The following is a 57,287-nucleotide window of genomic DNA, read 5'->3' as shown; positions in this document are numbered from 1 at the left end:
TCGGGAGATACGTGCTGCTCACAGAGCGGCGAGCGCTTCGCGGTAACCGGCGAAATCACGCGCCTCACCGGGCCCGTTCACCTGCGTCCACCGCACGGCACCGGACCGGTCGACCAGGAACGTGCCGCGGATCGCCATACCGGCGGCGTCGTTGAAGACGCCGTAGTCGCGCGCCACCGTACCGTGCGGCCAGAAGTCGGACAGCAGCTCGAAGTCGTAGTGCTGTGCGTCGGCCCACGCGCGCAGCGTGAACATCGGGTCGCACGAGATGGCGAGCACGTCGGCCGCGCCGTCACCGGTGAAGCCGACGAGGTCGTCGCGGATGCCGCACAGCTCGCCGGTGCACACACCGGACCAGGCGAACGGGTAGAAGACCAGCAGCGCCGGCTTGTCGGCGGTGCGCTCGGCGAGCGAGACGTCCTGTCCGTGCTGGTTCTTGAGGGTGAAGTCGGGCGCCGATGCGCCGACGGTGATGGGTGAGTCGCTCATCGCTGTTTCGCCACGCCGCCCTGCACGAGCTTGGTCGCGATCCAGTCGGCGCCGGCCCTGGTGGACGTGCCGGCCTTGAGGCCGGCGGTCTGGGCCGCCTCGGCGATGTCACTGGCGTCGACGTGGTCCGGGTGCCCGGCCCCGGGCACCAGCAGCACGACGAACCCCTTGTCCGCGAGGTTGGTCAGCGCGTCGACGCAGTCGTCGATCAGGTCGCCGTCGCCTTCACGCCACCAGAGCACGACGGCATCCACGACACCGTCGTAGTCCTCGTCCTCCAGGCTGGATCCGGTGACGTCCTCGATCTGCTCGCGGACGGCGTCGTCGACGTCTTCGTCCCAACCGAGCTCTTGCACCACCTGATCTTTTTCGAAGCCGAGCTTTTCGGCCAGTGCGGTTTTCTGGGCCCCAATTGCCATGGGCGTAGTTCACTAGGAAGTGCGGCCGTTTGCAACCGGAGTGCGTGATTTCGGGACAACCACCCAGCGGTTCCGGTGCACGAACGCCGGCCCGGCACACCCTGATCGCGTGCGATTCGGGGTATGCCGGGCCGGCGCCGACGGGTCCGCGACCTACCAGGCCTGGCCGGGGTCGTAGGCCGAGGTCTTGTCGACGTCCTCGGTGCGCTTGACGGTCGCCTCGATCAGGCCGTAGGGCCGGTCGGCGGCGTAGTGCACCTCGCAGTTGTTCTCGACCCCGAACGGGCTCAGGTCGACCACGAAGTGGTGCTTGTTCGGGCAGCTGAAGCGCACCTCGGCGACGCTGGGTGCGGCGTCGAGCACGGCGCTGCCCATGTCGAACAGGGTGTGCTGCAGCGCGTAGCTGTAGGCCGCCGCGAAGCTGCCGGTGATGGCGTCCAGCACCTGGTCGAACGACTTGCCCCACTCGACGTCGGTGCCCTCGTGCGCCCACTGCGCCGTGACCGCGGTCGCCATGATGCGGTCGTCGGTCGGCTGCAGCGTCGTGTACTTGTCCTGGTAGAAGCCGTGGAACTCCGAGTCGGTCGTCTTCAGGACGGTGAGCTCCTTCAGGCCGCTGACGACGCTGGTGCCGGCGTCGCTCCCGGTGACGGTGACGGTGCGTACGTAGTCGCCGTTCTTGACGAACGCGTGCGGGTTGTCGTGCGAGCGGGCCCAGGGGAACGCCTCGATGTTGATGCGCACCCCGGAGACCTGCGGCACCTCCAGGAAGTGCTCGGCGAGCGCGAGGCCGAACGACTCCGGCTCGCGGACCGCCTCACCGGCCTCCTTGGCGTAGGAGTTCACGGTGTTCTTGCAGGCGTCGGTGGTCAGCACGTTGGCCTGGTCACCGGTCTTGTGGGCATCGGTGAAGTCACCGCTGAGCGACACCGAGACGTTGTAGTCGACCAGGTCGTGCGGTGCATCCGGGTTGTCCCGGAAGACGCGAACGACGTGGACCTCGGCCTTGCCGTATTGGTTGTGCCCGAGCACATAGGACATCAGGATCAGCTCCCTCTATAGGTGGAGAACGCGAACGGACTCAGTAGCAATGGCACGTGGTAGTGCCGGTCTTCGTCGACGACGAAGGTGATCGCCACCTCGGGATAGAAGGCCCGGACCCCGGCACGCTCGAAGAAGCTGCCGGTGGCGAAGACGATGCGGTAGGTCCCGGGCTGGAGCCCGTCGGGCACCAGTCCGGGGACGCGGCCGTCATCGTCGGTGGTCCCGGCGCCGATGGGCTGGCCATCGGTTCCGGCACCGGTCTGGGAGAACACCGTGACGGCGACACCGGTGGCCGGTGTTCCGTTGACGGCGTCCAAAACATGGGTGGACAGGGACGAACTCATGCGGAAAAGGTCGCTTCCAGTCGCAGGCGGGTGATCTGGCGCAGCTGCTCGCGCACCTCGGCCACCTCGGTGGCCGGGTCGTTGCCGAGCCGGCGCTGCAGTTCGGCGAGGATCTCCTCGGGGGCGCGCCCCGCGGCGCGGATCAGGAAGACCCGGTCGAAGCGCTGCTCGTAGGCGGCGTTGCCGGCCAGGATCTGGTCGGCGACCTGCTGGTCGGCCGACTGCATCGCCGACTGCTCGGAGCGCGAGAGCCGGGCTGCCTCGTCGTCGCCGCCGACCCGGTCCCCGATCCTCGGGTGTCCGGCCAGCGCCGCGTCCAGGTCCGCGACCTCCAGCTCACCGAACACCCGGTCCGACGCCTCGAGGAGCGCGCCCAGGTCTGCATACGGCCGACCGGCTGCGACGGCTCGCGCCCAGCGATCGGCGCTGCACAGCGGCAGCAGCGTGCGGAACGCGTCGTCGTCCGACGCTGTGTTGAAGCCCTCCAGCGTATTCCGCTGTGTGGAAGTTGTATTCCGCATGTAGAAATAATGCTCCCGTCTCGGCGGACTGTCAAGGGGTTGGCGACAAACCATCGCGATCAGACGGCCAGCTGTGTCGCGAGCTCACCGGCGACCTCCCGCAGCACCGGCACCGCACGTTCCTGCAGCGCCTCGGTCATCCGCGAGGCGGGCCCCGAGATCGACAACGCGAGGTTCGCCGTGCCGCCCACGACCGGAAGCGCCAGGCAGACGACGCCTTCCTCCATCTCGCCGTACTCGTGCGCGACGCCCTCCCGCCGCACCCGGTCCAGTTGCGCGATGAACTCGTCCGGGTCGGTGATGGTCGCAGCTGTCATCGGCGGCATGCCGATCCGGTCCAGGATGCTGCGCACCTCGTCGTCCCCCAGCTGGGCGAGCAACGCCTTGCCCGCCGCCCGGCAGTGCGGGTGCACGTGCTGACCCAACTCGGTGAACATGCGCATCGCCCGGGGCGACGGGGCCTGCCCGACATACACCAGCATGTCGCCGTCGAGGGCCGACAGGTTGGCGCTCTCCCCCAGCCGGCGCACGACGTCGGCGAGCGCCGAACTGCTGCGCGAACCGAACGCGTCGAGCGCGGAGTTGCCCAGCGGGATCAGCCGCGACCCCAGCGCGTAGCGGCGGTCCGGCAACTGCCGCAGATAGTTGCGGTCCACCAGGGTGCGCACCAGCCGGTGGATGGTCGGCATCGGCAGTCCGGAGGCCGCGCTGACCTCCACGAGCGCCATCTCACCGCCCGCCTGGTCGATCAGCTCGAGTATGTCGAGCGCGCGGCCCACGGACTGCACACCCCCGGGGCGGCTCTGTTGTGCCATCGCGACTCCTCTAGGTCCAGATATATTCGCCAACACGGAATTTATACTCCATAATACGGAATACCGGGCCGAGAGGAGCCACAGTGTCCGATTTCCGTACCACGCTCACCGAGCGTCTCGACGCCTCGCTCGCCGCTGCCGACGCGGCGCTCGTGCGTCATTATCCGGGGCCGCCGGCAGGCCGCCACCCGATCCACACCGTCTACCTGCCGGCCGACCGCTGCGGCGCGGACGACGTCCGCACGTTCGCGGCGGCCGCCCGCGAGTTGCTGGCGACGTACGCCCCCGGTCCGGACGAACTCGCGCAGGCCACCGGCGAGCCCGTCGAGGACGTCGCCGCGGTCTACGAGCGCGTCGTCGCGAAGCTGCAGGACGAGCCGATCGAGGACCTGCGCGCAGACTTCGAGGACGGTTACGGCGTGCGATCGGACGATGCGGAGGACACCCACCTGACGGCGGTGCTCGCCGCTTTCGCCGACCTGGCCAAAACCGACGAACTTCCCGCCTGGCACGGCATCCGCTTCAAGTCGTTCGAGGCGCCGACCCGGGCGCGCGGTGTGCGGACCCTGGTGGACTACCAGCGGGGTATGACGGACGCGGGCCTGCTGCCCGGCAACGTCCTCACCCTGCCGAAGGTCACCAGCGTCGACCAGGCGGCAGCGATGGACACGGCGTGCGCGGCCCTCGAGCAGGAGCTCGGATTGCCTTCGGGGAGCGTGACTTTCGAGATCCAGGTCGAGACACCGCAGGCGATCCTCGCCGCCGACGGGACAACGGCGGTCGCGCGGATGGTGCACGCGGCGCTCGGCCGGGTCAGCTCACTGGTCTACGGCACCTTCGACTACAGCGCGGGCCTCGGCATCGCCGCGGCATACCAGGCGCTGGATCACCCGGCCGCCGACCACGCCAAGGCCGTCATGCAGGTCGCCGCCGCCCAGACCGGCACCCGCATCTGCGACGGGTCCACCAACGTCGTCGCCTTCGGCGACCGCGAGTCGGCGCACGCGACGTGGCGGCTGCACACCGGCCTGGTCACCCGCTCCCTGGTCCGCGGCATCTACCAGGGCTGGGACATGCACCCCGGCCACCTCGTGTCGCGCTACCTGGCGAACTTCCTGTTCTTCCGGCGCGCGCTGCCCAGCGCGGCCGCCCGCCTCGCGGCATACGTGCACCAGACCTCCGGCGGCGACGTGATGGACGAGCCGGCGACGGCTCGCATGCTCGCGCAGGCCCTGTTACGCGGTGTCCACTGTGGCGCGATCGGCGCCGACGAGGTCGAATCCGCCTGTCAACTCACCGTTCCCGAGCTCACCGAGCTCACTCACCGAAGGTCAGGAGCCCCCACATGACGAACACCTACTACACGCCGCGCGGCGGTCTCCCGGCGCAGACCGAGCTCACCACCGATCGCTCGATCTTCACCGAGGCGTACGCCGTGCTCCCCCGCCGCACGATGAGCGACATCACCACCAGCCGGCTCCCGTTCTGGGACGACACGCGGCTGTGGGTGCTCGCCCGGCCGCTCACCGGTTTCAGCGAGACGTTCTCGCAGTACATCGTCGAGGTCGGCCCCGGCGGCGGCAGTGACCGCCCCGACACCAACCCCGACGCCGAGAGCGTGCTGTTCGTCGTCGACGGCGAGCTGCGTCTCGAGCTGGCCGGGACCGAACACCGGCTGCCGGCCGGCGGCTACGCCTTCCTCAAGCCGGGCGAGTCCTGGACGCTGCACAACGACACCGGGTCCACCGCCACGTTCCACTGGATCCGTAAGCGCTACACCGTCGTTGACGGCATCGACCTGCCCGAGTCGTTCGTCACCCACGAGTCCGACGTCGCGATGGGCGCGATGCCCGACACCGACGGCCGGTGGTGCACCCAGCGGTTCGCCGACCCCGACGACGTGCGCCACGACATGCACGTCAACATCGTCACCTTCGAGCCCGGCGGCGCCATCCCGTTCCCGGAGACGCACGTCATGGAGCACGGCCTCTACGTGCTCGAGGGCAAGGCGGTCTACCTGCTCAACAAGGACTGGGTCGAAGTGCAGGAGGGCGACTTCATGTGGTTGCGCGCCTTCTGCCCGCAGGCCTGCTACGCCGGCGGCCCCGGACGCTTCCGCTACCTGCTCTACAAGGACGTCCACCGGCACGCTCCGCTCAACCTGCCGTAGAGCCCCCGCAGCACAGCACGAACCGCATCACCCCAGCCGTCGAGACTACTGACCAGTAGCCGAGACCACCGTCGAACACCCACCGACGCGGGTAGAAGATGGATTCACCCGGAAACCCCGAGAAACACGACATCGCGGTCGCGAAACGCGACACGTGCATGAGAGGAGCCACTCATGGCGCGCGAGGACGCAGGACCGATCCTCAACGGCATACCCAGCCAGCTGCCGGACATCGACCCGGAAGAGACCCAGGAGTGGATCGACTCCCTCGACGGACTCATCGACGAGGTCGGCCAGACGCGGGCCAGGTACGTCATGCTCAAGCTGCTCGAGCGATCGCGCGAGCGCCGGATCGGCGTTCCGTCCCTGACAGCGACCGACTACATCAACACGATCAGCCCGGAGGCCGAGCCGTGGTTCCCCGGTGACGAGGAGGTCGAGCGCCACTACCGGGCATGGATGCGGTGGAACGCCGCGATGATGGTGCACCGCGCCCAGCGGCCCGGCGTCGGCGTCGGTGGCCACATCTCGACCTACGCGTCCGCGGCAACCCTCTACGAGGTCGGCTTCAACCACTTCTTCCGTGGCAAGAGCCACCCGGGCGGCGGCGACCAGGTCTTCTTCCAGGGCCACGCCTCACCGGGCATGTACGCCCGGGCGTTCCTCGAGGGCCGCCTGTCCGAGGACCAGCTGGACGGCTTCCGCCAGGAGCACTCGCACATCGTGCAGGGCAAGCGTCTGGGCCTGCCGTCATACCCCCACCCGCGCAACATGCCGGACTTCTGGGAGTTCCCGACGGTGTCCATGGGCATCGGCCCGATGAACGCGATCTACCAGGCACAGTTCAACAAGTACCTGCACGGACGCGGCCTGAAGGACACCAGCCAGCAGCACGTCTGGGCGTTCCTCGGCGACGGCGAGATGGACGAGCCGGAGTCGCGCGGGCTGCTGCAGCTGGCGGCCAACGAGGAGCTGGACAACCTCACCTTCGTGATCAACTGCAACCTGCAGCGGCTGGACGGCCCGGTGCGCGGCAACGGCAAGATCATCCAGGAGCTGGAGAGCTTCTTCCGCGGCGCCGGCTGGAACGTCATCAAGTGCATCTGGGGCCGTGGCTGGGACCCGCTGCTGGCGGCCGACCGCGACGGTGCGCTGGTCAACGTCATGAACACCACCCGCGACGGCGACTACCAGACCTTCCGGGCCAACGACGGCGCCTACGTCCGCGAGCACTTCTTCGGCCGCGACCCGCGGACCCGGGACATGGTCAAGGACTGGACCGACGACGACATCTGGTGGAAGCTCAAGCGCGGCGGACACGACTACCGCAAGGTCTACGCCGCCTACCAGGCCGCCACGGAGCACACCGGGCAGCCGACCGTCGTCCTGGTCAAGACGATCAAGGGTTACAGCCTCGGCACCCACTTCGCCGGCCGCAACGCGACCCACCAGATGAAGAAGATGACGCTGGAGGACCTCAAGGGCTTCCGCGACTCACTGCGCATCCCGATCAGCGACGCGGTGCTGGAGGAGAACCCCTACCTGCCGCCGTACTACCACCCCGGCGAGGACGACCCGGCCATCCAGTACATGCGCGAGCGCCGCGCCAAGCTGGGCGGCGGCCTGCCCGACCGGCGGCACACCGCGAGCGCGCTCAAACTGCCGGACGAAAAGGCTTACGCCGCAGCGAAGAAGGGCTCCGGCAAGCAGGAGATCGCCACCACGATGGCCTTCGTGCGCATCCTGAAGGACATGATGCGCGACAAGGAGTTCGGCAAGCACGTCGTGCCGGTCATCCCGGACGAGGCGCGCACCTTCGGGATGGACTCGTTCTTCCCGACCGCGAAGATCTACAACCCGCACGGCCAGCAGTACACCTCGGTCGACGCGGAGCTGATGCTCGCCTACAAGGAGGCCACGAACGGCCAGATCCTGCACCTGGGCATCAACGAGTCCGGATCGGTCGCCGCGTTCACCGCGGCCGGCACGTCGTACGCCACGCACGGTGTGCCGATGGTGCCGATCTACATCTTCTACTCGATGTTCGGTTTCCAGCGCACCGCCGACTTCATCTGGGCCGCCTCGGACCAGATGACCCGCGGTTTCCTGATCGGCGCGACCGCCGGACGGACCACACTCACCGGTGAGGGTCTGCAGCACGCCGATGGTCACTCGTTGCTGCTCGCGGCAACCAATCCTGCTGTCGTTGCGTACGATCCGGCCTACGGCTACGAGATCGCACACATCGTGCAGGACGGCCTGCGGCGAATGTTCGGCGACAACGCGGAGAACGTCATCTACTACCTGACGGTCTACAACGAGCCGATGCAGCAGCCCGCCGAGCCGGAGAACGCCGACGTCGAGGGCATCCTGCGCGGCATCCACCTGCTCGCCGAGGGCGACACCGGCGACCGGCCCGACGCACCGCGCGCCCAGCTGCTCGCCTCCGGTGTCGGTGTGCCGTGGGCGCTGGAGGCGCAGCAGCTGCTGCGCGACGACTGGGGTGTGGTGGCCGACGTCTGGTCGGTGACGTCCTGGAACGAGTTGCGCCGCGACGGCGAGGCGTCGGACGAGCTGCGCTTCCTGCACCCGGACGCCGAGCAGCAGGTGCCGTTCATCACCCAGAAGCTGCAGGGTCGTCCCGGCCCGGTCGTGGCGGTGTCCGACTGGCAGCGCTCGGTGCAGGAGCAGATCCGCCCGTGGGTGCCCGGTGACTACGTCACGCTCGGCGCCGACGGCTTCGGCTTCAGCGACACCCGGGCGGCGGCCCGGCGCGTCTTCCACATCGACGGCCCGTCGATGGTGGTGCGCACCCTGCAGGAGCTGGCCTCCCGCGGCGAGGTCGACCCCGGCCTGGCCCGGCAGGCTGCCGACAAGTACGACCTGCTCAACCCGCAGGCCGGCACCAGCGGCAACGCGGGCGGCGACGCCTGATCCGACCGATCCACACAGAAGGGCTCCGCTCCGGCGGGGCCCTTCTGCCGTGTCTACGCTTGGCACATGTCCACAACCACCGGGCAGCGACTGCAGCGCAGCGCCGACCTGCTGTCCACCGCTGCGATCGCCCGCCTGGACGAGAGCTACGAGTGGTACCGCCGGTTGCCGGCCGACGAGCGGTCGTGGGTCGGTCTCGTCGCGCAGGCCGGCATCGCGGCCTTCATCAGCTGGTACCGCGAACCGCGCACGTCTCCCCCGATGCCGATCGACGTGTTCGCGACGGCTCCGCGCGAGCTGACCCGGACCATCGCGCTGCAACAGACGCTGCAGATGGTGCGCACCGCCATCGACGTGGTCGAGGAGCACGTCCCGCAGCTCGCGGCCCCCGGCGAGGAGCATCAGCTGCGGGAGGCGGTCCTGTCCTACTCCCGGGAGATCGCGTTCGCCGCCGCCCATGTCTACGCGCAGGCGGCGGAGTCCCGCGGCGCCTGGGACGCGCGCCTGGAGGCGCTCGTGGTCGATGCCGTCCTGCGGGCGGAGGCCGACGACGAGCTCAGTTCGCGAGTCGCAGCGCTCGGCTGGAACGACGTGCGGGGCGTCATCGTGATCGCCGGAGCGGCGCCCCACGGACCGGGCACCGAGGCGTTGGATGCATTGCGACGCAACGCATCCCACGAGGGTCTTGTCGCGCTCGCGTCGGTGCAGCGCAACCTGCTGATCGCCATCCTGGGCGGCGTCGACGACGGCCTGACCGTCGCCGGCCGGTTCCAGCAGCTGTGGGGTGAGGGTGCCGTCGTGGTCGGCCCCCGTGTCCCCCACCTGTATGCCGCCGGGCGCAGCGCCCGCGCGGCGCTGTCCGGCTTCTCCGCCGCAGCCGCCTGGCCGGATGCGCCACGCCCCTGCCCGGCGAGCGAACTGCTGCCCGAGCGCGCACTGGCCGGGGACACCCGGGCCCGCCGGGCGCTGGTGGACAAGGTCACCCGGCCGCTGCGTGACCGGCCGGCACTGCGCGAGACCGTCCCGGCATACCTGCACAACGGCGGCCTGGAGGCGACGTCGCGGGCGTTGTTCGTGCACCCGAACACGGTGCGCTACCGGCTCGGCCGGATCGCGGAACTGACCGGCTACGACCTGACCGACACCCGCGACGCGTTCACCGTCCGGCTCGCGCTCGCGCTGTCACGACTCTGACACCGAGCGGTCCGCACGATCCGCCCTTTGGAGGATTCCTCCAAAGAAGCCTCCGAAGGTTCGTCGGATTCGCCGACGGCATCGCGGCCCCGCGTCCGCCACAGTGGAGGGGTGTTAGCGATCGTCTGCCCTGGACAGGGCTCGCAAACCCCCGGTTTTCTCTCCCCCTGGATGGAGGTGCCCGGTTTCGCCGACCACCTGCAACGGCTGTCGCAGGTCGCCGACACCGACCTGGTCGCCCACGGCACCACCTCGGATGCCGAGACCATCAAGGACACCGCGGTCGCCCAGCCGCTCATCGTCGGCGCCGGGCTCGGCACGCTGGCCGCCCTGCTCGACGGCGCGGCGGTGCCTGCCGGCGCGGCCCTGGCCGGTCACTCGGTCGGGGAGATCACCGCGGCCGCAGCGGCCGGGGTGCTCAGCGAGGACGACGCCATGGGCTTCGTCACCGAACGCGGACGAGGTATGGCGCGCGCCGCCGCCGTCACACCCACCGGGATGGCCGCGATCCTCGGCGGCGCCGAGGACGAGGTCCTCGCGACCCTGGAGTCGCACGGGCTGACCCCGGCCAACCGCAACGGCGCCGGCCAGATCGTGGCGGCCGGCACGCTGGAGGAACTGGCGGCGCTGCAGGAGGCGCCACCGGCCAAGGCCCGCGTCATACCGCTGCAGGTCGCCGGTGCCTTCCACACCGAGCACATGGCACCGGCGGTCGAGGCGCTGCGGACCCACGCCGCGGCGCTCACCACCCACGACCCGCAGGTGACGCTGCTGTCCAACAAGGACGGCGCGGCCGTCGCGCGCGGCGGCGAGTTCCTCGACCGACTGGTCGCGCAGGTCGCCGGCCCGGTCCGCTGGGATGCGGCGATGCAGACCATGCTCGACCTCGGCGTGACCGGCCTGATCGAACTGTGCCCGGCGGGCACGCTCGTCGGGCTGGCCAAGCGCGGCATGCGCGGCGTTGCGAGCGTCGCCGTCAAGACGCCGGACGACCTCGACAAGGCACGCGACCTCATCCGCGAGCACGCAGGCGACACCACCGGCACGTCCCAAGGGAGCTGATCCATGACCGTCCAGCCGAAGCACACCGGCACCCTGTCCGCGCCGTCCGGCGCGCGCTACGCCCGCATCATCGGCGTCGGTGGTTACCGTCCCGAGCGGGTCATCACCAACGAGGAGGTCTGCACCTGGATCGACTCCTCCGACCAGTGGATCCAGGAGCGCTCGGGCATCGTGTCCCGCCGCTGGGCGCGACCCGACGAGACGGTCGTCGACATGTCCGAAGCGGCCGCGCGGGAGGCGCTGCAAGCCGCCGGCATGGGCGCCGACCGGATCAGTGCGGTCGTCGTCGCCACCGTCACGCACCCCTACCAGACCCCCGCGGCGGCGCCGGCGCTGGCGACCCGGCTGGGCGCCAACGGCGTGCCCGCGTTCGACATCTCGGCCGCCTGCGCCGGCTACTGCCACGGCATCTCGATCGCCGCGGACATGGTCCGCGGCGGCAGCGCCGAGAACGTCCTCGTGGTCGGTGTGGAGAAGTTGTCGGCGTTCACCGACATCCACGACCGCGGCACGGCGTTCATCTTCGGCGACGGTGCCGGCGCCGCCATCGTCGGTCCGTCCGACCACCCCGCGATCGGCCCGACCGTGTGGGGTTCGGACGGCGAGAAGTGGGAGACGATCCAGCAACGCGAGCCGTGGACCGACCTGCGCGAGCAGTGGTTCGACGAGGCCGAGGCCGGCAAGTCCGCCTCGCTCGACCCGGGCGAGACCTACGCGGGCACCTCGCTGTCGATGGCCGGGCAGTCGGTGTTCCGCTGGGCGGTGTGGTCGATGGCACCGGTGGCGCAGCAGGCCATCGACGCCGCCGGCATCACCGCCGACGACCTGGACGTCTTCATCCCGCACCAGGCGAACATGCGCATCATCGACGCGATGATCAAGCAGTTGAAGCTGCCCGCGGACATCCCGGTCGCCCGCGACATCGCCGAGACCGGCAACACCTCCGCGGCGTCCATCCCGCTCGCGACCGAGCGCATGCTGCGCGAGGGCGAGGCCCCGCACGGGGGCCTGGCGCTGCAGATCGGCTTCGGCGCGGGGCTGGCCTACGCGGCGCAGGTCATCGAGTTGCCGTAGTTCGATACTTCGCGGGGACCCCGGCTAGAGTCGTCCCCGAACCTCCCGCGACCCGGCGGGTAATCCGGGTCAACCGAAGGTGAGCATCCACCACGACCAGCGACGCAATAAGGAGCACTGACATGGCGCAGAGCGAGCAGGAGATCCTGCAGGGCCTTGCCGACATCGTGAACGAAGAGACCGGCGTCGACGCTGCCGACGTGCAGCTCGACAAGTCGTTCACCGAGGACCTCGACATCGACTCGCTGTCCATGATGACGATCGTCGTCAACGCCGAGGAGAAGTTCGGCGTGCGCATCCCCGACGACGACGTCAAGAACCTCACCACCGTCGGCGACGCCGTCAAGTACATCCAGAACGCCCAGGGCTGACCCAGGTCCGTGGCCCGGGCCACGGGCGTCGTTCCTCGGAGCGACCCCGGCGTGAACTCCGCGCGAGGTGGCGTCGCCCTGCGGCGCCACCTCGCGCGATGGTTTCCGTCATACCTCTCCCACCCCGTCTGAGGAGCCTGAAGTTTCATGAGTGAGCGCAAGCGCGTCGTCATCACCGGCCTCGGCGCCACCACGCCGATCGGTGGCACGGCCCCGGAGACCTGGGAAGCACTGCTTGCCGGCGAGTCCGGTGCCAAGCCGCTGCCCCCGGAGTGGCTCGAGCGTTACGAGTTGCCCGTCACCTTCGCCGCGAGCCTCAAGCAGGATCCCAGCGAGGTGCTGCCCAAGGTCGAGATCCGCCGCGCGGATCCGTTCGCGCAGTACGCCATGATCGCCGCGCGCGAGGCATGGGCGGACGCAGGGTCGCCCGAGGTGGAACCGGAGCGGCTGCTCGCGGCCGTCGGCACCGGCATCGGCGGCGTCCACACGCTGCTCGCGCAGTACGACGTGCTGAAGGAGAAGGGCCCGCGGCGGGTCTACCCGCTGACCGTGCCGATGCTGATGCCCAACGCAGCCTCCGGCAACATCTCCCTGGAGTTCAAGGCCCGGGCGGGTGCGCACACCGCCGTCTCGGCGTGCGCCTCCGGCGCCGAGTCGATGGGTATGGCGGCCAACATGATCCGCGAGGGTCGCGCCGACGTCGCGATCGCCGGCGGCACCGAGGCCGCCATCCACCCGCTGCCGATCGCCGGCTTCGCGGCCTCGCAGGCGCTGTCCAAGCGCAACGACGACCCGCAGGGTGCCTCCCGGCCGTGGGCCGTGGACCGCGACGGTTTCCTCCTCGGCGAGGGCGCGGGCGTTGTCGTGCTGGAGTCCTACGAGCACGCGATCGCCCGCGGCGCGAAGATCTACGCCGAGTTCGGCGGCCTGGGTATGTCGGCCGACGCCTACCACATCACCGCCGGTGACCCCGAGGGCGTCGGTCAGGCGCGCGCCATGAACGAGGCGATCGACAACACCGGGCTGCAGCCGTCGGACCTCGTCCACGTCAACGCACACGCCACGTCCACCCCGGTCGGCGACGCAGCCGAGATCACCTCGATCAAGCGGGCCTTCGGCAGCGCCGTCGACGGCGTCTGCCTCACCGGCACCAAGTCGATGACCGGTCACCTGCTGGGTGCCGCGGGAGCGATCGAGGCGGTCATCCTCGCCCAGACGCTGCACAACCGGGTCGTGCCGCAGACGATCAACACCACCGAGGTGGACCCGGAGATCGACCTCGACCTGGTCATCGACGGTCACCGGAAGCTGCCGGACGGCGACCTGGCCGCGATGAGCAACGCCTTCGGCTTCGGCGGGCACAACATCGCGATCGTGCTGAAGTCCGTCTGACTCGACCCACGCAACCTTTTGCCGCCTCCGTGCGTGGAAGGGGTATGACGACAGGGGTGGGCCACTGATGCGGCGGCGGGATGACACCGCCTTCGTGCGATTCGTCGACGACAGGTCGACGCAGCTGCTGCGGATGGCCTACCTGCTGAGCGGGGACCAGCACCTGGCCGAGGAACTCGTCCAGGAGACGCTGGAGCGGGTCTACGTCCGCTGGGGCCGACTGCGCCAGGGCCAGGAGATGGCCTATGCGCGCCGGGTGCTGACCAACCTGCGCACCGACCGGTGGCGCCGGGTCCGGCGCGAGGTCGTCACCGACGAACTCCCGGAGAGCGCCGCAGCCAGTCGCGACAGCACCGCCGACCGCGACCTGCTGCTGCGCGCGCTCGGGACACTCGCCGACCGCGAGCGCGAAATCGTCGTACTGCGCTACTACTGCGACCAGTCGGAGAACTCGGTCGCCGAGTGCCTGGGCATCAGCACCGGCACGGTCAAGAGCACCGCGTCCCGCGCGCTCGCCAAGTTGCGCACCCAGCTCGATCGTCCGGAGGTGACGCGATGAGCAACGGATCCAACACCCACGACGTGCGAGCGCTGTTGGCGAACACCCAGTTCCCCGCGATGCAGGTCGACAGTGCCGGCGTGCTGGACGGCGGCCGCCGCCGGGTGCGCCGCCGCCGGGCACAGGTGATCGGCGTGGCCGTCGCCGCACTGCTCGTGCTGGCGCCGAGCGGCTGGCTGGCGACGCGCGCCGTCGACCGGTCCGGGCCGATTCCGGCTGGGCACACCAGCACGACGAAGCCGCTCACGACCGGGCTCTTCGCGCGGGACGGCGCCGTCGGCAACCTGGGCGACGGACGGGTGAGCCTCTACCCGCCGACGGCCCACGGCACCGGTGACAGCGGCAACCCGGCGACCTATCAGGTGAGCAGCTCCGCATCCGGGTTACGGGTGGCGCGGGTCGATCAGGGCACCACCGTCGACCTGCACCGGACGGGAGGCGGGGCTTCGGGCCTGTTCCAGTCCTCAGACAAGACCCGCGGGATCGTGGCGGTGCGGATTCCGTCGAACACCGTGGTGGTCACCCTGGTGACCGACGACGACGGTTACGGGTCCGCCGACTCGGTGGCCTCAACACTCGCGGACGGCACGTCCGTCGCGTTGGTGGAGACCTCGCGACGCCTCACGAGCCCGGTGCAGGCGGTGATCTGGCGGGAGGTGAACGGCACCATCGGGGCGAGCACCGGTGAACGACCGGCCGTGCTCCGACAGGACGGAGCCACGTTCTACTACTTCAGCGGACTCGGTGCGCTGGGGATCGTCGGCCGGCACAGTGAGGGCATGGTGCGCGCCCGCGGCTACTCGGTCGGCGAGGGCGTCGCCGGTAACGACAAGGTTGCCGACTTCATCGTCGCCGGTCTCTATCCGCGTGGCGTGGCGGACGCACGGTTGTCACCGGCCGTGCCGGGTGCGGTCGTGCGAGTGGCGCACCTTCCCGGCACCCGATGGGACCTGGTGACCGCTCGGTACCGGGCGGCGACCAAGGCGGCCACGCCCACGATCGTCTCCAACTACGGCACGTGGGACCCGGGCAAGAGCGATCCGCCGAGCACCGCGCCGACGCGCTGAACGCTCTCAGGAGACGCGGTGCAGCCAGCGCACCGGCGCGCCCTCCCCGGCATACCGGAACGGCTCGAGCTCCTGGTCCCAGGCGGTGCCGAGCAGCTCGGCCATCTCGGCGCGGAACAACTCCGGGTCACCCTTGCTCGCCGCGAGCGCGGAACGCAGCCGGTCCTCACCCACGACCACGTCCCCCGACGCGGCGGTCCATGCGTGATGTATGCCGAGTGCCGGCGTGTGCGACCAGCGTGAGCCGTCACAGCCGGGGCTGGGCTCCTCGGTGACCTCGTAGCGGACGTCGACCCAGCCGCGCAGTGTGCTGGCCAGCTTGGCCCCGGTGCCGGGCTCGCCCATCCAGGACAGTTCGGTGCGCACCGTGCCCGGCGCCACCGGCTGCTTGATCCACTCGATGGGTGCGGCCGCGCCGAGCACGCTCTCCAGCGCCCACCCGATATGGGGGCAGAGCGCGGCCGGGGTGGAGTGTACGAACACCACCCCGCGGGTCACGGCACGCGCATTAGCGGCAGACATCCGGGCCTCCTGACAACGTTGCGAGGGACGTCTTCCCCAACGACCTCGCGGCTGGCGGTCCGGCATCAATGCGGTGCGACACGTGCTTGTGCGGTTGTGCGGCCTATTCTGCCCCATCCGTCACAACAGCACCAGTCCGGCCGGGCGCCGGGCCGGTCACGGCGCCGAGTCAGGGGTCGCGGCGGCGAGCTGGTACGCCTGGGTCGGTGTCATCGCCAGACCGTTGACCGTGACCGTTCGCTCCGTGCTCACCTGGGCGCAGCCGGTCGCCGACGACACCGTTGTCGCGTCGTCGTCGCCGGCAACCGTCCCGACGCCGGTCCGCGTGCCGGCACGAGTGCTCGCCCGCGGCGTGGGCGCCGCGGCACTCGAGGCGTGCGTGCTCCGTTCCGATGCACCGACGGTCGCCCGGGTGAGGCTGGTGTCGGAGGCGATCCTGGCGAACAGCGCCGGCGCATTCGAGGCGGGTATGACGACATTCGGGTTCGACGGGTCCGGGGTCGTCGGCGCCGTGACGAAGGTCGTGCGGGAGCCCGGCACCTGGCTGAGCTGGTAGGCCAGCGAGGTCAGCGCCTTCACGCTGCCGAGCCCCGGGTCGACCGTCACCGCGGACGTTGCGGCGTTGGCGAGCTTGAGCACTTTGACCGGGTTGGCGAGTGTCGACGCACTTTCCATGTCGCGCAACATCGAGGACAGGAAGATGTGTTGCGCCACCGTGCGGCCGATGTCGCTGCCGTCACCGAAGCCGTGCCGGGTCCGCAGGAACTCCAGGGCCGCCCTCCCCTTCAGGGTGTGCGTCCCCTTGGCCAGCTTCAGATGCGAATAGGGGTCGTAGACATCGCGATTCACGCACACCGACACCCCGCCGACGGCATCCGACATCTTCACCACGCCCTCGAAGTCGATGACCATGAAGTGATCGATCGCGATGCCGGTCAGCCGGTGCACCGCGGAAGCCGCGCAGTCGGCACCGTATTGGAACGTGCTGTTGATCCGCGCGGTGTGCGCGGTCTCCTGCGCCCCGGTGGCGCTGTCGGTACACGCCGGCACGGCCATCACGGTGTCCCGCGGGATGCTCAGCACCGTCGCGTTCGTGCGATCCGCGGAGATGTGCACGACCATCAGCACGTCGGCGTTCGCCGCGAGCGACGTCGCCTTCGACGAGGTCGCCCCCGTGACCGAGCAGTCCCCGCCGATCTCGCAGTCCGCGCTGCTGGCACGCGTGTCCGATCCGATGACCAGCAGGTTGATCGGTGTGTCGCCCGCAGCGTCCGCGGTCTCGTGTCCGTGCGACGCGAAGGCGGCGGTGCGCAGGTTTCCGTTGAGGTGCAGATAGAGCCCGACGCCGCCGCCGACGATCACCACCAGCAGGGCGACCACCCCGACGCCGATCCGACGACGCCACAGGGAACTCATGCGCCGACGGTAGGTCGGCAACCCGCACATTCGTCGTGCGTCGCCTGTGCGTACGCCGAATGCGGAAGTAACGGCCCGGTCACGATGTCGGTTCCGGCGGCAAGATCCTGCCGAAAGTGGTGCGAATCACCCGAAAAGCGGATATGTTGCCGTTCGCAACATATTCAGCGAACAGCGGCTCGAGCCCGTGGACCGGCCCCTCGAGTTGATCGGAAAGGTGGAACCATGCGCAAAGGTGCGCTCAGCACGGCGTGTGCAGTGGCGGGCATCATCGCTCTGGCCGGCTGTGGAAGCAGCAGCAGTGGCGGCGGCTCCGGCAGCAGCGGCGGCTCCAGCGGTGGCGGGTCGAGTGCCGCAGCCGGCGGGTCGACAGGCGGGTCGACGGCGACCGGTGGCGGGTCGACCGCCGCGTCCGGTGGCTCGATCGACGGGAAGGGCGCCAAGGTCGGCTTCATCCTGCCGGACCGGCAGTCCTCCAACCGGTGGATCTCGTCCGACCCGCAGGCCCTGAAGGCACGCTGCAAGGCCGACAACCTGAACTGCGACATCCAGAACGCCAACAACTCGGCGCAGCAGATGACCACCATCGCGACGACGATGATGAACAACGGCGTCAAAGTGCTCGGGCTGGTCAACCTCGACTCGGCCTCGGCAGCCCAGATCGAGAAGACCGCCAAGTCCAAGGGCATCTACACCATCGACTACGACCGCCTGACCCTCGGCGGCTCCGCCAGTCTGTACGTGTCCTTCGACAACACCAAGGTCGGCGAGTTGCAGGGCAAGACGCTGACGCAGTGCTCGCAGGTCAAGGGCAAGTCCGCGGTCAAGTACGTCGACCTCAACGGTGCGCCGACCGACAACAACGCGACCCTCTTCAAGCAGGGTTATGACTCGGTGCTGAAGAAGCAGAAGGGCTGGACGAAGCTCGCCGACCAGTCGGTCCCCGACTGGGACAACCAGAAGGCCGGCATCATCTTCACCTCGATGCTGCAGAAGAACCCGGACATGAACGCCGTGATGGTCGCCAACGACGGTATGGCGGGCTCGGTCGTCACCGCCCTGAAGAAGCAGGGACTGGCCGGCAAGGTGGCGGTCTCCGGACAGGACGCCACCGTCGAGGGTCTGCAGCGGATCATGGACGGCACCCAGTGCTTCACGATCTACAAGCCGTCGAAGCTGGAGGCCTTCCCGGCGGTCGACGCTGCCGCCCAGCTGGCCACCGGCCAGGTGCCGAAGACCACCCAGAAGATCAAGGACACCCAGACCGGCCGTATGGTCCCCTCGATCCTGGCGACCCCGATCGCCATCACGAAGGCCAACGTCGCGCGGCCGATCAACGACGGCTACACGCCGAAGTCGACGACCTGCACGGGTGCCTACGCCGCGAAGTGCACCGCGGCGGGTGTCAAGTAACACCGACTGCTGAAGCTGAAGGAAGGGGCCGGGCGGACCGACCGGCCGGCCCCTTCCGCTGCGTCTAGGGAGATTCATGTCTGATCAACCGATCCTGGAACTGCACGGGATCAACAAGAGTTTCGGTGCGGTGCACGTACTGCGGGACGTCGACTTCGCGGCGTACCCCGGCAAGGTCACAGCCCTCGTCGGCGACAACGGCGCCGGCAAGTCCACCCTCGTCAAGTGCATCGGTGGCACCTACACCATCGACTCCGGTACCTACGAGTTCGAGGGACAGCCGCGGCACGTCAGCGACCCACGCGACGCGTCGGCGCTCGGTGTCGAGATCGTCTACCAGGACCTCGCGCTCTGCGAGAACCTCGACGTCGTCCAGAACATGTTCCTCGGTCGCGAGCGGATGCGCGGCATCGTGCTCGACGAGGAGTCGATGGAGATCGCGGCGTCCGACACGCTGAAGTCGCTGTCGGTGCGGACCCTGAACTCGGTCCGGCAGCGGGTGTCGAGCCTGTCCGGTGGGCAGCGGCAGACCGTCGCGATCGCCAAGGCCGCGCTGTGGAAGTCCAAGGTCGTCATCCTCGACGAGCCGACCGCCGCCCTCGGTGTCGCGCAGACCGCACAGGTGCTCGACCTGGTGCGTCGCCTCGCCGACCAGGGCACCGCCGTCATCCTCATCTCGCACAACATGCTCGACGTCCTCCAGGTGGCCGACAAGATCTCGGTCCTCTACCTCGGCCAGCTCGCCGCCACCGTCGACCGCGCCGACGTCAACCAGACCCAGGTCGTCGAGCTGATCACCACGGGCCGCAGCGGTGACCTCGGCCTCCAGCCCGCCATGACCTCCGGAGCCCCCGCATGACGCCACACCTGAGCAAGACCGCCACTGCCGCCGACGTCGATGCGGCCGTGGACGAGACCGCCGCAGCCGCGACGACCTTCCCCGCCGGCAACGACGTCGGCGCCTACCTGCACAACTACTGGCAGCGCATCCGCGGTGGCGACATGGGCTCGCTGCCCGCGGTCGCAGCCCTGATCGTGCTCTTCCTGATCTTCTCCGTCGTCGAGGACGGCTTCTTCTCCAAGAGCAACTTCGCCAGCCTGATCACCCAGGCGGCACCGGGCATCCTGCTGGCAATGGGTCTGGTCTTCGTCCTGCTGCTGGCCGAGATCGACCTGTCGGCCGGCACCGCCTCCGGCGTGAGTGGGGCGGTCGCCGCAGTCCTGCTGATGAAGGACTGGCCGTGGCCGTTCGCCGTTCTCGTCGCCCTGATCGTGAGCGCGGTGATCGGGCTCCTCATCGGGTGGATGCGCACCTTCTTGCGGGTGCCGTCGTTCGTGTCGACCCTGGCACTCTTCCTCGGCCTGCAGGGTGTCGTCCAGATCGTGGTGAACAGCGCCAACACGCAGGGCAACCTGTCGTTGCAGAGCGACGCACTCGTCGCGCTGGAGAACGGCAACATGCCGCAATGGGCCGGCTGGGTGATGGCGATCCTGATGATCGCCGGCTTCGCGGTCCAGAAGCTGCTCGCCGTCAGTGCGCGGCGCCGCAAGAACCTGCCGACCGAGCCCGCCGTCCTCACGGCGGTCAAGATCGGTGGCATCGCCCTGCTCGCGGTCGTCTTCACCGTGGTTCTCAACCTCAACCGGTCGCCCAATGCGGCGGGCGGAACCAAGATCGTGGAGAAGAACGGTCAGCTGGTCGCCGAGAAGGTCGCCGGTGCCTACCTCGGTGGCGTGCCGTGGGTCGTACCGGTGATCCTCGTGCTCGTGGTCGTCCTCGGCTTCATGCTCAACCGGACCCGTTACGGACGGCACATCTACGCGGTCGGCGGCAGTGACGAGGCGGCGCGTCGGGCCGGCATCCGGGTCGACTCCGTACGCATCTCGGTCTTCGTCATCTGCTCGGTGCTCGCCGGAGTGTCGGGCATCGTGCTCGCGTCGCAGACCGCGGTCAACGCGTCGCAGGGCGGCGGCAACACGCTGTTGCTCGCGGTCGGCGCGGCGGTCGTCGGTGGAACCAGCCTCTTCGGCGGCAAGGGCAAGATCACCGACGCCGTCGTCGGTGGTTGCGTCGTCGCCGTCATCATCAACGGTATGGCGGACCTGCTGCGTGGCGCGAACAACTCCGCCTGGCAGTGGATCGTCACCGGTCTGGTGCTCCTGCTCGCCGCGACCGTCGACGCCGTCTCCCGGCGCCGTGCCGGCGCGTCCGGGCTCGGCTGATGCCCCCGGGCGCCCGGTCCGCGGCGCGCCCCGAGCAGATCCGCCGGCACAACCTCTCGGTCGTCCTGCGCCACCTGCATCTGCACGGTGCGCTGTCACGGCCGGAGCTGGCTCGGCTGACCGGGCTCAACCGCAGCACCATCGGCGCCATCGTCGGCGACCTCGTCGAGCTCGGCATCGTCACCCAACGCACGCCGTCGCACAGCCGGGACAAGGCCGGGCGGCCGCCATACCTGGTGGCTCTGCGGCCGGGTGCGGTCCACGTGGTCGCGGTCGACGTCGATGTCACCCAGGTGCAGGTCGCGACCGTCGGCCTGTCCGGGACGGTGCTCGACCGGGTCGTCTGGAAGCACCGGGTCGGCGCGGACCGGTCGGCGGACAGGACCGCCGACCGGGTCGCGGCGGCGGCGCGTGACCTCACCGCCGCCGCCGGCGACAGCATCCGGGTCGGTGTGGGGGTCAGCGTGCCGGCGATGATCGACAACCCCCAGGGCATCGCCGTCTACGCGCCCAACCTGCAGTGGAGCAACGCCCCGTTCGGGGCGCTGCTGCGCGCTCGGCTGGCCGACCACGTGGTGGTGGGCAACGACGCCGATCTCGCCCTCCTCGCCGAGCACCGTCGGGGTGTGGCCGCGGGTTTCTCCAACGTGGTCCTGGTGCTCGGCCGGGTCGGTGTCGGCGGTGGCGTGATCATCGGCGGCGACCTGCTGCGCGGCAGCCGGGGGTATGCCGGGGAGATCGGCCACATCACCGTGCAGGCCGACGGGCCGGTCTGCCACTGCGGCAACCGCGGCTGTCTGGAGGAGTATGTCGGCGAGGACGCCATACTGCGGGCGGCGGAGGCCGCCGGGATCGACTCCCCCGAGCTCGAGTCGCTGTTCCGGCGAGCCGCCGACGGCGACGAGACCTGCCTCGACGTCGTCTGTTCCGTCGGGCAGTGGCTCGGACGGGGGCTGTCCAACGTCGCCCATGTCCTCAACCCGGAGGCGATCGTCGCGGACGGCCACCTGGCGGAGGTGTTGCGCCTCGCGGAGCCGTCGGTCCGCATCGGGCTGCAGCGCGGCATGGTCACCATCGGGCGAGCGCCGATCACGTTGCTACAAGGGACTGTTCGCGATGCGTCGCTGATCGGCGCGGCCGAGCTCGCCTACGAGCAACTGCTCACCGCACCGGACCTGCTGGGCACCCTCGTCCACAAGGGGTCGGTGGATCCGGCCGCCGGAAGTTAACCTGGAACCACGAACCGGTTCTCGCGGGAGGGGACGACGCGTGGATTTCATCCTGCAGCTCTTCGCGGTGGGCGCGATCATCACGATGCTCACCGGGGCGTTCAAGCGCGGGACCGACGCCATCCTGCGCACGATCGGCAGCGCACTGGTGATGGCCGGTCTGGCGTTCACCGACGCGGGCTGGGTCGTCCACGCCGGCATGGCAATCCTGATGTTCTCCAGCGTGGAGTTCCTCTACCGCCCCTACTACAAGGTCCGCCACGAGGTGCAGTCCTCGTTCAGCTGTCTGGCCGCGGTCACCGTCGCGGGGCTGGCCGCCGGCGCCTTCCCCTGGGTCGTCTTCCCGGTGGGCGCCATGATCGGCCTCTGGTACATCTCCGGCGGTCCGGCACGCAACCGCCGCAAGCACGCGCGGTCGGTCCAGCGCACGGCGATGAAGGAAGCGGCCGCCCAGGCGTCGGTGGCACAGGCCTCCGCCGTCGACCTCAACCGGCTCTTCAACGACCGGCGCATCCCGGACCCGTGCCGGCAGAACCTGCACAACCTGCTGCGCCGGGCCGATGCGCTGCACGCCGAGTTGCGCTCCCACCAGGCCAGCGACCGGCTGGTGTTCGAGGTGGAGCAGGTCCACGAGGACTACGCGCCGACCGCGGTGCGCGCCTACCTGGCGCTGCCGCCGTCCGTGGCGAACACGGAGCCGATCCAGGACGGCAAGACCGGGGCCGTGCTGCTCGACGAACAGCTCACGATCCTGCACGGCGCACTCGACGACATCGCGTCCGAGGCACGCACGCACGGCGCGGAGGGCATGCTGGCCAGCTACCGCTTCCTGCAGGACAAGTTCGGCACGAAGGACGACGGCCTCACCATCTGAGGTGGGTCAGGTCAGGGTCGGCCCGCCACCGGGCATGTTGTCGAGCAGTTCACGCGCCTGCATCGCGAACTTGTGCTCCACCAGCACTTCGTACTTCGTGGCCACGACCTGGGTGACCGACTGGAAGTCACGCTGTCCCCCGGTGAGGCTGTAACCGATGGCTGCCCACACGGCCCCGAAGACGGCACCGAAGACGACGGTGGACAACACCACGCTGAGCACGTTGACCGAGTCGAACATCGACAGGATCAGACCGATGAACGCTCCGAACCAGGCGCCGGAGAGCGCACCGCCGGCCAGCACCCGGCCCCACGTCAAGCGCCCGACGACCCGCTCGATCTGCTTCAACTCGGTCCCGACGATCATGCAGTTCTCGACCGGGAACTCCTTGTCCGAGAGATAGTCGACCGCCCGCTGCGCGTCACGGTAATCGGTATAGACGCCCAGCGACATCGGGTAGTCAAGGGTCAGCCCCTGCTGCAACCTGGCGTTCGGCTGGCGACCGAAGCCGCCACTCATCGGACTCGACATACTCCTCAGCCTAACGACGCCGGGGGTTCGGACCCAGCCGGCAGGTGGTGGTCCACTACCTTGACCGGATGGAGCGACTGCGCAGGACACTTCGTGCGGCATTCGACTCGGTCACCTCGACGACGTGGGGACGGGTCGCGATCACCGGTTTCGGGGTCGTCGGCGCGACGCATCTGGTGTGTCAGTTCGTGGACCCGGACGGCGTGCTCAGTTCGGCGACCCAGATCCTGCTGATGCCCACCCTCGCCGGCGCGCTGGCCGCTGCGTGTCCGGATCGGACCCGGTTGGTGCGCCTGGGTCTGCTCGCTCTCGGCGCGTCCTGGCTCGGCGACACCGTGCCGCGCTTCGTGTCCGGGGACCCCGGTTTCCTGTCGATGGTCGGGTGCTTCCTGGTCGCGCAGGTGACGTACATCGCGGGCTTCCTCCCCTACCGCTCGGAGTCGTCACCAGTGCGCACATGGGCGGCACGAATTCCTTATCTGGCAGCGTTTCTCGGTCTCGTCGCGTGGTGCCTGCCGGGCGCCGGTCCCCTCGCGCCCCCGGTCATCATGTATGGCGCCGCCCTGACCGCGATGGCGCTCCTCGCGCCCGGGGTCTCCCCCGTCACCGGCGTCGGTGGCGCGATCTTCATGGCCTCCGACGGGCTGATCGCGCTGCACGCCTTCGCCGGTGTCACCCTGCCCGTCCACGACTTCTGGGTGATGCTCACCTACCTGGTCGGTCAGGCGCTCATCGTGGCCGGTGTCATCGACCGCACTGCGGCATCGACCGGCCGAACCGGACTCGCGGTGCCGACGGCGAGCGGCATGCGACCCGCGGGTCCGGCCGGCGACAGCTGAGCGCGGAGCGCACAGCAGGCATGATGGTGGTCACCATGACCTCGAATCAGCCTGTCGTCAGTGTCGACGCGGTCGCGTTGCGTCATACCGACGACCGGGTCGGTGTCGTTCTCGTCGAGCGGCAGTACGCGCCGTTCCGGCACCGGCGCGCGCTGCCGGGCGTGATGATGCTGTCCGGCGAGAGCGCCCGGGATGCCGCGCTGCGCGGGTTGCGCGAGAAGTGTGGTCTCACTGCGGAGTCGGTGCGCTGGCAGACCGCCGGGCGCTACAACGACGAGCGCAATCGCGACCCTCGTGGCGCCACCATCTCGCTGACCCAGATCGTGGTGCTGCATCCGGCCGCGAACGGCCGGGACAGCACCTGGACGATCCCGCTCGACGAGTTGCCGAAGCTGCCGTTCGCGCACAACCAGATCATCGCGGACGCGGTCGCCGACGTGCGTGCCCGCTTCTGGGAGGACACCCGGATCATCCCGGCCTTCCTCGGCGACACGTTCAGTACGCTCGACGTAGCCGGTCTGGCGGAACAGCTGGAACTGGAGGCCAATCCGGCCAACCTGGCCCGCCGGCTGGGGTCCATGTATGCCGACACCGGCCGCACCCAACCCGCCGGCCGCGGCCGCCCCGCCCGCGTGTGGGCCGGGACTCCTGCGATCCCTGAGTATCCCGGTGCTGGCGACGAGTGAAGACCCCTGCGATCCCTGAGTAGCCCGGAGCTTGCGACGGGCGAAGACCCCTGCGATCCCTGAGTAGCCCGGAGCTTGCGACGGGCGTATCGAAGGGTCGCACCCGCGCGCGGGTCGAGTAGGCGGAGCGCTAGCGGAGTCGTATCGAGACCCCGCGAGGACAGGCGGTAGAGGTCGGAACCGGCTGTGCTTGCGACGGGTGAAGACCCCTGCGATCCCTGAGTAGCCCGGAGCTTGCGACGGGCGAAGACCCTGCGATCCCTGAGTAGCCCGGAGCTTGCGACGGGCGAAGACCCCTGCGATCCCTGAGTAGCCCGGAGCCTGCGACGGGCGTATCGAAGGGTCGCACCCGCGCGCGGGTCGAGTAAGCGGAGCGCCAGCGCAGCCGTATCGAGACCCCGCGAGGACACGCGGTAGAGGTCGGAACCGGCTGTGCTTGCGACGGGCGAAGACCCCTGCGATCCCTGAGTAGCCCGGAGCTTGCGACGGGCGTATCGAAGGGTCGCACCCGCGCGCGGGTCGAGTAAGCGGAGCGCCAGCGCAGCCGTATCGAGACCCCGCGAGGACACGCGGTAGAGGTCGGAACCGGCTGTGCTTGCGACGGGCGAAGACCCCTGCTATCCCTGAGTAGCCCGGAGCCTGCGACGGGCGAGACCCCTGCGATCCCTGAGTAGCCCGGAGCCTGCGACAGGCGTATCGAAGGGTCGCATCCGCGCGCGGGTCGAGTAGGCGGAGCGCCAGCGGAGCCGTATCGAGACCCCGCGAGGACACGCGGTAGAGGTCGGAACCGGCTGTGCTTGCGACGGGCGAAGACCCCTGCGATCCCTGAGTAGCCCGGAGCCTGCGACGGGCGTATGCCCTGCGATCCCTGAGTAGCCCGGAGCCTGCGACGGGCGAAGACCCCTGCGATCCCTGAGTAGCCCGGAGCTTGCGACGGGCGAAGACCCCTGCGATCCCTGAGTAGCCCGGAGCTTGCGACGGGCGTATCGAAGGGTCGCACCCGCGCGGGTCGAGTAGGCGGAGCGCCAGCGCAGCCGTATCGAGACCCCGCGAGGACACGCGGTAGAGGTCGGAACCGGCTGTGCTTGTGATGGTTTCGCCGCGAAGAGGTTGTCGGTGCTCACCCCTAGACTCGGTCCCAGAACAGCAGCTCAGACAAGGCGGGAAGGGGTAACCGGCCATGACGAGCGACCCGCGGTGGGTGGACGTGTCCGGGCTACCCGGACCTCTCGCGGACGCGGTCACCGCCCTGACCGAGCACACCGATCGCGCCCAGCCAGCCCGCGTCACCACACCACCGACACCCACACCGATACCGGTGAGGTGTCTCGGGAGCACCTGGGTGACCTGATCCAGGCCGCCGAACGCGTCAAGGCGTTCGCCGACGCCGCCCTGGTGGACGCGACCGCGGCCCTAGTCGCCGACATCACCGCCCACCGCAAAGCCGCCTGCCAAGCAGTCGTCCACGAGGTGCAGTTGTTGACCGGGTCCACGATCACCGCCGCCCGAGACCGGGTCCGGTTCGCCACCGCCCTGGACGCCCGCGTCCACGGGGCACAGGAACTGTTACGCACCGGCGGGTGCACCTGGGACCGGGCCCGCATCGCCTACACGGAGACCAAGCACTTGGACCCGGTACTGGCCGGGCACGTCATCGACCGGCTCCTGGCACCCCCGCAACGCACCACCAGCCCGCGGGCTACTCAGGGAACCCCGGCGGGCGCCATCGCAGGTGAACTTCTCGGTCGTCGGCACCGACGGGATCGAAGCCCAAGCGGTCGTACAGTCGTCGCGCGCCAGGGTTGTCGTGTTCGACACCCAGGTCGAGCACACCATCCGTCACGCTGACCTCATGTTGCAGCGTCTTCACGATGGCAGTGCCGATGCCCCGGCGCTGAACCGTCGGATCCAACTGCAGACCGCACAACGTGATCCGCCGAACGGTCCGCCCGTCGACCATCGCCTCGTCCCGTTCGATCCGAATACGGCCAATCACACGTCCCTGGGACTCGACGACTTGAAGTGCGTCCGACCCGTCGACCGTCTCTTGGGACCACTCCACGAATCCGGCCACCCATTCCGCTTCTTCGGCTGGGGTCATCGCCGGCCATCTGCCTTGATCCTTCGTCGAAGCTCGAACGATCGTGGCCAGTGCCGGAGCATCCATCGGACCGGCCGGGCGCACCGACCACTGAACCGATCCCTCCTGCATCACATTCCGCATCGTGGCAAGCCTCGGAGACACGCACAACGCAATATCACCGTGAGAGCTCCGCGCGAGAACTTCCCCCTCGCTCAGCCAAGTTGGCCCACGACCGTCTCGGACAGCTCCGAAGCCTCCTCGACCTCTGCAGTCGGCGCCATCTTCAGCCGTGGGATGCACAGCGTCAACACGACCGCCACGCCGCCGTCCGAAGACAGTTTCGCGACCTGCGCGTTCCATGGTGCGGCGACTGGTTGCCCAATTTTCTGGCGCCGCTCCTCATTGTGAGGAGCGGCCGAGGACTCGCCCACGCAGCCTCCGAACGTTCAGGGCCCTCGCCGGGCGCGGCAACGCTCAGTCTCAGGCGCGTCTGCCACATCCGGGTCGACAGTGCGGGTGATTGCAACGGCTGGGCCAGGCATGACCGTCGCGACATACGTGCTGCCATCATCTCCGTCGTACTCGAACCGCCAGTTGTGGCTATCTGTCTCCACGCTGTCCGATCTGAGCGTGAAGGCTGCGGTGACCGCCGAATATGCGGCCGTGAGTTCCGCGCGTGCCAGGCTCTCCGCATCTTCGCGGCTGGGGGCGATGGCTCCACCCACCCCGGCGGCCGTCCGAAGGTTGTGCCAGACCGCCTTTGCGCCGTCCCAGGCGGCGCCGCCGACAATGCCGGTGACGGCGGCTCCACTGACATACAGCATGGCCTGAACGGTCTGCCCCGACGCGCCCCAGCTGAAACGCGACTTATGAATATCGAGTGCGTACGGCGCCTCGGCGCCGCCCGCCCGATCGGGTCTAATCACCGGAGCCAGCGCTGCCATAAGCGCGTCATCCGTCCAGACCGCCACGTCTAACCCGCTCGGACTGGACGAACTCACGTATGTGTAGACCTCCGTCGGCGGCTGATCCGGCATCGGGCCAGCGTAGATCCGAATATCGAAGCGGTCGACGTAGTCGAAGGGTGCCCGTTCGCTCATGTGCTGACGCTATACGCGCCGCGCTTCGCGAACGTTTCGACCGGTTTCGCATCGCCAGGTGTCTTTGCCACCACGCGCAGATGGCGGCGACGCCGTTGCTTCCCCATGGGGGCGGGACGGAGGGATCGAGTGGCGAGGCACTCGGTACCGGGAGTTCGAGCGGCCCGCTGCACGGGCTGACCCCGCACGGGCTGCGGCATGCGGCAGCGTCGCTCGCGGTCGCATCGGGTGCCACGGTCAGCACGTTCAGGCGATGCTCGGGCACAAGTCGGCGACGATGACGCTAGACGTCTACGCCGGTCTGTTCGCCGACGGACTGGACGATCTCGCGGCCCGTCTGGGCGCATCCGCGCGAGCAAATGAGGACCAATTGAGGACTGAGGCAGCCGAACGCGCTTCGCGTGAGCAGCCGGTCAGCGAGCTACGTGCCGTCTGACCTGCTGTGGTGGGGCGACTGGGGCTTGAACCCAGGACCGACGGATTATGAGTCCGCTGCTCTAACCGGCTGAGCTATCGCCCCTCGTGCACGGCACATTGTGGCATCACCGGTGAGCGATCCCATGAGCAGGTCGGACGCCTGCCCCGGTAGCAGGCCTCCGTTCACAACAGCCCGGCAACGAAATCGCCGCCTAGCGCAAAATGCTTAAAAAACCCTGAGTCCGCCTTGTAGGGTGCATACCCATGACGGAGCACGAACTCCCCGCCGGTCAGACCAACGTCGCCTCGGGCGAGCCTTTGGTGCGTATGACGGAGGTCAACAAGCATTTCGGCGACCTCCACGTGCTTCAGGACATCAACCTGGACGTAGCCAAGGGCGAAGTCGTCGTGGTGCTGGGTCCCTCCGGCTCCGGCAAGTCGACGCTGTGCCGCACCATCAACCGCTTGGAGACGTTCGAGTCCGGCACCATCACCATCGACGGCGAGCCGCTGCCGGAAGAGGGCGCACAACTGGCCAAGCTGCGCGCCGACGTCGGGATGGTCTTCCAGTCCTTCAACCTGTTCGCGCACAAGACGATCCTGCAGAACGTCACGCTCGGGCCGACCAAGGTGCGCAAGATGGGCAAGGCCGACGCCGAACAACTGGCCATGGAGCTCCTGGAGCGCGTGGGCGTCGAGAAGCAGGCCCAGAAATACCCTGCACAGCTCTCCGGTGGACAGCAGCAGCGCGTCGCCATCGCACGGTCGCTGGCGATGCGCCCCAAGGTGATGCTCTTCGACGAACCGACCTCGGCCCTCGACCCCGAAATGATCAACGAGGTCCTGGACGTCATGACCGGTCTGGCGAAAGAGGGTATGACGATGATCGTGGTGACCCACGAGATGGGCTTCGCCCGCCGGGCGGCCGACCGCGTCGTCTTCATGGCCGACGGTCAGATCCTGGAACAGCAGCGGCCCGAGGATTTTTTCGCGAACCCGACATCCGCACGAGCGAAGGATTTCCTGTCCAAAATCCTCACCCACTGACCACTGATCACCACGACAGTACGGCGATCACCCGTCACCTCGGTCGCCACAACCACCACGGGCAACCCGTGAATCTGGAGGGAAAAATCATGAAGTTACGAGCTACCTACGCCGCCACCGCAGCAGCGGCACTCACTCTCGGACTCGGCCTCACCGCGTGTGGTGGAAGTTCCGGCGGGTCCAGCGCGAGCGACGCCGTCTGCACGTTGCCCGATTCGGGCCCGACGGTGAAGATCGGCATCAAGTTCGACCAGCCCGGTCTCGGCCTGAAGGACGGCGACAAGTACACGGGCTTCGACGTCGACATCGCACGCTGCGTCGCAGCCGAACTCGGCTACAGCAAGGTCAACTTCGTCGAGTCACCGTCCCCGCAACGCGAGAAGATGCTGCAGGCAGGCACCGTGAAGATGATCGTCGCCACTTACTCCATCACCGACGAACGCCGCAAGGAGGTCAGCTTCGCCGGCCCGTACTTCGTTGCAGGACAGTCACTTCTGGTCGGCAAGGACTCCGGCATCAACGGGGTGGACGACCTGACCGGGAAGAAGGTCTGCTCGGTGACGGGCTCGACGTCGGTCGACAACCTGAAGGAGAAAGCACCGAAGCTGGTGCCGCAGAAGTACGACACCTACTCCGCGTGCGCCGAGGCACTGGCCTCCGGCTCCATCGACGCGATGACGACCGACGACGCGATCCTGGCGGGCTACGCCAACCAGGAGCAGTACAAGGACAAGTTCAAGCTGGTCGGTGGCACCTTCAGCGAGGAGAACTACGGCATCGGCCTGAAGAACGACGCGGCAGATTGCAAGAAGGTCGCGGACGCCATCAAGACGACCCTGGACAACGGCAACTGGCAGAAGGCCGTCGACAACAACCTGGGCTCCGACTACGAGTACAACAAGAAGCTCAACCCGCCGAAGTCGCCGACCTGCCAGGCCTGAGTTTCTTTTCCTAGCAACGAAGTTCGAGCCGTTCCCGGCGGTGACCAACCGTCACGTGGCCACCGCCGGGACCGGTCTTCACCACTCCGCAACAGATTGGAAGGGGGCAACCGGTGTCTTCGCTCTTCTCCGACTATCAGATCTGGACGGCACTCTGGGCCACGATCCGGCTCACCTTCTTCAGCGCCATCGGCAGCCTGATCGTCGGCACCATCGTCGCGACGCTGCGGCTGTCCCCCGTGGGCATTCTGCGCTTCGTCGGCACGTCATACGTCAACATCTTCCGCAACACGCCGTTGACACTGATCATCCTGTCGTGCAGCTTCGTGCTCTACATCCAGCTCGGCATCTCGCTGGCCGACTCGTCGGACCGAGCCTTCGCCGACATCAACGGTTTTCGGCTCGCCGTGGTCGGTCTGACGGTCTACCACGCGACGTACGTCTGCGAGGCACTGCGCTCCGGCTTCAACACGATCCCACTGGGTCAGGCGGAGGCCGCACGGTCGATCGGGCTCACCTTCAGCCAGACCATGCGCGAGGTCATCCTGCCGCAGGCGTTCCGCGGCGCGGTCGTGCCGCTCGGCAACACCCTGATCGCGCTCACCAAGAACACCACGGTCGCGGTCACCATCAGCGTCACCGAACTGTCCGCGGTGCTCAAGACGGTCACCGAGCGCGACCCGGGCCTGCTGAACATGGCGTTCCTGGTGGTCGGCGCGTTCTTCGTGATCCTCACGCTGCCGATGGGTGTAGCGACCGGCTGGCTCGGTAAGCGCGTGGCGGTGAAAAGATGAGTGCATCGGTCCTTTTCGACGCACCCGGGCCGAAGGCCCGGCGTCGCTCCGCCCTCCTCGGCATCGCGGGCGGCGTGATCTTCGCGGTGATCATGGCGCTGGTGATCTGGAAGCTGGCCGACAAGAACCAGTTCGCCAGCTACAAGTGGAAGCCGTTCGCCGAGTGGAGCACCTGGAAGAACTACATCCTGCCGGGCCTGTGGGGCACGGTGAAGGCCGCGATCCTGGCCATCCTGATCAGCGTCGTCTTCGGTGCCGTGCTGGCCATGCTGCGGCTCATCGATGTCCCGAAGAGCAACTCCTCCACCGCGATCGCGCTGCGCGCGGTCACCTGGATCGTCACGGCATGGGTGGAACTCACCCGCGCGCTGCCGGTGCTGCTGATGATGCTGTTCATCTTCGGCTGGCTCACCGCGCACGGACAGGGCAGCGGCAGCGGGCCGCTCATCGCGACCGTTGCCGGGCTGGTCTTCTACAACTCGTCGGTGATGTGCGAGGTCATCCGGTCCGGCGTCGACCAGTTGCCGAAGGGGCAGTCGGAGGCCGGTCGCTCGATCGGCCTGACGGAGGGGCAGACGGTGCGGCAGATCCTGCTGCCCCAGGCGATCACCGCGATGCTGCCGTCGCTGATCAGCCAGGTCATCGTGATCCTCAAGGACACCGCCCTCGGCTACAACGTGCTGTATGGCGAGCTGCTCTACCGCAGCAAGCCGGCGACCTCCCTGAACGGCAACATCTTCGCGATGCTCGTCGTGATCGCGGCCATCTACATCCTGCTCAACTACGCGATCAGCAAGCTGGCCACCTGGGTCGAGCGTCGGCTGCAGGCACGCGGGCGCACCGCTGGTCCGGCAGCTCCCGCCGGGGACCCGGCAGGGCCGACCAACGCACCGGGCGTCGCGACCGGGGAGGCCGCCTGATCACCGCCTGACGCGATCTTGCGGCGCCGGTGGTGCCGCGCAATTCTCACGTCCTGAGGACCCCCGCCGACATATTCTTCGCGCGTGGAAACCCAAGCGCAGGACTGGTCGCCGGTCCCTTGGTTGATGAGGTCGTGGCGGCGCGCGGCTCCGGATCCTGCGTTGCGGGTGCAGCCCCGGATGATCGAGGCGATGAAGGCATACCCGGGGGTGCGCAAGACCTTGGTGCCGGGCACGTTGACCCGCTACGAGAAGGGCGAGTTGACGCCACCGTTGCCGGTGATCGCCGCCTTGGAGGACATCGTCGGGCTTCCGCAGGGTGAGATCAGCTCCTACCTACCCGCCGGCAAGCTGAACCTGCGGGACCGTTCCGCGCAATGGAGCCTGCTCACCAGGGCCGATGCCGCGGACACCACCCCACTGTCCGGCCAGGACTGGCTGGATCTGGCAACGCTGGTCACCACCGGCACGCCACAGTCACCGGAACGGGTCGCCTTCTGGTCACACCTGCTGGTCAACGAGATGTCCCGCTCGACCTGTGCCGGGTACCGCCTCCGCATTCGCGCCCTGGAGCTGCTCGCGGCTGACGCGGTCATCAGTGGCCCCGTGGAGGATGCCGTCCGCGACCACCTCACCGCGTGCGGCCACACCGTGATCGGTGACGCACTGGCGGCCCTGACGGAAGTGCACCACCCGCGCGGGACCGCTCTTGCACTGCAGACGTATCGATCGCTTCGCAGCGAACCGGCCGAGTCGGTCGCGCACGTGCTCGCGATCGACCTGAGGCAGGGGCGCACCCGGCCCCACCTCTGGGGCGCCATCCGCGACACGCTCCGGGAGGATCTGTCCAGCGGTCACACCGAGTTGGAGTCCGTGGCGACGATCGTGGCGTCCAGCTTGACCCCGGTGTTACTGAGGGACGTGTTGTATCCCTTCAGCCGGGAGCAGTCCCGGCGGGTGCAGTTGAGCATCGTGCGGTCCCGCCCGGAGACCCTGCCGACCGCGGATGCCCGCGAGTTCCGCATCGCCTGCGCGAGCCTCGCCAGGGAGCTCGCCGGGCAGGTGACCCGCCGCCACGAGGACGGGCTCGCGACCTGGCTGTGGCGCGCCCTGGTCGACGGGACGGACCCGTTCATCGCCGGTCTCGTCGTGTCGTCGAGCCCGTACGGACACGCGCTGTCGCACGAACTCGAACGCCGCTACTGGTCCGGCAGCACCACGCGGCAGGGCCCCCTCGGACGCGCACGGGAGTTTCCGTTCACGTCGGTCGCGCTGGGCACCTGCCGGCGACGCGATCCGGAGACCCTCGCGGCCGCGTACCGTGCCGGCTCACCGTCGGAGAAGCGGCGGCTGCTCACGCCGCTGGCGCACCACCGCGCGTTCCCGGGTGAGATCGACCTGACCACGGCGATGCGCGAGACCGGTGCGACGTCGCGTGTCATCTACGCCGCCGGTATGTCGGCCCACCCCGGCCTGACCGGCCTGGACGACCCCGCCATACCCGGCAGCCAGCGGCGTGCCGCACGCTGGTGGGCGAACGGTCCCGACCCGAGCAGGCTGGCCAGCTGAGTACTTGTACGCGGGCCGGATGAGTACTTTCACCGATGGCACCCGATGCGTGTGGGAGGAAGCTCGTGTCATGGCCTCACGTCCCGTCGTACGAATCCTGCAACAGAGTGCGGGGACGATCGGCGCGGGCCTCGCAGCGGCACTGACCTGGTGGGCGTGGATGGGCCGGCTGGGTGACACCGAATATCCCGTGTGGACCGGCGTCGGTTGCGTCGTCACCCTGATCGTGATCGGTGTGGTGGCCGCCTGGTGGGTCCGGTGGTACCTGGTGGCGGTCGCCATGACCGTGTGTTTCACGATCGCGTATGCCGCGACCGTGGTGCCCGGGGACGACACCGGCCTCTCCGGAGTCGGCGTGCTCATGGTGCTGGTCGGTATGGCGGCCGGGTCGATGTTCGTCTGCGGTATGACGCGGCTGGCGCGCGGCAACCGGGCCGCCTGAAGCCTCCCCGGGGATACCCGCATTACAGCTGACACATCGCTGAATTGACGAAGAGGTATTGGACGGAGCCGGGTTCGCCCGACCACGATGGGTGTGCAGCCGTCACGAGGTAGTGGCGTACCGGTACTGCTTCTCGATCCAGCTGAGGATGTCGCCTTGACCATGCCACTCGACCCGAGGGCCGACACCATCACCGGCGCGGAGAGCCTGCTCACGACCCTGGTGTCCTCCGACGTCGATGTCTGCTTCGCCAACCCCGGCACGTCGGAGATGCACTTCGTCGACGCACTCGACCGGGTCGACGGCATGCGGTGCATCCTCGGGATGTTCGAAGGAGCCGTGGCCGGCGCGGCCGACGGGTACGCGCGGATGCTGGACCGCCCCGCCTGCACCCTGCTCCACCTCGGGCCGGGCCTCGGGTAGGGCTCGGATCCGGGAGAGGACCTCGGCCAGCGGGTAGTCGCCGGGCGGTAACCGGAGGGTGAGGTGACGGGCGTGACGGACGAGTCTGGCTGGGACACAGCCAGTAATTCGTGGCGTAACCGGTGCATGCGTGCGGTTCCGGCGTCGTCGGACAGGCCGGTCAGCGCTTGCAGCATCACGCTGATCGCCCCGGCCAGTAGTGCACTCCACATCCAGACCGTGTTCACCGCGGCCTGGCCGGAGGGGAGATGATTGAGCCCGGCACCGAGTTTGGCTTCCCGGAACCGTTCCTCGATCGCGGTCCGGCCCCGGAACCAGTGCTCGACCGCCACCACGTCCGCCGGTGTGGTGGTGAGCAGGTTGGTGACGATGAAGCTGACCGCCCACGCATGATCGGTTTCGCCACCCAGCACCAGCGCGAGCTGGTTCTTGTCGATGGTGCGCCGCCGCCGGGACCGGCCATCAGCGGAGATGTCGCACGATCGTGTACGCGTCCGGTGGCCACCCGGCCGGGGCGTAATCCAGAACGGCGACCTGCGCGCCGTGCATATCCCGGGCCGGACACCACGCCCCGGCGGGAACGGCGGCCAGTTCCCGCCAGAACGCGCTGTTGCGTTTGGCCGCGTCTGCGTAATCAGCGCCCAGGCCGGTGGCGGCCCACGCCAGTTCAGCAGTGAAGTACCCCGCATCAGCACGGACCTTGGGGCGGGCACACACCGCGGCCGGTAAACATGCGACGGCCCGGGCCAGCAGGCCCGCGCAGCGTGGCCGCACGTCCTGGTCACCTGCCAACAAGTCTGCCGCCAAAGGCAACCCGGCCTCAGCCCAACTGGCCAGGTGTGGTCGGCCAGCGCGTTGCCCCACATAGTTGTACGCCACCCCGCTCTTGGCACGGCCGAACACTTCGACCTCGGTGGAATCCAAGTCAATCGTCGGCGACCGCAGCACCAACGGGGACCGCACCCGAGCCGGCAGCAGGCGCAACCACCGCGAGGTCACTACGGCGATCGCGTCCTCGATCCCGGCCACGTGCGCCGCAGTGAACCGGCGGGCCAACGCGCCGGTCGTGGTCGAGGCCGGTGCCGCCACCGGCCACAGTTCCTGCCCCGCGACGTCGGCGCGAACCCGATCCAACCCGACCAGCGCGTCATGACCCGCCAACTGTGCACACGTCACCGCCAGCACCAGTTCACCGGCCGACAGCCCACGGGCACGTGTCTTGATCGCCGGAACGTGCCCGTCCAACGCATCGACCAGGCCCAGTTTGTCGACCAGCTCGGTCACCGCGCTCATGCCCGAAGCCCCGGTCAACGACGCATCCGGCGCGCCGATGCGCACCTGCTTCCGGGAACTGATGCGACCACGTAATCTCGTCACCGACAGGGTGCCTTCCTGCTTTGGAACCTCGAACTCTTAGACAAGCTCGATTCTCCTTGCAGGACAGGCACCCTCGTCACATCACACGCCGACGGGCCCCAACAAACCCGCCGCTACTCGCGGATCTGGGACTGAGCGTCTTGGTTCCTCGTCACTACGTCTTTCCGTTAATGGCGACGGGGACTCCCCCTCCGTTCAATTTCTCGCGTAGACTTGCCGCCCCAAGGCGGGCGCAGTGAGCGACCCGTTCGGCCGGTGAGCAGTTCGAGCCAGGCATCGTTAGGGCTTTGGTCGGAGAAGTAGTGCACGACGGAGTCAGCGTACTGGCGGTTGCTGTCGGTGAGCAGCGCGAAGTCTCGCGTTGCGAGGTCCCGGAGCCGATACCGCTGGATGGATGGTCGGCGTGCGATTTCGCGGATTCCTCGTCCGTGCGCGAAGCCATTCGGGAAGTACTCCGCGAGTGTGGTGAGCGCGTAGTAGCAGACGAGGCTTTGGCGGTACACCTTGGTCGCTCGATGGGCGGCTATTAGGATGCGTTCTGCGGCGGCGTCCTTCCCTTCGATGCGAGAGATCACCTCCATCAGTACGGCGAGGCGTCTACTGCTCGGGCTCTTCAGACAGATTTCACGGTCGACGTACAGCTGTCGCCATATCCGGGCCTGTCCGGATGGCAGGGACTGCAGGCTCCTTTCGATCGTCTCCGCCGATCTGGGGACATCGATCACCGGCATCAGCGCGCCGATCGGGACGTCACCCGCGCCCCGGATCAACCGGCGCAAATCCGTCATGTGCGGCGCGTCAGGGTCTTGCAGCACGTGTGATCCGTGCTGCGAAGCAAGGTCGGTCACGAACTGGCCCCAGACCTCCGGCAGCCGGACGCCGGTGCTCAGTACCGCGATGGCATCGAGGTCCTCCGCTGACGGATTCCGGTTGCCGAGCACCGACTGGAGCAACTCGAGGTGTGCTGCCGGCAGGGTGCCGCTAGTGGCGGCCGATCGTACGATCTGGTCCCGAACGATATCGCCGACGTACGGGTCGGTGAAAAGGCGGGGCGCGACTGGCGCAAGCGCAGCCGGGTCGCTAAGTACCAGCTGCCGAAACGCTGGTTCCAGCGTTCGGATGTCCCCCACCGGTGGGACTCGACCGGTGCGCGTGTGTGAAGCGAGGAGATCGACCTGCTGCCTTCTCGCCAGCTCTGGTCGGCGCACCCATAGCCGAAGGTCTGGCGCGACGGTTTCGATCGCGTGCGCGTAGTCCCGGTTGGGAAGTTCCGCAGGTTTGTTCAATGCCGCCAGCAGCAGCAGCGCTGGCCAGTTGCGGGTCGGCGATCCTTCATCGTTCGCGTGACCTAGCAACGTCGTTGCAATCAAAAACAGGGAATCGCTGTGAGGTAGCCGGTCCAGCGCAGTGCAAAGCTCACGTTCAGGGACGGCATCGCCCAAAGCATCGAGGACAGCCCGGTCGAACGCGTCCCACATGTCGTGGTGTATCGCATCCTGTGAGGCCAGCAGACTGGTGACGATCTGATCCCGGCTCACGTCGCCCGACCCGCCACGGACCAGGGCCCCTGCTACGGCGTCCCGGATCTGAGTGAACTCGAACAGCTGTCCAGCACACTCCGGGGTTCTGAGCGCAGGCAGCACCGCTGCGACGTCGGTGGTGGACCCCTGCAGCCCCGCGGAGACCGCGCAGACTGTGCGCCGGAATGCCTTGACCCGGGTGTCCTCGGGACCGCTGAGCCCCATCCACATCGTCGTGGCCATGGTTGATCGGAGTTGGCTGTTGGAAAGTAGCGTCGTGGCGGCTGTCTTCGCCTCGGCGCAGGCGGCGGAGGGCTGGCTCCGGGTGCTACCGGCGGGACCCGGTCCGTGGATGGTGAAGAAGCGGGCAAGTTGTCCGGCTTCATAGGTTGAGAAGGATCGCGCGTCAAGGAGGCCGGGCAGCATTCTGTCGACAACCCGCATTGCTGCGACGAGCTCGTCAGGCGAGCCGTTCAGCCGAGCGGCCGACCCCTGCGCGAGCAGCTGCGTCAGCAGGTCCCGAGTAACAGCGCCCTTCGCGTCGTGAGGATCAGTTCCGGCAATCTCGGTCAGCAGCTGATTGACGTCCAGCTCCGGCAGTTCTCCGAGGGCGTTGTCCGACTTTGGCCCGTGCCACCAGAACCTGCCGCGATACAGCGCCAGGCACCGGGCGACGCTCAGTTCGGCGATGGGTCCGACCAAGACGTGCGCGGCGAAGTTGCCCGGATGACCCGCCTGGTCGTCGGCGAGAAACTCGCGGCGAAAGAGAAAGCGAGAGGCCCCGGAGTCCAGCCATCCGTACGAGACAGGTGTAGTTGACGCCCCGGCAGGCTTCGTGTACTCGCATAGCCGAAGCGCGAGCGTGTGCTTCTTGGTCTGGGAGTTGAGCAGGCCAGGGGAGGCGGCGACGGGCTGCAACCGGCCGACGCCCACCAGGCCCCTTTTGGCCCAGGCGTAGCGTAGCTGGTCGATCATTCTGCCGGAATCATGGGTCGCATCGCCTCCAAGACCGTCGCCAGCGGGTCCATCACCCGCAGCGGCGCGGGCCGACCGTGCCGAGCGGCTCTGTCCGACTCACGACCCAGCACTGACATCGCGTGAAAGGACGTCCGCGGGTATCCGTCGGCCAGGCGCAGCAGCTTACGCTCGTTCATGTCCGCCAGCAGCTGGCGGACCTCACCGTCAATCGCCCGGATGTCGTCTCGCCAGGCTCTGGGTCCCGGAGCATCGGAGAAGAGGTACTTGCGCCCGGCCGCCCGTTCAATCAGATCACTCTTCGACAGCGCAATGGCCAGGTGTGGCGTCTTGCCCCCGCCGGGTCTGGGTAGTTCGCTCAGTAGCGCCTCCAACAGCGCCGTCTGGTTCAGATCTCGATCTCCTCCGCCGGCTTCTTCTACTTCGTCGGGGTCGAGGTTCCATTCGATCCGCTCGATGTCGAGAGGGTCGGCGATGAAAATCATCGCGCTGGCACGTCGGAGAAAGCTGGCTGTCACCTGGCGCGTCTGGTTGGACATCAGCGTTTCGCCGCTGATGTCGTGGGTGAACAACAGGAAGGGCCGTTGCCCGGTCAGTTTGACGCGGAACATCAGTGGTGGCCGGATGACGTGGTCCATCACCGGCGTAACCAAAAGCTGTTCGCTCCTGCGGAACATCGGTTGGTAGTAGTTCTTGTGGAGAGTGGACGCGGTCTCCTCGAGCGGCTCGAACAGCTCCACGCCGTAGTCGGCGAGGCCGTCGAACCGCGTCGCACCGTTCAGGCTGGAGCCGAGGAAATAGGTCTTCCCGGCGCGGTTCAGCCCAGCGACGGCCAGGATGAGCGCGTCACAGTCGTCGAACTCCTGAGGCAGTGCATGCAGGCACTTCGTGCAAGCCCGACGCGGCATATCCCTGGAATCGCCGAACTCGGAGACCGGTTGCAGGTGTGTCATAGCGTTGACCAACCTGTTACCGGTCTCGTTCCCCTGCCGCAGCACCGGGAAAGGCCCGAGCATCCCGTGACTAGTAGCACCCGACGGCGGATCCAGCTGAGACGTTTCCTCGTCCGTGTCATCCCAGCTGTCCCGCGCCGCCATCGTTCCCGACAACGCAGTGCACACAATGGGCAACGTGTTGAGCGTCAGCTCGGTCCCGCAGTAGGGGCACGCCCGCTTCACATTCCGTGGTGCCATATCCGCTCCCCCTGGTCAGAACTCGAATGGATCACGTGGCGGGCGCTGCGCGCTCCCGCGGTCAGGTTCCTGCGCAAACGCGCTCTGATCGGCGTCGACCGATCCTTGTTGCTTGGCCCGCCGACGCGACAACGTCCGCAGCGCATCGGCGGCGATTTTGTGGTCACCCTGGCCTTCTCCGAAGATGAAGACCAGAACCAGACCGACCACGAACGACAGGTTCGGCAGCGCCGCCGCGTCCAAGAACACCCCCGAGGTGTGGGTCGCGGATGCGTACACCTCCGCGAACGCGGCCAAGGCGAGCATGCCCACGAAGCAGAGCATCCGAAGGCCGAACACCTCGCTGCGCCGGTAGACCCGCACGAAGTAGTAGCCCAGGCCGACACCTGCCGCCGCAGGGACAAGTACCGCGAAGATGTGAGCCGCCGCGCTGGCCCCCCGCGCATGCGCCAGTGAACTCGTCGTGAAGATGGCGAAACTGACGCCGCTCGCCTGAGCTCCGATAACGACCATGGCACCTGCGAACAGCGCCAGGCACCGCCGCAATCGCTCCGTGCCGTCGTCCGTGCGGAACGCCATCAACAGCAGCGCGATCAGGAATGCGAGCATCGACAGGACCAAGAGGGCATGCAGGAAGATGTTGAACACCAATGCCATTACTACCTCCTGCAAATTAAGTGGCTCGCCCACGCACAGTGGACGAATCCCGGTACAAATGGGCAGCGGTACCCGACCCACTCGGTGATGCGGTGGTGCGAGGTCTCAATGGTTGCCGTTCGAAGAGACCCTCGTTTCCAACTTGCGGTGAGTTGCACGACCCGCAAGTTGATCGGCAAACTCATGTGCAAGGTGGTATGCGTTGCTCGGGTATCGCGCCGGGTGACAAAAGTTCCGGAGCTCATGCCGGGCTGGCGACTGGCCGCGCCATACCCGTGCTTGCGCTTCGCGGTCTACGGTTTCCGAGCCCACCCGGGCTCGTCCAATCTTCGATAGGCAGGCCGAGCCTGACTGCTGCCAGCAAACGTCGCCTGTATCATCTCAGGAGGACCGGCCTGCTCTGCGTGCGAGACTTCTTTCCTGCGCGGTAGCGACGGCATGGCCAAATTCGGTCCATGCATCTGCCGCTGACCCTGAAAGCTCTCCGCTGGAAACCATGTTTGCCGTCGTGTCCCGGAGGCTGGTCAGCCATTCGGCCTGGCGGCCCCACGCCTCCGAGCTCAGACCTAGCACTGCCGTGTAGGCAACGACCTCCGGCATCAATAATGACGCGTCATCGCCGGCCTTCATCAGGTCGATGACCTTGTTCAACGTCAGAACCAGGGGTTGTTCGATATCGTCCGACCATCGACCAGGGGCTAAGTACTCGTGCGACCTGACAGGGTCTTGCAGCGCGGCCGCGAGACTCTCATGGAGGTGAACCGGCACATCTGGAAGTCGGCCAGTCCAGCGGGCGCTGACCGTGTCGCGTTCAAGTTCGTGCCGGTCGTCAACGAAGGGGTCTTTCGCCAGTACCGCCCGACCTGAGGCGAGGTCGACTTCGACCAGGTGCCCGCCTGCGCCGTGTTCGTCCCGGTACGCCTGCGGTACACCTGACGCGGTGATCGCCAGCAGCGTGTGACCGTCGGGTGATACCGCCGGTCCCCAGAAGCCGAGCTCCGGGAGCGTCACGAAGTCCGGCCTCAGAGCGGGAAACTCTCCCGTGAACTCGTTGGTCGACAGGTCGACGAGCCGGGGAACCGGCTGATCGTTCACGTTCGCCACTGACAGGAGGGTGGACGGTGCCGTTGGCCACCAGGTCGCGCTTCCCACGTCGAGTTGCAGCCATCTTCCCGTGGACACCTCGACCAGCGTGGTGCGCAGACCTCCTTGAACGAGGAGCCATTGGCCGTTGCCACTGAACTGGATCGGTTCGGCACCCGAAATGCCGTCCACGACGGTGAGCAATTGCCGCGGCTGCCCATCGCGGTGCAGGGCGACCGCGGCGACGGAGCCCCCGAGGAATTCGAGCGCTGCTATTGTTCCCGTCCGCCCGTGAAGATCAACAGAGATCACGTTTCCGTCCGCCCCCAGGGGGATGGTTGTGGCGTCTGTCATGGATCCCGCGTACAGGTGGACCGTTGGCCACATCAGACCGCCTGGGTGCCCTTGTTCCGTGAATGTTGCACCGTTCCTGCCATCGATCGCGCCCAGGTCATGGGCCGGCGGCATGTCCCACACCTGATGCGTGAGCCGGCCCGCCGCCACATAGCGGCCGCTGTCTTGGTCGACGGCGGCGGAATTGACCGTGATCCATGGCGGGGAGAGGAGCTCGTCGCCGGGACCGCGGAGGGTGTGCTCAAACCCGGAGCCGCGTGCCGAGCGGAGCCGGAGAGCACGTTCGTTGACTGACTCGAACGTCGACGTCCCGGAAGGGACCGACTCTCTGACACGTTCCGTCACGGTGTAGGCCACGCCGGTGACTGGTATGGGGAATGACCGTGAGCTGAAGTGCGGCGCTGGCGCAGGCCGGTCCCTGATCGTCGCCAGGCCGGCCGCCAGATCGTTGCACAGGGTCTGTGCCAACTCAAGGAGTTCCGGTGAGCCGATTCCCGTTGGGACCGGGCGCGTGAACATGACCGCCGGATTCCACCACTCGAGGCTGTACGGGCCTCCTGCCGTCGCCAGACAAGCGAGTCCGGACACGTCGCCGTCGGAGGATTCGCCGACTCGCTCGACAAGTTTGGGGTATTCGTCGCAGAGGAGAATAACGGACACGTTATCGCCGTCCAGGTCGACAAAATCGCGCCGAAGTGACTTTCCTGGCCCCGGTTCCCATCCCCGCGCCGCCCACCGAATTGACCCGGGTAGGTCCGTGTACCCGGACTGGTCCGAGATGTGGCGGAACTCGTCCACTTCCCAAGCTGGCACCAATTCGGCATCGGTCAGTAGCGCCGCAAACGTCCGGGGTGCGGAACCAGAGAACACGAACCCATGTGACAGCGGTGGCCGGACTGACTCGAAAGGTTGAGCAATCCGGGGAAAGATCGTGTCGATGTCGGATTCGGGAGACCCGAACACGACGATTGCGGATCCTCTCGTTCCTTGAACCACAGTCCAGAGCGTGGCCGGGTCGACATCCAGCGAAAGGAAGCACTTGCCTTTGACCGTAGAACGCTGGAGGGTTGGCGCGATCTGTGCGGACGCGCGCAGCAGATCTGTCGCTGCCCACGGGCTGTAAAGAATCCAGCTGAGGCCAGTGTGGGTCAATAGCTGATGGAGCAATTGCCGGTTGTCGTCCGGTTCGCGGTTCGGGTCTGCGAGCTGCACAGAGTCCTCTTGCGGCGCGGCGGTCGGGTCTTGTTTGCGTCGGCCGAAGGCCATGCGGAATCTCTCTCTCGAGTTTGGGTATCAATGCCGTCGGTCAATGGTTTCCGGCGTTGGGGGGGCAGGGTCGTTCTGCAACGGAGGCGCATTACGCGGGTCACCCATGCATTTTGCTGCGCAGGTGGGGTCGCCTCTTCTATTCCCTGCGGACACGAGGAAACGCCAAACAAGGAGTGGGATCTGCAGCAAAATTCGCAACAAGACCAATCGTCCACAGTTCGGGGCAGGGTCCCTACCGCCCGCCGACGGAATCTTCGATGTGCTTTCGTAGCCGACGATACGCAACTGCGCTTCCAACGGACATTACCCCGTAAGAACGGCTCGCCCATAGTTCACACGTGGAGCCTTGAGGATCTGAGTCAACTGAGACTGAAAATGTCGGCCGGTTCTTCGGACCCGCTCGAAGTGCGCCAGGCATGACGTTGATCGCCCCGCTCCCGGAGACGGTTTTCCAGCCCATGCCCAGCCGGTCGCCAATTATGGCGACTACTTCTTCTGGAGGCTTATTCGACTCAATGAAATAATGGCGTCCGATGTATATCTTCGTCCAGATCGTGAGCCCAATAAATACTGCGACGACAATGATCAACACGGTCACTTTGGTTTATTCTCTCGCTTGATGTGGACGCCCATTTAGGCGGGTTCGGTACTTCCCGATGAATCTGAAAGAGTCGGAACCTACTCAGTATCGGTCCCGTTTGTTCCGGTGAACATGTGTTTGGGAATGAATTGATCGGCCTCTCACCAAGGGTCACCGCTCCCCGCCGCGGAGTCTGCGACCATGCACCCGTTCAGAACCGTGGCGGGGAGAGGCGGGTTGTTGCGGGAGGACTGCCACTCAGTTCTCGCGCTTGCAGTGAGGACAGTCCCATTTTCCGCCCGCCTTGGAGAAATTTGGGTCAATGTAGAATGCTCCTCCGCAATGCCGACAAGTGACGCGGCTTTGGTTTCCTCCGGACGGACTGAGATATCCGGTATACAGGGCCATTTTTCTTCTCCTTCGCGTGATTTTCGATTGTTCATCTATGGTGGTGCTGGGTGATCCAGTGCCGTCATAAGTACACCTTGTGAGGTGCCCCGCGACATCTTGCCCGTCCTCGCAGCAGCATGCCCAGAACTTGCGCTCGACTCGCCTCGCCGCAAGCTCGTTGAGGCGGGGTCCAGCAGAGTGGGCGTCACCCGGAGTCTCGAGTTGCGGTTGGCCCGGGCGCGCATCAGTGGATGTCGTCAATGCACTGGATTCCTTCCAAACTCATCCGTTGAGTTGTCGCCAAAACCAACTCACCCCAGGCGGTGCGTCGCGGATCAGTTGTTCTTGCCCTCCAGCGCACTGCCGTCAGGATATTGAGGACCGGCCGCCGCCAACACTCCGGAAAGGGAGTGCCACCCGCATACGGGAAGCGCTGAGATGACGGGGTGACCTGCGCTACGTTCCCGAGCGTGAGCATTACCTCGCCACCGCCAAGGTCGCGTCGCTGGTTCCACCATGCCCGGTTCTTAACAGGTGACCCGGTGCAGGATGTCGAGAAGAGCATGGTCATGGTCTTCGTCTGTATCCGCACCTTGCACTTGAGCGCGATGTGGCTGACGCTGCCAGCTGCGATCGGCGTCACCTACAGTGTCCCGACATACCTGACCGTGCAGATCACTGTCACCGTGCTCACCATCGGCTCCTGCTGCGACCAATGGCGGCACGGCCGGTTGATGATGAGGCCATGGGGGCATGTCGACGTTGCGATGGCGATGGTCGCGTTCGTCGCGCTCACGCTGACCAGCCCCAGCTCAATCTTCAACGGCACCTGGGCCTACTGGGCACCTGGATTTGCCATGGGCACGGCCGCGGCCCTGGGCGGGTGGTGCGTCACCACCCGTGGAGCACTGCTGTCCTCCAGCTGCTTAGGCGTGGTCTACCTGCTCGCGGCCGCGGACAAGCATGGCACCGACGTCTGGACCGTCTTGGGCAACGCACTGGCGTTTCCCGCCTTCGGTGTCGGCGGTGCGCTGTTGGCCCGCGCGCTGCGCAACCTCGCCCGTCAGGCCCGCGACGCCCGCCTTGCTGCTGCCCGGTCTGCGCGCGAACTCGAGGCCGAGCGCTACCGCCTCGCGGTGCATGACACTGCCAGCGTCCTGAGAATGCTTGGAGACAAGCAGCAGACTCAGGAGGTGGTCGCGCTCCTGCGACAACAGGCACCCCTGCACGCGGCCAGATTGCGCACCTACATGAACCTTGCGTTCGACACGATCACGCGGGATCCGGTCGGCGACTCCGCGGACGATGAGGCGATGATCACACTGGCCGGACTCGTGCGTCAGGTCACGCCCCAGTTCGCGGACCTGCCGCTGGACGTCGTGCTGTTCCTGGCCGAGGCGGTCACCGTCGATGGGGCCCAGATCGATCCGCTGCGCGACGCGCTGGCAACGGTGCTGCACAACGTACGCAACCACGCACAAGCCACCCGGGTCACCATCCACGGCGACAGCGAGAGAGTCGGCTCCTGGGAACTGCAGGTCAACGACAACGGGCGTGGCTTCGACCCCGCGACCACCAGCTTTGGGTACGGCTTGGTCACGCAAGTGCTGCAACAATGCCACGCCGTCGGAATCCGAGTCACCATCGCGAGCAGCCTCGGAGCTGGCACCCGGATCACCTTTCACACCCCGTCCACCGACACCCAGGCACGGCCGTGACAAGCCCCGCCCGTGTCGCCGTCATCGACAACCTCCCTGTCATCCTGGCCGGCCTGCGGGCTGTGTTGCCTGACGTGGACTTCGTCGCACAAGCCAGCAGTGTCGAACAGTTCATGACGCTCGCGCCCGCCGTGGACGTCGTGGTCCTTGACCTGAAGCTCACCGATCCCCGCAGCCGAGCGGGACTCAGTGGGCTGGCCGCCGTCCGTGCCGTCACGGCTGCAGGCTGCCGAGTGCTCGTGTGGACCGAGGAGGAACGGCCGTTGATCCTCGCCCAGTGCATCCGGTCCGGGGCGCGCGGGATCAGCCACAAAACAGACACACCAGACCGGCTCGAGGACGCCATCCTCACGGTTGCCGCCGGCGACGCCTGGTTCACCACAAGCATCCTCGGCCTGGCGGAGCTCGCGGACCGGCGTCACGGAATGCCCACGGTCACCGAACGGCAGCGACAAGTGCTCCGCGCCCGTGCACGCGGGCTGTCGTGGGACGATATCGCCTCTGACCTCTACATCGTCGAACGTACAGCTCGCACGCACCTGACCACGCTCACCAACAACTTCGCCACCTGGCTGCGGGAGACGAGCCCGGCAGATCTCGAGCACCACCTCGGCCTGCGGCCCGGAGACATTAACGACTGAGTCCTGCTTCCGAACCCTTTCCGTGAGATGGCGAGCTGCGAAGCAAGTCATTGATGTATCTCTTCGCCAGGACGCCCAAGACCGAAGACACCCAAGATGCGGCGAGGGAGTAGAAGGCACTCCGTTTCCGGAGTGCCGGTGACTACGACACCCTCATTAATCTCATTTACGTAATCAAGTCGGCAACACCAGTTCGAACGAGAACGCATCTCTACCAGCTCGACCAACCGCGTTCTGTCGAACATTCTTCGGCGGGCTTTGTGGGCACGCCGGAACAAACAATCCAATGAATAGGAAAGGGAAAGCCATGATGCTCAGTACAAAGGCGCGTCGGACCCTTGGCAGTGCAACGATCGTGCCGATCATCGCAGGCACGGTACTGCTGGGGGCGGCAGGTACCGCCGACGCCGCCACCGCACGCGTGGCGACCGGAGGCCCGCCACTGAACGTGAGATCCGGTCCGACCACGGCCTACCCGGTAATCGGCCAGCTTGCCAATGGTTCCTCTGTGACCATCACTTGCTGGGCTTCTGGACAAGCGATGACTGGCCTCTATGGCACCGAAACCACCTGGGACCAATTATCCACTGGCGGCTACGTCGCCGACGCCTACGTCTATACTGGCAGCAACTCACCCGTCGTCCCACAATGCGCCAGCCAACCGACAATCAACCGAGAAAACCGCGCCGTCGCTTGGGCAAACTCGATGCTCGGAAACACGTCCTACAACGGCTTGTGCGAGCGGTTTATCGAACGCGCGTACGGTACATCCGGACGATATGGTTCCGCCCTGAGCGCGTTCTACGCCCTGCGTGGTGCCGGGATGATGCACTACACGCAAACGGGAATCCCGTCGGGAGCAATAGTCTTCAGCCGAAACCCGTACGACCAAGGCTATGGTCACGTGGTGCTGAGCCGTGGAGACGGCACGTTCGTCAGCCCTCAATCAACGGTCCGAATCGTCAGCAATCCCGCCCTCAGTTCGGCCGCTGGATATACGTTTCTCGGCTGGTCTTACGCACCCGGATCCTGGCCTGGCCGGTAAGAGTGGCTGATCTGGGAGCCGTCCGGACGGCATCGGCACACGCCAGTTCGCGTCAGGCATTCGGGTGCTGGCACCGAAATGCTTCCCTTCCACGAACGTGAGTCCAACACGACGCGATGTTGTCCACCAGCACACCCGGTTTCGATGCTTCCACGAGACTCATCGAATTCGGGTGTCTGGTGTGAGGAGCGCGCGTCCGTGCTAGATGGCGCTGCTCGAGGACACACGTCGGACATGCCTGCCAGGAGCGCGGTGAAGCGGTGGCTGAACTGAGTTCGTGGATTGCTGACGGCGTCCTTGGACCAGCACGGATGGGTGCCGGGTTCGGATCGCAGAGCCGACCAGAAGGACGCGGACGCTCCGTTGGTGCAGCGGGGGTCTGTCGTGCAGGTCCATCACCCAGGCTCTCGAGACTCGCTCCGTGTATCTCGTGGCCCTGCACACTGGAACCGAGCGCAACGGACTTCCAGTCGACGAGACACGCATGGCGCCGAATGCTAGGTGGCTGGTGTTGAACAGCTGCGTGTGGGTGAGGATGGTCGGCTGGGGTAGATCAGGTCACCGCGTGGGGCTGAGGCTGGCCGAGCGCGGCTGGTCGCCGGGCGGGACTGATGACGCTGGCCAGTCGAGTACGCCGGCTTGAGGGCGGATATGACGGCCAGGTAAGGGGTTTCGAGTCTGATCCTGGTGTTATCAGGCGGTCGCTGCCCATCCTTGACCGGTCGTGAACGTCACGGCGAGCACACTCAGGCGTACGAGGTTGACCGCGGCGGCCAGCAGGGAGAAGTCAGCGGCAACCTTCGTCGTGCCGCGGACCCGTGCCCTGCGCCCGCCGTGCTTGCGGCGCATCAGGTGCCCGATCTTGCGTTCGACCTTCGGGCGGGTAGCCCGGTAGTCGGCCACCCATCCCGGGTCCTGTTGCCGCCCGCGGGCATCGGTCAGCTGCCGTTCATAGGCGCCGACCTTGATGGTGCGGCCCTTCGCGGAGGTAGTGCACTGCTCCCGTAGCGGGCACTCGGCACACGCCGCCCCGAAACGTGCCGTGCCGGCACCACCCTTCCCGCGCCGGATCGGCGAGACTTGCCCCGCCGGGCAGGTCACCGTGTCAGCGTCCAAGTCCACCTCGAACTCGTCCTTGGCGAACAGGCCACCAGTATTGGACGGCGACTGGGTCTTGCACTTGTCATCGATCCCGGCAGCCTCCAGCAAGTCGTGGATCGGCCCAGTCCCGTACGCGTTATCCCCATACACGCCAGGCTCATCCGCGTCGCCGTGATCGCCGGCATCGTGATCGTCGGTGTCGAGGAGATCAGCGATCAGGTCTTGTGCGGCCGCGGCATCACCGGTGTTGCCCGGGGTCACGCCGGTAGCGGTGATGATCTCACTGTCCGGGTCGAGGCCCAGGTGCCCCTTGTACCCGTCGAAGGAGCGTGCGGCGGTCTTGTGCCCGTGCCGGGCCTGCGGGTCGACCGTGGAGATCACCCGATCCTTGGCGACCCGCCGCGCGATCGCGAACACCCCGTCAGCGTCTTGTTCCAGGTCCTGCCCCAGCACGGTGGCCAGCAACTGCCCCGCCGCGGCCACCGGTTCACTGACCGTCCGCCCCTCCAACACGGCCAGGGCGGCCATCCCGTCCCGAGCCAACTCATCGACCAACACCGCCCGGGCGACCTGGTCGTCCCAGTCACAGGCCGGTTTCCCCGCGCCCACGTAGTCATCATCACGGGCCAGCACGTCCCGGACCCGCGCCCCCAACTGCGCATCACACGCCTTGAGCAGCCCACGGATCGCCGACCGGATCAACGTGACCGTGTCCATCGTGGCGACCGCGTCATACAACGGGGTGGAGTCCAGCACCCGTTTACGCCCGACCAGTCCGGCAGCCTTGGCCACCTGCAGCACGGCATCGAAGATCCGGTCCGGCGCATCCGAGGCGGCCAGCCGGGCCCGCATATCAACCAGCACCGTGTGCACGAATCCCGGGTAATCGAAGTCCAGCCCGCCCGCCGCGTACTTCCACCGGGCGTCGAACGCGAACCGGTCGACCGCTTCCCGGTCACTGCACCCCTCGAAACGTTGCAACACCATCACCACCGCCACGATCATCGGCGGTACCGACCGGCGACCAACATCGGTGAACAAGTCCGCGAACATCTCGTCCGGGAACAACCGGTGGCACTGCCGGTGCAACAACCCGTAGATCGAGTCTTCGCCGATCCGCGGCTCGCAGAACGCGGTCGTCGAACGGAACAAATCAGCCTGGCTCGGAGTCACTCCCAACGTCACAGGCCAATCCTCCCGAACCCAGCACCAAGCAACACGGACCGCCACGCCACGAAAAACACCAGCGACCTAGGACAGCAGGCGATCTCGACGATGATGAACTGTTTATTCCCCTTGATGCGTCGTGCGACCGCGCCGATGCCCTCAATGATCGATTGCGCAAGCTGCTCGGTGGCCTCATCGCCCACACACTCGCGGCAACCGGCACCGGCGAGGCCCGGGATGCAACAAGCCCCTGACCCGGCGTACTGCCTGGTCAGGGGCCTGCTCTGCTGGCTCCCCCACTTGGACTCGAACCAAGAACCCTCCGGATAGTTCCCCCGCATTATCGCCCGTGATCGACGTTTAGCGTTGGCCGGGCAATTCTGCTTGTGTGCCAGCGTATTTCGCCCGATCGATCACCTCCGATGCACCTTCTAGATCATCGGGTATCACCTGCGGTTCGGGCTACGGTCCGGGCTATTCGGGCTATGCGACGTGGCCCACCCGCAGTTCGCGAGTGTCTTCCGTGGGATGAGTTGCAATCATCCGAGAGTACGTGTAGCATGACCCAAGTTACGCCGCCTTACCCGCGAGTAGGCGCGTTGACAGCCTGAAGCAAGCGCCCTCAACGGGTACGCAGCCCCTCAGATTCGGCCCATAGGTGGGCCCGGGAGTCCGATACGGTAGCGCACTTATCCACGGTCCCGTGATCTCAGGGTGCTTTCACATTCACTGTTGAAAGGAGATCACGCATGCCATCGAACGACCAGCACGATCAGCTACTCACTCCCGACCAGGTGGCCGACTACCTGCAAATCGGCACCGGCCATCTCGCGAACTGCCGTTCACGCGGCACATCGCCCATCCCGTACGTTCGCGTCGGCAACCGAATCCGGTACCGGCAGAGCGACGTTCACGCCTACATTGAGGCACGGACGGTGAACGCATGAGCCGCCAGCGGGCCAACTCGCGGGCCACACACGCGGTAGTCGACCATCACGGCGTCGTCATGTGCTCGTGGTGCCAGCGGGCACCCCTGCCCCGGTATTTCTGCACGCCCGGGCATACGTCGTGCGCAGCCCACCGGAAGGCCGGCGTCAAGTACGTAATCGCACTGACCGACGAGGATGCACGGCGATTTCATGAGCGCCATCGATCGGATGCCCCATGGCTAATCGACAACGAGGAGAAGGAAGTTCTGCCCCTGGGGCCGGGACTGCGGGAGCACCTTCGACCCGCCGGCGGTGACCAGTGAACCCACCCAACGTCGAAGTGATCCGAGTCGAATACGTGAACCACTTCCGCTACCCGGGATGGGCGGGACAGATCACCTGCCCCTACTGCGGCAACACGCACCAACACGGAGTAGCCGACGAAACGCACGGGGTGCGCCTAGGACACCGCGCATCGCACTGCGGTGCACAACCGTGGCGCAACATCGGGTACGTCCTCACCGACCCCACCGGCATCCTCGACGCAGCCATGCGCAAGAAGCGGTCGAAGTGAGCGCAGCCAAGGCACTTCGGTCCTACCGGGCCCGGGGTGGACGCGGACGAGAAGACGCCGGGCTCGACCTCGGGGCACTGGTCGAACGGTACGGGGCAACCTGCTGGCACACCGGATGCGAACGGGCGGCAGTCCAGATCGGGCACGGCGTCAGCGTGGCGAACGGGGGAGACCACACGTTCGAGAACACGAGACCCGTTTGCGCAGAGTGCAATAAGCGCACCGGCGGCTCGAACATGCCCGGATTCAAGTCGGTGGCGGAATGGGGCGGCAGCCTAGAGCAGTTGCTCGACGAAGCTGACGACCTACTCGCCCGGCATACCGGCTTTGACGAAGTGGGCCGCACCGTCGTTGCCTGCCATGCGATCGCAGCACGCACCGCGCTGTCGTTCTCGCACTTCCCCATGACCGTCTTCACGTCGGACAAGCCGGGTGCGGGCAAGTCCGTTGGGTTGCGTGTCGTCGCTGCGCTCGCGGGCACCGAGGCGTCGCTCCGGTCGGACAGTGGTGCCATCACACCGGCAGCGTTCAAGCGGAAGCAGATGGACGTTGGGTGTAGCGTTGTGATGCTTGACGAGATCTCGGGACTCGACAAGAACCTCCAGGCAGTGCTCCGGTCCGGGGTCGATCGCACAGCACGGGACTCCCTGACCATCCCCAAGGGCAAGAACGATTGGGAAGTCGAAGAGTTCACGATCTACTGCGCCTACTTCGGGGCGGGGCTCGACGACGAGGGCTCGATGGACACTCGACGCGATACCCGCGATCGAGAGTTTCGGCTTGACCTGGAGACCCCCGGGGACCGGTGCGTCGATGAGCTGGACGAGTTCGCCACCACCCGGTTCTATGAGGCGCTGGACACGCTGGCAGCACACGCCGACGGCTGGGCAGCCGAGAACCTCCCGATCGCCAAGGACCTGCACCCCGAGCGACCCGAGACGGAGATGATCGGCACCCCGCGCGACCTGGACATGACGAGACCTCTGCTCGTCGTCGGCGGCATGGCCGGGACGAAGTGGAAGCTTCGAGCCGATCAGGCATATCTCTGGCGGCAGGGACAGCGACTCGCGGACCGAGCCGAGCCGACGCCGGCCGACTATCAGGTGTACGACGCGGCGGAGTGGCTGGCCGAGCACGACCAGGCGCTCATGATCCCAACAACCGTCGCAGTGAGGGACCACGCCGAGCGACACCCCGACATCGGCACCGACTACCGAACGGGGCGGACGAAGACCCCTCAGCGGTACGCGGCAGCGATGCGGCACGCCCACCTGTACCCACAGGAGACACGGGGGCTGTGGTGCGCTGACCATCAACTCTGCTACCGACACGGAGAGGGCACACCGCACCGATTTGTGCGCGCGCCGGGGTACCGGAGAGCAGCTCTCGAAGGCGCCCGGCAGGCACTCCACCCGGCAACCGTCGCGGTCATCACAGACGGATACACCCCTCCGTCCTCTGGAGAAAGCCCGCCAAGCCCGGCAAGCCCGCCACTCCGTTGCAATGACGCGGAATTCTCAGAAACGCCAAAGCCCGCCACAAGTCCGCCACAAGCCCGCCACTCCGTTGCAATTGCGTCAGACCCCCTCGACGACAACCCCGAGGCCGTCGCGCGAAATCGGCAGCGGATACGGGACTGGGAAGACACCGGCGGACGCCAAGAACTTCGGAGCTGGGTCGACTCACTCCGGGAACAATACGGGCACCCAAAACGGGGGCCCTGGAACTCAACGAAAGGAACATCTGAATGACAATCACCACGCTGGAGAAGGCGGAGAAGATCATCTTCGAGGCCAACGCCGAAAAGGCCACCAGGAGGCGTGAGACGGCCGAACTCACTGCCCAGGCAGCAGGAGACCTCGAAGCCGCGAAAGCCCGTCTGCAGGGCATCCAGGACACGCTCCGGGGCGGCGAGCGCGTGCCCGCTGACGACTGGATCATGGCGCATGCGGAGGTGGACATACTCACCGAGCTGCAGAAGGGGCACGAGGCTCGCGGCAGGAAGCTCGTGGACCAGCTCGCCACCAAGCAGACCGCACAGGTCGTCGCGAACACCATCAGCGACTTCCTCGACGGCACCGTGCCGGTCGTGGCGACCTTCGCGGAAGTTGACCCGGCCAGCATCAAGGCGCCGGCAGTCGTCGTTCTTCAGCGCGAAGACGACCGATATGACAACCGGGGACATGTCGCTGTGGCGGGCAAAGTTGGCCGGGCCCATACGATTCAGGTGCAGCACTACCGAATTCCTAAGCTTCATGCGGGGATCGACGGCGAGGAACTGTCCAAGTTCGCGGACCAGCGGCTGGTCAAGCTGGAGCTGCATCGGACTGGCGCCAAAGACATGCCGGCCGGCGCGGTCCTGGAGACGTATCGGGTTGAGCTGGTCGCCGATCCACTGGAACCGCCGAAGCTGGAGAAGACACCCACCGGCGAGTCAATCGAGTCGGCCGTCAGCACCTACGTGCACCGGTTCATCGACAGGCTGGAGCGCGGGCTGCCGAACTCTCGGTACCGGTATGTCGTCACCGACAAACACGCGGGGCTGGACGGCGTGACCATCGATGGCGACCAGTACACCGCAACGGCGAAGATGAGCACGGAGATCGGGCTGCAGAAGCTCACCGAGCACGACGGTCGATGGACGGCCGTGACCCTGGAGTCTGTTGACAACCCGGCGGAGAAGACAGCCGAGCTGGACCCCGACGAGATCACCGGCACATTGGTGCACAAGGGCGGCATCGTCACGGCGACCAAGGACGCCCGAATCACTCGGACCAGCACCGACATTCAGGGCTACAAGCACAGGCGGCTGAAGCTTGACGTGGTCGTGGACATCGCCGCACGGGTGCCCGAGACGGCCGTCGAAGACGGCATCGACACCGAGGGCCTGACTCCGGCGGAGATCGCAGAGATGCGGAAGATCGGCGCGCTGTGAGCCCGGGTGAAGACTGGCCAGACCAGCTCGTGCGCTTCTGGGGCGACCTCGGGGCCGATCCCCTGTACGGGGCGACGTTCGGCGCGGCCGACTGGGCAGAGCTGCACGCCGGGTTTGAGCGGGAGGCGCAGGTGCTCAACTCGTCCAAGCCGGACAAGCGGCTGCTGGGGAGTCACACCCGAGCGCTGAAGTCGGTGCGGGCCCGCCATGGGCTGAACCGGCCGACCCGGGAGCAACGGGAGGCGCTGGAGCAAGCCCGAGCGGGTGCGGCCATCGACAGCCCCGACCGGGTGGCAGAAGTCCAGCAGGTGATGCGCGGCTACATCACGGCACTCGTCCCGGCCGGCCCACGGCGAGACGGGCTGATCGCACGGTTCGCAGCGAGCACGACAACCGAATAGCGTCACCACACCGAGAAGGGTCCAGCCATCGCGCTGGGCCCTTTGTGGCATCTGGCACCAACCGGCCGGTCAGCTGCTAACAACGATCGGTCTAGAAGGCCCCCTCGCAGGGGTCATGGGGGCAGGGGCAGGACGGGACCCCCAAGGGACGGGGTAACAGGTTCGAGCGTGCTACCCTGCAGACATGCCAACGAAATTCGAGCCCGGCGAAATCGGACAGCCCGCACTCTCCCCGCTACGCCGCGACGCCGGCGGCAAGCTGTCGAAGCTCCCAGACGGCAGGCACAAGCCGGACGTGTGGCGCGCTCGCGTCCGGGCCACCGCCTTAGACGGATCGCCCGTGGACTGCAGCGCCTACGGCGCCACGCGCAAAGCTGCTGAAGATGCCGTCATGGCGAAAGCCGAGCGGAAGGTCAACGGGTCCGTCTCGGGTACGCGATGGTCCGGAGCGACCCTGCTAGTTAATGCGGTGGCGGCATGGCTGGACGCGCTCGAAGCTGCGGGCGACCGCTCCCCCGGGACGATCCGGCTATATCGCAATGCGTCCAAGTGGTTCAGCGCGGATGGATCTCCGGTCCGGCGTCTGACGCTGGCACAAGCCAACGACGTGCAACGGCTGGTTGTGTTCCAGCAGTGGATTGCCGACAACCACGGCATCGGCACGTCGAAGCACACTCGCGCCATCCTGTCTGGCGTGCTGGATCAAGCCGTGTCGTGGCGTCTCCTGGACTACAACGCGGCAAAGTCGGTGGGCAAGGTCAAGGCAACGTCGTTCGCCCGCGAGACGGTCGCCCGTGACCACGACCGGGCCCTGTCCGATGCGGAGATCTCGAAGTTGCTGACGGCTGCCCGAACCAAGGTCAACACGGCGAAGATCGCCCGCTCGAAGCGTCGCGCTGAGGACATGGCCGATCTGATCGTTGTCATGCTGGGCACGGGATGCCGGATCTCCGAAGCGCTATCCCTGCGGTGGGAGGACCTGGACGCGAGCGCGAAGCGCTTGCACGTGGCAGGCACTAAGACGGATGGCTCGGACCGGACGATCACGCCGGGCCCGGATGCTCTCGTGGTGCTGGCGGAGCGGTTCGAGGCAGCGGGCCGGCCCACCAAGGGCTACGTGTTCCCCGCCACCGATCGCGCTGGACGGCACGTCCCTAGCTTGAAGCTGGACACGGTCAACGTGTTGAAGGTGCTGCGGAGGATCTTCGACGCGGCCGGGCTGGACTGGATGACATCCCACACGCTGCGTAGGACGGTCGCCACGGGGATGCTGAACGCCGGACTGCCCGCGAACCGTGTTGCCGGATACATGGGCCACAGCGACCCGAGCATGACCCTCTCGACCTACGCCGATCGTGACCCGCACGGCGACTCAAGCGACCTCGCAGAGGTGCTGCGACTGCCGGTATCAACCCCGGTTCGGGCTACGGTTCGGGCTATTTGACCCCTTAGCCCGATAGTGGCCCCGCCCGGAATCGTTGCAATTCTGCGGATTTTGGCTCCCCCACTTGGACTCGAACCAAGAACCCTCCGGTTAACAGCCGAATGCTCTGCCAATTGAGCTACAGGGGATCGCGCCGTTGGCGACGGGAAAACTCTAGCAAATCTGTGCGCCCAACACCGAATCGGCGGGTCGGCTCAGAGGCCGACGGCGTCCCGCACGAACGCCACGGTGCGGGCGACAGCGTCCTGCACCTGCGGGTCGTCGGCGCGTGCCCCGCGGCCCAGGATGGTCTGGGTGAGGAGTTCGTCGTTGCGCAGGTCACGGCGGACGACGACCCGGCCCTTGGCACGGCCGGTCAGGGGCAGGTCCTCGACGAGAACGATGCTGGCGCGGACCCGCTCGTGGAACGTCTCGGGCAACCGGGTGTCCTGCTCCTCGAACGACCACTGCGACGCCCTGCGGGTGCCGACCCACGTCATACTCAGGGTCCACGTCTCCGGGTCCCACTGACCGTCCTCAACCAGGTGCCACGGGCGCGCGGTGACGTCCCCGGACGGTGAGACTACGGTCAGGTGCCAGTTGGTGGCCACGACATACACACCGCTGTGCCGGTCGACCGCGGAGGCCAGCACCCGCTCCCCCTTGGGCAACTGGAGTTGCTGGACGATCTCCGGCGGGAGCTGGGGCTTGGAGCGCTTCAGGAAGGACATGGTGCTGTCATTGTCTCAACCCGCGGGCGCTGCTCACTCCACGGTGGCCAGCAGATCGGCCAGGGTGCGCTGCAATGTGGTCAGCTGGGCGGAGATGCCCCTGGCCTGCTCGGGGTCCTCGGTGCGACGCAGCGCGCTCATCACCTGCGAGATCTGCCGCCGCAGCGCGACCTCCCGCACCCGGATCACCAGCGAGCGCACATAGTGCCAGTCCGGCCGGCCCTGGCTGTCCAGCTTGGTCGGCAACGGTTCGACGGCGAGCTGGGCGACCAACGGACGCACGACCTGCGGCACCGCCTC

General features: G+C 67.2%; 54 protein-coding genes, 2 tRNA genes and 1 pseudogene (1 of these 57 only partly in view). 33 read left to right on the top strand and 24 right to left on the bottom strand.

The annotated features are described in order from the left end of the window. Positions 1–18 precede the first annotated feature (18 nt). From FHU39_RS05780 to FHU39_RS05755, 6 genes are all read right to left on the bottom strand, one after another. Positions 19–489, bottom strand: a complete 471-nt coding sequence (locus FHU39_RS05780; RefSeq protein WP_183319475.1) for a peroxiredoxin — start codon at positions 487–489, stop codon at positions 19–21. After that, positions 486–908, bottom strand: coding sequence for a DUF3052 domain-containing protein (locus FHU39_RS05775; protein ID WP_183319474.1), 423 nt, complete (start codon positions 906–908; stop codon positions 486–488). Before FHU39_RS05775 ends, FHU39_RS05780 begins: the two co-directional genes overlap by 4 nt. 153 nt (positions 909–1,061) lie before the next feature. After that, the gene (gene pucL, locus FHU39_RS05770) at positions 1,062–1,949 is read right to left on the bottom strand and encodes a factor-independent urate hydroxylase (protein ID WP_183319473.1); all 888 of its coding nucleotides are present in this window, start codon (positions 1,947–1,949) and stop codon (positions 1,062–1,064) included. A gap of 5 nt (positions 1,950–1,954) precedes the next feature. Continuing rightward, complete coding sequence (gene uraH, locus FHU39_RS05765; protein ID WP_183319472.1) at positions 1,955–2,296, bottom strand: hydroxyisourate hydrolase; 342 nt, start codon at positions 2,294–2,296, stop codon at positions 1,955–1,957. Then, positions 2,293–2,817 (bottom strand): 2-oxo-4-hydroxy-4-carboxy-5-ureidoimidazoline decarboxylase, encoded by a 525-nt coding sequence (uraD, locus tag FHU39_RS05760; RefSeq protein WP_183319471.1) that lies wholly within the window; start codon positions 2,815–2,817, stop codon positions 2,293–2,295. Before uraD ends, uraH begins: the two co-directional genes overlap by 4 nt. A 59-nt stretch (positions 2,818–2,876) precedes the next feature. Continuing rightward, positions 2,877–3,632 (bottom strand): IclR family transcriptional regulator, encoded by a 756-nt coding sequence (locus tag FHU39_RS05755; protein WP_183319470.1) that lies wholly within the window; start codon positions 3,630–3,632, stop codon positions 2,877–2,879. 83 nt (positions 3,633–3,715) lie between these two features. Here FHU39_RS05755 and FHU39_RS05750 point away from each other — a divergent pair, with 83 nt between their 5' ends. From FHU39_RS05750 to FHU39_RS05705, 10 genes are all read left to right on the top strand, one after another. Next, complete coding sequence (locus tag FHU39_RS05750; RefSeq protein ID WP_183319469.1) at positions 3,716–4,981, top strand: DUF6986 family protein; 1,266 nt, start codon at positions 3,716–3,718, stop codon at positions 4,979–4,981. Beyond that, entirely contained in the window at positions 4,978–5,802 is an 825-nt protein-coding gene (locus tag FHU39_RS05745) for a bifunctional allantoicase/(S)-ureidoglycine aminohydrolase (protein ID WP_183319468.1), read from the top strand. The genes FHU39_RS05750 and FHU39_RS05745 overlap by 4 nt, the downstream gene beginning before the upstream one ends. A gap of 174 nt (positions 5,803–5,976) precedes the next feature. After that, positions 5,977–8,736 carry a pyruvate dehydrogenase (acetyl-transferring), homodimeric type gene (aceE, locus tag FHU39_RS05740; RefSeq protein ID WP_183319467.1) on the top strand — a complete coding sequence of 920 codons (2,760 nt, stop codon included), beginning with the start codon at positions 5,977–5,979 and terminating at the stop codon, positions 8,734–8,736. A 66-nt stretch (positions 8,737–8,802) separates the two neighbouring features. After that, positions 8,803–9,930: a PucR family transcriptional regulator gene (locus tag FHU39_RS05735; protein ID WP_183319466.1), complete on the top strand. Its 1,128-nt coding sequence runs from the start codon at positions 8,803–8,805 to the stop codon at positions 9,928–9,930. A gap of 111 nt (positions 9,931–10,041) precedes the next feature. Beyond that, positions 10,042–10,992, top strand: coding sequence for an acyltransferase domain-containing protein (locus tag FHU39_RS05730; protein ID WP_183319465.1), 951 nt, complete (start codon positions 10,042–10,044; stop codon positions 10,990–10,992). A 3-nt stretch (positions 10,993–10,995) separates the two neighbouring features. Then, positions 10,996–12,066: a beta-ketoacyl-ACP synthase III gene (locus FHU39_RS05725; protein ID WP_183319464.1), complete on the top strand. Its 1,071-nt coding sequence runs from the start codon at positions 10,996–10,998 to the stop codon at positions 12,064–12,066. A gap of 122 nt (positions 12,067–12,188) precedes the next feature. Next, positions 12,189–12,437: an acyl carrier protein gene (locus tag FHU39_RS05720; RefSeq protein WP_183319463.1), complete on the top strand. Its 249-nt coding sequence runs from the start codon at positions 12,189–12,191 to the stop codon at positions 12,435–12,437. Positions 12,438–12,584: 147 nt separating this feature from the next. After that, the gene (gene fabF, locus FHU39_RS05715) at positions 12,585–13,829 is read left to right on the top strand and encodes a beta-ketoacyl-ACP synthase II (protein ID WP_183319462.1); all 1,245 of its coding nucleotides are present in this window, start codon (positions 12,585–12,587) and stop codon (positions 13,827–13,829) included. A gap of 67 nt (positions 13,830–13,896) precedes the next feature. Further along, positions 13,897–14,388: a SigE family RNA polymerase sigma factor gene (locus tag FHU39_RS05710; RefSeq protein WP_183319461.1), complete on the top strand. Its 492-nt coding sequence runs from the start codon at positions 13,897–13,899 to the stop codon at positions 14,386–14,388. Next, on the top strand, positions 14,385–15,455 hold the full coding sequence (locus FHU39_RS05705; RefSeq protein ID WP_183319460.1) for a hypothetical protein: 1,071 nt from the start codon (positions 14,385–14,387) through the stop codon (positions 15,453–15,455). Before FHU39_RS05710 ends, FHU39_RS05705 begins: the two co-directional genes overlap by 4 nt. Positions 15,456–15,461: 6 nt before the next feature. Here the strand turns inward: FHU39_RS05705 and FHU39_RS05700 are convergent, their stop codons facing one another. After that, a complete protein-coding gene (locus FHU39_RS05700; protein ID WP_183319459.1) occupies positions 15,462–15,977 on the bottom strand; it encodes a DUF3145 domain-containing protein in 516 nt (171 codons plus the stop codon). Between the two features lie 156 nt (positions 15,978–16,133). After that, positions 16,134–17,393, bottom strand: coding sequence for an LCP family protein (locus tag FHU39_RS05695; protein WP_183319458.1), 1,260 nt, complete (start codon positions 17,391–17,393; stop codon positions 16,134–16,136). A 225-nt stretch (positions 17,394–17,618) separates the two neighbouring features. On the opposite strand from FHU39_RS05695, the gene FHU39_RS05690 reads away from it, so the two are divergent. From FHU39_RS05690 to FHU39_RS05670, 5 genes are all read left to right on the top strand, one after another. Further along, a complete protein-coding gene (locus FHU39_RS05690; RefSeq protein ID WP_183319457.1) occupies positions 17,619–18,806 on the top strand; it encodes a sugar ABC transporter substrate-binding protein in 1,188 nt (395 codons plus the stop codon). A 76-nt stretch (positions 18,807–18,882) separates the two neighbouring features. Further along, positions 18,883–19,665, top strand: coding sequence for an ATP-binding cassette domain-containing protein (locus FHU39_RS05685; protein ID WP_183319456.1), 783 nt, complete (start codon positions 18,883–18,885; stop codon positions 19,663–19,665). Beyond that, positions 19,662–21,029 (top strand): sugar ABC transporter permease, encoded by a 1,368-nt coding sequence (locus FHU39_RS05680; protein ID WP_183319455.1) that lies wholly within the window; start codon positions 19,662–19,664, stop codon positions 21,027–21,029. Before FHU39_RS05685 ends, FHU39_RS05680 begins: the two co-directional genes overlap by 4 nt. Beyond that, a complete protein-coding gene (locus tag FHU39_RS05675) occupies positions 21,029–22,258 on the top strand; it encodes an ROK family transcriptional regulator (protein ID WP_183319454.1) in 1,230 nt (409 codons plus the stop codon). Before FHU39_RS05680 ends, FHU39_RS05675 begins: the two co-directional genes overlap by 1 nt. 40 nt (positions 22,259–22,298) lie before the next feature. Then, positions 22,299–23,132, top strand: a complete 834-nt coding sequence (locus FHU39_RS05670; RefSeq protein WP_183319453.1) for a hypothetical protein — start codon at positions 22,299–22,301, stop codon at positions 23,130–23,132. A gap of 6 nt (positions 23,133–23,138) precedes the next feature. Here FHU39_RS05670 and FHU39_RS05665 read toward each other — a convergent pair whose 3' ends face one another. After that, positions 23,139–23,663, bottom strand: a complete 525-nt coding sequence (locus FHU39_RS05665; RefSeq protein ID WP_183319452.1) for a YflT domain-containing protein — start codon at positions 23,661–23,663, stop codon at positions 23,139–23,141. Positions 23,664–23,731: 68 nt separating this feature from the next. On the opposite strand from FHU39_RS05665, the gene FHU39_RS05660 reads away from it, so the two are divergent. Together FHU39_RS05660 and FHU39_RS05655 are read left to right on the top strand one after the other, a co-directional pair. Further along, positions 23,732–24,502 (top strand): lysoplasmalogenase, encoded by a 771-nt coding sequence (locus FHU39_RS05660; protein ID WP_183319451.1) that lies wholly within the window; start codon positions 23,732–23,734, stop codon positions 24,500–24,502. Between the two features lie 35 nt (positions 24,503–24,537). Continuing rightward, complete coding sequence (locus tag FHU39_RS05655) at positions 24,538–25,188, top strand: NUDIX domain-containing protein (RefSeq protein WP_183319450.1); 651 nt, start codon at positions 24,538–24,540, stop codon at positions 25,186–25,188. A 1,699-nt stretch (positions 25,189–26,887) separates the two neighbouring features. On the opposite strand, the gene FHU39_RS25195 is transcribed toward FHU39_RS05655, so the two are convergent. The 4 genes from FHU39_RS25195 to FHU39_RS05635 form a co-directional block, all read right to left on the bottom strand. Then, entirely contained in the window at positions 26,888–27,289 is a 402-nt protein-coding gene (locus FHU39_RS25195; protein WP_425484780.1) for a GNAT family N-acetyltransferase, read from the bottom strand. Positions 27,290–27,483: 194 nt separating this feature from the next. Beyond that, positions 27,484–27,702: a hypothetical protein gene (locus FHU39_RS05645; protein WP_183319448.1), complete on the bottom strand. Its 219-nt coding sequence runs from the start codon at positions 27,700–27,702 to the stop codon at positions 27,484–27,486. Positions 27,703–27,717: 15 nt separating this feature from the next. Further along, a complete protein-coding gene (locus FHU39_RS05640) occupies positions 27,718–28,371 on the bottom strand; it encodes a hypothetical protein (protein ID WP_183319447.1) in 654 nt (217 codons plus the stop codon). A gap of 443 nt (positions 28,372–28,814) precedes the next feature. Then, positions 28,815–28,891 (bottom strand) — tRNA-Ile (locus tag FHU39_RS05635). A 215-nt stretch (positions 28,892–29,106) separates the two neighbouring features. Here FHU39_RS05635 and FHU39_RS05630 point away from each other — a divergent pair. From FHU39_RS05630 to FHU39_RS05600, 7 genes are all read left to right on the top strand, one after another. Further along, on the top strand, positions 29,107–29,835 hold the full coding sequence (locus FHU39_RS05630) for an amino acid ABC transporter ATP-binding protein (protein ID WP_183320908.1): 729 nt from the start codon (positions 29,107–29,109) through the stop codon (positions 29,833–29,835). Between the two features lie 89 nt (positions 29,836–29,924). After that, positions 29,925–30,776: a glutamate ABC transporter substrate-binding protein gene (locus tag FHU39_RS05625; RefSeq protein WP_183319446.1), complete on the top strand. Its 852-nt coding sequence runs from the start codon at positions 29,925–29,927 to the stop codon at positions 30,774–30,776. A 113-nt stretch (positions 30,777–30,889) separates the two neighbouring features. After that, entirely contained in the window at positions 30,890–31,570 is a 681-nt protein-coding gene (locus FHU39_RS05620) for an ABC transporter permease subunit (protein ID WP_183319445.1), read from the top strand. Next, complete coding sequence (locus FHU39_RS05615) at positions 31,567–32,490, top strand: amino acid ABC transporter permease (protein ID WP_183319444.1); 924 nt, start codon at positions 31,567–31,569, stop codon at positions 32,488–32,490. The genes FHU39_RS05620 and FHU39_RS05615 overlap by 4 nt, the downstream gene beginning before the upstream one ends. A gap of 84 nt (positions 32,491–32,574) precedes the next feature. Further along, positions 32,575–34,059, top strand: coding sequence for a hypothetical protein (locus tag FHU39_RS05610; protein WP_183319443.1), 1,485 nt, complete (start codon positions 32,575–32,577; stop codon positions 34,057–34,059). 70 nt (positions 34,060–34,129) lie between these two features. Then, entirely contained in the window at positions 34,130–34,501 is a 372-nt protein-coding gene (locus tag FHU39_RS05605) for a hypothetical protein (protein ID WP_183319442.1), read from the top strand. A 162-nt stretch (positions 34,502–34,663) separates the two neighbouring features. After that, positions 34,664–34,924 carry a thiamine pyrophosphate-binding protein gene (locus tag FHU39_RS05600; protein WP_221185367.1) on the top strand — a complete coding sequence of 87 codons (261 nt, stop codon included), beginning with the start codon at positions 34,664–34,666 and terminating at the stop codon, positions 34,922–34,924. A 104-nt stretch (positions 34,925–35,028) separates the two neighbouring features. Here FHU39_RS05600 and FHU39_RS25190 read toward each other — a convergent pair. The 6 genes and pseudogenes from FHU39_RS25190 to FHU39_RS05570 all read right to left on the bottom strand — a co-directional run. Further along, positions 35,029–35,337, bottom strand: a pseudogene (locus tag FHU39_RS25190) (transposase); the annotation flags it as partial. 49 nt (positions 35,338–35,386) lie between these two features. Next, positions 35,387–36,301, bottom strand: a complete 915-nt coding sequence (locus FHU39_RS05590) for a transposase (protein WP_183319441.1) — start codon at positions 36,299–36,301, stop codon at positions 35,387–35,389. 167 nt (positions 36,302–36,468) lie between these two features. Beyond that, the gene (locus FHU39_RS05585) at positions 36,469–38,796 is read right to left on the bottom strand and encodes a GAP1-N2 domain-containing protein (protein WP_183319440.1); all 2,328 of its coding nucleotides are present in this window, start codon (positions 38,794–38,796) and stop codon (positions 36,469–36,471) included. Further along, entirely contained in the window at positions 38,793–39,749 is a 957-nt protein-coding gene (locus tag FHU39_RS05580) for a hypothetical protein (RefSeq protein ID WP_183319439.1), read from the bottom strand. The genes FHU39_RS05585 and FHU39_RS05580 overlap by 4 nt, the downstream gene beginning before the upstream one ends. Positions 39,750–40,004: 255 nt before the next feature. Next, positions 40,005–40,646: a hypothetical protein gene (locus FHU39_RS05575; protein ID WP_183319438.1), complete on the bottom strand. Its 642-nt coding sequence runs from the start codon at positions 40,644–40,646 to the stop codon at positions 40,005–40,007. Positions 40,647–41,027: 381 nt separating this feature from the next. Continuing rightward, positions 41,028–43,349 (bottom strand): hypothetical protein, encoded by a 2,322-nt coding sequence (locus FHU39_RS05570; protein WP_246336171.1) that lies wholly within the window; start codon positions 43,347–43,349, stop codon positions 41,028–41,030. 1,515 nt (positions 43,350–44,864) lie between these two features. Between FHU39_RS05570 and FHU39_RS05560 the strand changes: the two genes are divergently transcribed. The 3 genes from FHU39_RS05560 (at position 44,865) to FHU39_RS05550 (ending at position 47,726) form a co-directional block, all read left to right on the top strand. Beyond that, positions 44,865–46,040, top strand: a complete 1,176-nt coding sequence (locus tag FHU39_RS05560; RefSeq protein ID WP_183319435.1) for a sensor histidine kinase — start codon at positions 44,865–44,867, stop codon at positions 46,038–46,040. Next, entirely contained in the window at positions 46,037–46,681 is a 645-nt protein-coding gene (locus FHU39_RS24910) for a LuxR C-terminal-related transcriptional regulator (RefSeq protein WP_183319434.1), read from the top strand. The genes FHU39_RS05560 and FHU39_RS24910 overlap by 4 nt, the downstream gene beginning before the upstream one ends. Positions 46,682–46,988: 307 nt before the next feature. Beyond that, positions 46,989–47,726 carry an SH3 domain-containing protein gene (locus FHU39_RS05550; protein WP_183319433.1) on the top strand — a complete coding sequence of 246 codons (738 nt, stop codon included), beginning with the start codon at positions 46,989–46,991 and terminating at the stop codon, positions 47,724–47,726. Between the two features lie 693 nt (positions 47,727–48,419). Here FHU39_RS05550 and FHU39_RS05545 read toward each other — a convergent pair. Both FHU39_RS05545 and FHU39_RS05540 read right to left on the bottom strand, forming a co-directional pair. After that, entirely contained in the window at positions 48,420–50,012 is a 1,593-nt protein-coding gene (locus FHU39_RS05545; RefSeq protein ID WP_183319280.1) for an IS1182 family transposase, read from the bottom strand. Continuing rightward, positions 50,009–50,197, bottom strand: coding sequence for a hypothetical protein (locus FHU39_RS05540; RefSeq protein ID WP_183319432.1), 189 nt, complete (start codon positions 50,195–50,197; stop codon positions 50,009–50,011). The genes FHU39_RS05545 and FHU39_RS05540 overlap by 4 nt, the downstream gene beginning before the upstream one ends. 546 nt (positions 50,198–50,743) lie before the next feature. On the opposite strand from FHU39_RS05540, the gene FHU39_RS05535 reads away from it, so the two are divergent. The 6 genes from FHU39_RS05535 to FHU39_RS05510 all read left to right on the top strand — a co-directional run bounded on the left by FHU39_RS05535 (position 50,744) and on the right by FHU39_RS05510 (position 56,277). Then, on the top strand, positions 50,744–50,941 hold the full coding sequence (locus tag FHU39_RS05535; RefSeq protein ID WP_183319431.1) for a helix-turn-helix domain-containing protein: 198 nt from the start codon (positions 50,744–50,746) through the stop codon (positions 50,939–50,941). A gap of 322 nt (positions 50,942–51,263) precedes the next feature. After that, positions 51,264–51,497 carry a hypothetical protein gene (locus tag FHU39_RS05530; protein WP_183319430.1) on the top strand — a complete coding sequence of 78 codons (234 nt, stop codon included), beginning with the start codon at positions 51,264–51,266 and terminating at the stop codon, positions 51,495–51,497. Continuing rightward, on the top strand, positions 51,494–53,248 hold the full coding sequence (locus tag FHU39_RS05525; RefSeq protein WP_183319429.1) for a hypothetical protein: 1,755 nt from the start codon (positions 51,494–51,496) through the stop codon (positions 53,246–53,248). Before FHU39_RS05530 ends, FHU39_RS05525 begins: the two co-directional genes overlap by 4 nt. Continuing rightward, a complete protein-coding gene (locus FHU39_RS05520) occupies positions 53,245–54,432 on the top strand; it encodes a hypothetical protein (RefSeq protein ID WP_183319428.1) in 1,188 nt (395 codons plus the stop codon). The genes FHU39_RS05525 and FHU39_RS05520 overlap by 4 nt, the downstream gene beginning before the upstream one ends. Then, the gene (locus FHU39_RS05515; RefSeq protein ID WP_183319427.1) at positions 54,429–54,833 is read left to right on the top strand and encodes a hypothetical protein; all 405 of its coding nucleotides are present in this window, start codon (positions 54,429–54,431) and stop codon (positions 54,831–54,833) included. The genes FHU39_RS05520 and FHU39_RS05515 overlap by 4 nt, the downstream gene beginning before the upstream one ends. Before the next feature lie 184 nt (positions 54,834–55,017). After that, positions 55,018–56,277, top strand: a complete 1,260-nt coding sequence (locus tag FHU39_RS05510; RefSeq protein WP_183319426.1) for a tyrosine-type recombinase/integrase — start codon at positions 55,018–55,020, stop codon at positions 56,275–56,277. 52 nt (positions 56,278–56,329) lie between these two features. On the opposite strand, the gene FHU39_RS05505 is transcribed toward FHU39_RS05510, so the two are convergent. The 3 genes from FHU39_RS05505 to dnaG all read right to left on the bottom strand — a co-directional run. Then, a tRNA-Asn gene (locus FHU39_RS05505) sits at positions 56,330–56,405 on the bottom strand. Between the two features lie 66 nt (positions 56,406–56,471). After that, on the bottom strand, positions 56,472–56,987 hold the full coding sequence (locus tag FHU39_RS05500; protein WP_183319425.1) for a hypothetical protein: 516 nt from the start codon (positions 56,985–56,987) through the stop codon (positions 56,472–56,474). Between the two features lie 33 nt (positions 56,988–57,020). Further along, positions 57,021–57,287, bottom strand: the end of a protein-coding gene (gene dnaG, locus FHU39_RS05495; RefSeq protein WP_183319424.1) for a DNA primase. Its footprint extends 1,614 nt past the window's final position; only the last 267 of its 1,881 coding nucleotides appear in the window; the start codon falls outside the window, past its right edge; it ends in the stop codon at positions 57,021–57,023.

Source organism: Flexivirga oryzae, from assembly GCF_014190805.1.
Lineage (GTDB): Bacteria > Actinomycetota > Actinomycetes > Actinomycetales > Dermatophilaceae > Flexivirga > Flexivirga oryzae.
This window is presented reverse-complemented; position numbering and strand designations above follow the sequence as displayed.

Coding starts and splice junctions, on each gene's coding strand:
- FHU39_RS05780 (WP_183319475.1), bottom strand. CDS start 489: ATGAGCGACTCACCCATCACCGTCGGCGCATCGGCGCCCGACTTCACC.
- FHU39_RS05775 (WP_183319474.1), bottom strand. CDS start 908: ATGGCAATTGGGGCCCAGAAAACCGCACTGGCCGAAAAGCTCGGCTTC.
- pucL (WP_183319473.1), bottom strand. CDS start 1,949: ATGTCCTATGTGCTCGGGCACAACCAATACGGCAAGGCCGAGGTCCAC.
- uraH (WP_183319472.1), bottom strand. CDS start 2,296: ATGAGTTCGTCCCTGTCCACCCATGTTTTGGACGCCGTCAACGGAACA.
- uraD (WP_183319471.1), bottom strand. CDS start 2,817: ATGCGGAATACAACTTCCACACAGCGGAATACGCTGGAGGGCTTCAAC.
- FHU39_RS05755 (WP_183319470.1), bottom strand. CDS start 3,632: ATGGCACAACAGAGCCGCCCCGGGGGTGTGCAGTCCGTGGGCCGCGCG.
- FHU39_RS05745 (WP_183319468.1), top strand. CDS start 4,978: ATGACGAACACCTACTACACGCCGCGCGGCGGTCTCCCGGCGCAGACC.
- aceE (WP_183319467.1), top strand. CDS start 5,977: ATGGCGCGCGAGGACGCAGGACCGATCCTCAACGGCATACCCAGCCAG.
- FHU39_RS05735 (WP_183319466.1), top strand. CDS start 8,803: ATGTCCACAACCACCGGGCAGCGACTGCAGCGCAGCGCCGACCTGCTG.
- FHU39_RS05725 (WP_183319464.1), top strand. CDS start 10,996: ATGACCGTCCAGCCGAAGCACACCGGCACCCTGTCCGCGCCGTCCGGC.
- FHU39_RS05720 (WP_183319463.1), top strand. CDS start 12,189: ATGGCGCAGAGCGAGCAGGAGATCCTGCAGGGCCTTGCCGACATCGTG.
- fabF (WP_183319462.1), top strand. CDS start 12,585: ATGAGTGAGCGCAAGCGCGTCGTCATCACCGGCCTCGGCGCCACCACG.
- FHU39_RS05710 (WP_183319461.1), top strand. CDS start 13,897: ATGCGGCGGCGGGATGACACCGCCTTCGTGCGATTCGTCGACGACAGG.
- FHU39_RS05705 (WP_183319460.1), top strand. CDS start 14,385: ATGAGCAACGGATCCAACACCCACGACGTGCGAGCGCTGTTGGCGAAC.
- FHU39_RS05700 (WP_183319459.1), bottom strand. CDS start 15,977: ATGTCTGCCGCTAATGCGCGTGCCGTGACCCGCGGGGTGGTGTTCGTA.
- FHU39_RS05695 (WP_183319458.1), bottom strand. CDS start 17,393: ATGAGTTCCCTGTGGCGTCGTCGGATCGGCGTCGGGGTGGTCGCCCTG.
- FHU39_RS05690 (WP_183319457.1), top strand. CDS start 17,619: ATGCGCAAAGGTGCGCTCAGCACGGCGTGTGCAGTGGCGGGCATCATC.
- FHU39_RS05685 (WP_183319456.1), top strand. CDS start 18,883: ATGTCTGATCAACCGATCCTGGAACTGCACGGGATCAACAAGAGTTTC.
- FHU39_RS05680 (WP_183319455.1), top strand. CDS start 19,662: ATGACGCCACACCTGAGCAAGACCGCCACTGCCGCCGACGTCGATGCG.
- FHU39_RS05675 (WP_183319454.1), top strand. CDS start 21,029: ATGCCCCCGGGCGCCCGGTCCGCGGCGCGCCCCGAGCAGATCCGCCGG.
- FHU39_RS05665 (WP_183319452.1), bottom strand. CDS start 23,663: ATGTCGAGTCCGATGAGTGGCGGCTTCGGTCGCCAGCCGAACGCCAGG.
- FHU39_RS05660 (WP_183319451.1), top strand. CDS start 23,732: ATGGAGCGACTGCGCAGGACACTTCGTGCGGCATTCGACTCGGTCACC.
- FHU39_RS05655 (WP_183319450.1), top strand. CDS start 24,538: ATGACCTCGAATCAGCCTGTCGTCAGTGTCGACGCGGTCGCGTTGCGT.
- FHU39_RS25195 (WP_425484780.1), bottom strand. CDS start 27,289: ATGACCCCAGCCGAAGAAGCGGAATGGGTGGCCGGATTCGTGGAGTGG.
- FHU39_RS05640 (WP_183319447.1), bottom strand. CDS start 28,371: ATGAGCGAACGGGCACCCTTCGACTACGTCGACCGCTTCGATATTCGG.
- FHU39_RS05625 (WP_183319446.1), top strand. CDS start 29,925: ATGAAGTTACGAGCTACCTACGCCGCCACCGCAGCAGCGGCACTCACT.
- FHU39_RS05615 (WP_183319444.1), top strand. CDS start 31,567: ATGAGTGCATCGGTCCTTTTCGACGCACCCGGGCCGAAGGCCCGGCGT.
- FHU39_RS05605 (WP_183319442.1), top strand. CDS start 34,130: ATGGCCTCACGTCCCGTCGTACGAATCCTGCAACAGAGTGCGGGGACG.
- FHU39_RS05600 (WP_221185367.1), top strand. CDS start 34,664: ATGCCACTCGACCCGAGGGCCGACACCATCACCGGCGCGGAGAGCCTG.
- FHU39_RS05585 (WP_183319440.1), bottom strand. CDS start 38,796: ATGATCGACCAGCTACGCTACGCCTGGGCCAAAAGGGGCCTGGTGGGC.
- FHU39_RS05580 (WP_183319439.1), bottom strand. CDS start 39,749: ATGACACACCTGCAACCGGTCTCCGAGTTCGGCGATTCCAGGGATATG.
- FHU39_RS05575 (WP_183319438.1), bottom strand. CDS start 40,646: ATGGCATTGGTGTTCAACATCTTCCTGCATGCCCTCTTGGTCCTGTCG.
- FHU39_RS05570 (WP_246336171.1), bottom strand. CDS start 43,349: ATGGCCTTCGGCCGACGCAAACAAGACCCGACCGCCGCGCCGCAAGAG.
- FHU39_RS05550 (WP_183319433.1), top strand. CDS start 46,989: ATGATGCTCAGTACAAAGGCGCGTCGGACCCTTGGCAGTGCAACGATC.
- FHU39_RS05535 (WP_183319431.1), top strand. CDS start 50,744: ATGCCATCGAACGACCAGCACGATCAGCTACTCACTCCCGACCAGGTG.
- FHU39_RS05520 (WP_183319428.1), top strand. CDS start 53,245: ATGACAATCACCACGCTGGAGAAGGCGGAGAAGATCATCTTCGAGGCC.
- FHU39_RS05510 (WP_183319426.1), top strand. CDS start 55,018: ATGCCAACGAAATTCGAGCCCGGCGAAATCGGACAGCCCGCACTCTCC.
- FHU39_RS05500 (WP_183319425.1), bottom strand. CDS start 56,987: ATGTCCTTCCTGAAGCGCTCCAAGCCCCAGCTCCCGCCGGAGATCGTC.